General features: G+C 45.0%; 61 protein-coding genes, 1 riboswitch and 1 other annotated feature (2 of these 63 cut by a window edge). Of the genes, 13 read left to right on the forward strand and 48 right to left on the reverse strand.

The window, feature by feature from the left end; all coding sequences use genetic code 11:
* Both ACR6HW_RS01680 and ACR6HW_RS01685 read right to left on the reverse strand, forming a co-directional pair.
* On the reverse strand, window positions 1-361 hold the start of the coding sequence (locus ACR6HW_RS01680) for a shikimate dehydrogenase family protein (RefSeq protein WP_455729437.1). Its footprint begins 383 nt before the window's first position; 361 of the gene's 744 nt are visible here — the first part of the coding sequence; its start codon is at window positions 359-361; its stop codon lies off the left edge, out of view.
* Between the two features lie 8 nt (window positions 362-369).
* Window positions 370-909 carry a GNAT family N-acetyltransferase gene (locus ACR6HW_RS01685; RefSeq protein WP_455729438.1) on the reverse strand — a complete coding sequence of 180 codons (540 nt, stop codon included), beginning with the start codon at window positions 907-909 and terminating at the stop codon, window positions 370-372.
* Between the two features lie 469 nt (window positions 910-1,378).
* On the opposite strand from ACR6HW_RS01685, the gene ACR6HW_RS01690 reads away from it, so the two are divergent.
* The 4 genes from ACR6HW_RS01690 to ACR6HW_RS01705 all read left to right on the forward strand — a co-directional run bounded on the left by ACR6HW_RS01690 (window position 1,379) and on the right by ACR6HW_RS01705 (window position 9,328).
* Complete coding sequence (locus ACR6HW_RS01690) at window positions 1,379-2,980, forward strand: methyl-accepting chemotaxis protein (RefSeq protein ID WP_455729439.1); 1,602 nt, start codon at window positions 1,379-1,381, stop codon at window positions 2,978-2,980.
* A gap of 158 nt (window positions 2,981-3,138) precedes the next feature.
* Window positions 3,139-4,977, forward strand: a complete 1,839-nt coding sequence (locus ACR6HW_RS01695) for a methyl-accepting chemotaxis protein (protein ID WP_455729440.1) — start codon at window positions 3,139-3,141, stop codon at window positions 4,975-4,977.
* 136 nt (window positions 4,978-5,113) lie between these two features.
* Window positions 5,114-6,052, forward strand: a complete 939-nt coding sequence (locus tag ACR6HW_RS01700) for a carbohydrate kinase family protein (RefSeq protein WP_455729441.1) — start codon at window positions 5,114-5,116, stop codon at window positions 6,050-6,052.
* A gap of 18 nt (window positions 6,053-6,070) precedes the next feature.
* The gene (locus tag ACR6HW_RS01705) at window positions 6,071-9,328 is read left to right on the forward strand and encodes a hypothetical protein (protein WP_455729442.1); all 3,258 of its coding nucleotides are present in this window, start codon (window positions 6,071-6,073) and stop codon (window positions 9,326-9,328) included.
* A 66-nt stretch (window positions 9,329-9,394) separates the two neighbouring features.
* Here the strand turns inward: ACR6HW_RS01705 and ACR6HW_RS01710 are convergent, their stop codons facing one another.
* A complete protein-coding gene (locus ACR6HW_RS01710; RefSeq protein ID WP_455729443.1) occupies window positions 9,395-10,105 on the reverse strand; it encodes a sulfite exporter TauE/SafE family protein in 711 nt (236 codons plus the stop codon).
* Between the two features lie 73 nt (window positions 10,106-10,178).
* Here ACR6HW_RS01710 and ACR6HW_RS01715 point away from each other — a divergent pair, with 73 nt between their 5' ends.
* The gene (locus tag ACR6HW_RS01715; RefSeq protein ID WP_455729444.1) at window positions 10,179-10,778 is read left to right on the forward strand and encodes a GNAT family N-acetyltransferase; all 600 of its coding nucleotides are present in this window, start codon (window positions 10,179-10,181) and stop codon (window positions 10,776-10,778) included.
* Here the strand turns inward: ACR6HW_RS01715 and ACR6HW_RS01720 are convergent.
* From ACR6HW_RS01720 to ACR6HW_RS01735, 4 genes are all read right to left on the reverse strand, one after another.
* Entirely contained in the window at window positions 10,775-11,617 is an 843-nt protein-coding gene (locus ACR6HW_RS01720; protein ID WP_455729445.1) for a mechanosensitive ion channel domain-containing protein, read from the reverse strand. The two genes, ACR6HW_RS01715 and ACR6HW_RS01720, sit on opposite strands and share 4 nt — an antisense overlap.
* Before the next feature lie 11 nt (window positions 11,618-11,628).
* Window positions 11,629-11,955: a YqfO family protein gene (locus tag ACR6HW_RS01725; protein ID WP_455729446.1), complete on the reverse strand. Its 327-nt coding sequence runs from the start codon at window positions 11,953-11,955 to the stop codon at window positions 11,629-11,631.
* Window positions 11,936-12,553: a hypothetical protein gene (locus tag ACR6HW_RS01730; RefSeq protein ID WP_455729447.1), complete on the reverse strand. Its 618-nt coding sequence runs from the start codon at window positions 12,551-12,553 to the stop codon at window positions 11,936-11,938. The genes ACR6HW_RS01725 and ACR6HW_RS01730 overlap by 20 nt, the downstream gene beginning before the upstream one ends.
* Before the next feature lie 320 nt (window positions 12,554-12,873).
* Window positions 12,874-13,650, reverse strand: coding sequence for a GNAT family N-acetyltransferase (locus tag ACR6HW_RS01735; RefSeq protein ID WP_455729448.1), 777 nt, complete (start codon window positions 13,648-13,650; stop codon window positions 12,874-12,876).
* Window positions 13,651-13,824: 174 nt separating this feature from the next.
* Between ACR6HW_RS01735 and ACR6HW_RS01740 the strand changes: the two genes are divergently transcribed.
* Window positions 13,825-14,949, forward strand: a complete 1,125-nt coding sequence (locus ACR6HW_RS01740) for a helix-turn-helix domain-containing protein (RefSeq protein WP_455729449.1) — start codon at window positions 13,825-13,827, stop codon at window positions 14,947-14,949.
* 214 nt (window positions 14,950-15,163) lie between these two features.
* Here the strand turns inward: ACR6HW_RS01740 and ACR6HW_RS01745 are convergent, their stop codons facing one another.
* Both ACR6HW_RS01745 and eutJ read right to left on the reverse strand, forming a co-directional pair.
* Window positions 15,164-15,460 carry a BMC domain-containing protein gene (locus ACR6HW_RS01745; protein ID WP_455729450.1) on the reverse strand — a complete coding sequence of 99 codons (297 nt, stop codon included), beginning with the start codon at window positions 15,458-15,460 and terminating at the stop codon, window positions 15,164-15,166.
* A gap of 9 nt (window positions 15,461-15,469) precedes the next feature.
* Window positions 15,470-16,315: an ethanolamine utilization protein EutJ gene (eutJ, locus tag ACR6HW_RS01750; protein ID WP_455729451.1), complete on the reverse strand. Its 846-nt coding sequence runs from the start codon at window positions 16,313-16,315 to the stop codon at window positions 15,470-15,472.
* Between the two features lie 659 nt (window positions 16,316-16,974).
* Between eutJ and ACR6HW_RS01755 the strand changes: the two genes are divergently transcribed.
* The gene (locus ACR6HW_RS01755) at window positions 16,975-17,382 is read left to right on the forward strand and encodes a helix-turn-helix domain-containing protein (protein ID WP_455729452.1); all 408 of its coding nucleotides are present in this window, start codon (window positions 16,975-16,977) and stop codon (window positions 17,380-17,382) included.
* 61 nt (window positions 17,383-17,443) lie between these two features.
* Here ACR6HW_RS01755 and ACR6HW_RS01760 read toward each other — a convergent pair whose 3' ends face one another.
* Window positions 17,444-17,710 carry a DUF1871 family protein gene (locus tag ACR6HW_RS01760; protein WP_455729453.1) on the reverse strand — a complete coding sequence of 89 codons (267 nt, stop codon included), beginning with the start codon at window positions 17,708-17,710 and terminating at the stop codon, window positions 17,444-17,446.
* Window positions 17,711-17,802: 92 nt separating this feature from the next.
* The gene (locus ACR6HW_RS01765) at window positions 17,803-18,819 is read right to left on the reverse strand and encodes a helix-turn-helix domain-containing protein (RefSeq protein WP_455729454.1); all 1,017 of its coding nucleotides are present in this window, start codon (window positions 18,817-18,819) and stop codon (window positions 17,803-17,805) included.
* A gap of 175 nt (window positions 18,820-18,994) precedes the next feature.
* Between ACR6HW_RS01765 and ACR6HW_RS01770 the strand changes: the two genes are divergently transcribed.
* Window positions 18,995-19,804 (forward strand): alpha/beta hydrolase, encoded by an 810-nt coding sequence (locus tag ACR6HW_RS01770; RefSeq protein ID WP_455729455.1) that lies wholly within the window; start codon window positions 18,995-18,997, stop codon window positions 19,802-19,804.
* A 258-nt stretch (window positions 19,805-20,062) separates the two neighbouring features.
* On the forward strand, window positions 20,063-20,632 hold the full coding sequence (locus ACR6HW_RS01775) for a hypothetical protein (protein WP_455729456.1): 570 nt from the start codon (window positions 20,063-20,065) through the stop codon (window positions 20,630-20,632).
* Window positions 20,633-20,836: 204 nt separating this feature from the next.
* Here ACR6HW_RS01775 and ACR6HW_RS01780 read toward each other — a convergent pair whose 3' ends face one another.
* The 18 genes from ACR6HW_RS01780 to ACR6HW_RS01865 form a co-directional block, all read right to left on the reverse strand.
* Window positions 20,837-21,679 (reverse strand): DUF6544 family protein, encoded by an 843-nt coding sequence (locus tag ACR6HW_RS01780; RefSeq protein WP_455729457.1) that lies wholly within the window; start codon window positions 21,677-21,679, stop codon window positions 20,837-20,839.
* Window positions 21,676-22,131, reverse strand: coding sequence for a MarR family winged helix-turn-helix transcriptional regulator (locus ACR6HW_RS01785; RefSeq protein ID WP_455729458.1), 456 nt, complete (start codon window positions 22,129-22,131; stop codon window positions 21,676-21,678). The genes ACR6HW_RS01780 and ACR6HW_RS01785 overlap by 4 nt, the downstream gene beginning before the upstream one ends.
* 558 nt (window positions 22,132-22,689) lie before the next feature.
* Window positions 22,690-23,163, reverse strand: coding sequence for a Cys-tRNA(Pro) deacylase (ybaK, locus tag ACR6HW_RS01790; protein WP_455729459.1), 474 nt, complete (start codon window positions 23,161-23,163; stop codon window positions 22,690-22,692).
* Between the two features lie 11 nt (window positions 23,164-23,174).
* The gene (locus ACR6HW_RS01795; RefSeq protein ID WP_455729460.1) at window positions 23,175-23,600 is read right to left on the reverse strand and encodes a zinc ribbon domain-containing protein; all 426 of its coding nucleotides are present in this window, start codon (window positions 23,598-23,600) and stop codon (window positions 23,175-23,177) included.
* Between the two features lie 42 nt (window positions 23,601-23,642).
* Window positions 23,643-24,620, reverse strand: coding sequence for an aspartate--ammonia ligase (gene asnA / locus ACR6HW_RS01800; RefSeq protein ID WP_455729461.1), 978 nt, complete (start codon window positions 24,618-24,620; stop codon window positions 23,643-23,645).
* A 192-nt stretch (window positions 24,621-24,812) separates the two neighbouring features.
* Window positions 24,813-25,062, reverse strand: a binding site (T-box leader).
* Between the two features lie 37 nt (window positions 25,063-25,099).
* Window positions 25,100-27,202 carry a methyl-accepting chemotaxis protein gene (locus tag ACR6HW_RS01805; RefSeq protein ID WP_455729462.1) on the reverse strand — a complete coding sequence of 701 codons (2,103 nt, stop codon included), beginning with the start codon at window positions 27,200-27,202 and terminating at the stop codon, window positions 25,100-25,102.
* A 143-nt stretch (window positions 27,203-27,345) separates the two neighbouring features.
* Complete coding sequence (yfcE, locus tag ACR6HW_RS01810) at window positions 27,346-27,891, reverse strand: phosphodiesterase (protein WP_455729463.1); 546 nt, start codon at window positions 27,889-27,891, stop codon at window positions 27,346-27,348.
* Between the two features lie 62 nt (window positions 27,892-27,953).
* A complete protein-coding gene (idi, locus tag ACR6HW_RS01815) occupies window positions 27,954-28,457 on the reverse strand; it encodes an isopentenyl-diphosphate Delta-isomerase (RefSeq protein ID WP_455729464.1) in 504 nt (167 codons plus the stop codon).
* A gap of 194 nt (window positions 28,458-28,651) precedes the next feature.
* Window positions 28,652-29,086 (reverse strand): hypothetical protein, encoded by a 435-nt coding sequence (locus ACR6HW_RS01820; RefSeq protein WP_455729465.1) that lies wholly within the window; start codon window positions 29,084-29,086, stop codon window positions 28,652-28,654.
* Window positions 29,087-29,136: 50 nt separating this feature from the next.
* Window positions 29,137-29,835 (reverse strand): DUF4367 domain-containing protein, encoded by a 699-nt coding sequence (locus tag ACR6HW_RS01825; protein ID WP_455729466.1) that lies wholly within the window; start codon window positions 29,833-29,835, stop codon window positions 29,137-29,139.
* The gene (locus ACR6HW_RS01830) at window positions 29,816-30,370 is read right to left on the reverse strand and encodes an RNA polymerase sigma factor (RefSeq protein ID WP_455729467.1); all 555 of its coding nucleotides are present in this window, start codon (window positions 30,368-30,370) and stop codon (window positions 29,816-29,818) included. The genes ACR6HW_RS01825 and ACR6HW_RS01830 overlap by 20 nt, the downstream gene beginning before the upstream one ends.
* A gap of 58 nt (window positions 30,371-30,428) precedes the next feature.
* The gene (locus tag ACR6HW_RS01835; RefSeq protein WP_455729468.1) at window positions 30,429-31,016 is read right to left on the reverse strand and encodes a GNAT family N-acetyltransferase; all 588 of its coding nucleotides are present in this window, start codon (window positions 31,014-31,016) and stop codon (window positions 30,429-30,431) included.
* Window positions 30,979-32,031 (reverse strand): alpha/beta hydrolase family protein, encoded by a 1,053-nt coding sequence (locus ACR6HW_RS01840; RefSeq protein WP_455729469.1) that lies wholly within the window; start codon window positions 32,029-32,031, stop codon window positions 30,979-30,981. The genes ACR6HW_RS01835 and ACR6HW_RS01840 overlap by 38 nt, the downstream gene beginning before the upstream one ends.
* Window positions 32,028-32,768, reverse strand: a complete 741-nt coding sequence (locus tag ACR6HW_RS01845) for a helix-turn-helix domain-containing protein (protein WP_455729470.1) — start codon at window positions 32,766-32,768, stop codon at window positions 32,028-32,030. The genes ACR6HW_RS01840 and ACR6HW_RS01845 overlap by 4 nt, the downstream gene beginning before the upstream one ends.
* Before the next feature lie 160 nt (window positions 32,769-32,928).
* Window positions 32,929-33,267, reverse strand: a complete 339-nt coding sequence (locus ACR6HW_RS01850) for a ribonuclease G (protein WP_455729471.1) — start codon at window positions 33,265-33,267, stop codon at window positions 32,929-32,931.
* An 82-nt stretch (window positions 33,268-33,349) separates the two neighbouring features.
* Window positions 33,350-34,264 (reverse strand): ribokinase, encoded by a 915-nt coding sequence (locus ACR6HW_RS01855; RefSeq protein ID WP_455729472.1) that lies wholly within the window; start codon window positions 34,262-34,264, stop codon window positions 33,350-33,352.
* A gap of 74 nt (window positions 34,265-34,338) precedes the next feature.
* Entirely contained in the window at window positions 34,339-35,358 is a 1,020-nt protein-coding gene (locus tag ACR6HW_RS01860) for a LacI family DNA-binding transcriptional regulator (RefSeq protein ID WP_455729473.1), read from the reverse strand.
* Between the two features lie 7 nt (window positions 35,359-35,365).
* Window positions 35,366-35,641: a hypothetical protein gene (locus ACR6HW_RS01865; RefSeq protein ID WP_455729474.1), complete on the reverse strand. Its 276-nt coding sequence runs from the start codon at window positions 35,639-35,641 to the stop codon at window positions 35,366-35,368.
* 103 nt (window positions 35,642-35,744) lie between these two features.
* Here ACR6HW_RS01865 and ACR6HW_RS01870 point away from each other — a divergent pair, with 103 nt between their 5' ends.
* Window positions 35,745-36,722, forward strand: coding sequence for a Rieske 2Fe-2S domain-containing protein (locus tag ACR6HW_RS01870; RefSeq protein WP_455729475.1), 978 nt, complete (start codon window positions 35,745-35,747; stop codon window positions 36,720-36,722).
* Between the two features lie 23 nt (window positions 36,723-36,745).
* Window positions 36,746-37,156, forward strand: coding sequence for a GNAT family N-acetyltransferase (locus tag ACR6HW_RS01875; protein WP_455729476.1), 411 nt, complete (start codon window positions 36,746-36,748; stop codon window positions 37,154-37,156).
* A 21-nt stretch (window positions 37,157-37,177) separates the two neighbouring features.
* Here the strand turns inward: ACR6HW_RS01875 and ACR6HW_RS01880 are convergent, their stop codons facing one another.
* From ACR6HW_RS01880 to ACR6HW_RS01960, 17 genes are all read right to left on the reverse strand, one after another.
* Window positions 37,178-38,626 (reverse strand): TrkH family potassium uptake protein, encoded by a 1,449-nt coding sequence (locus tag ACR6HW_RS01880; RefSeq protein ID WP_455729477.1) that lies wholly within the window; start codon window positions 38,624-38,626, stop codon window positions 37,178-37,180.
* A gap of 1 nt (window position 38,627) precedes the next feature.
* Complete coding sequence (locus ACR6HW_RS01885) at window positions 38,628-39,290, reverse strand: potassium channel family protein (RefSeq protein WP_455729478.1); 663 nt, start codon at window positions 39,288-39,290, stop codon at window positions 38,628-38,630.
* On the reverse strand, window positions 39,275-39,715 hold the full coding sequence (locus ACR6HW_RS01890) for an NAD-binding protein (RefSeq protein WP_455729479.1): 441 nt from the start codon (window positions 39,713-39,715) through the stop codon (window positions 39,275-39,277). The genes ACR6HW_RS01885 and ACR6HW_RS01890 overlap by 16 nt, the downstream gene beginning before the upstream one ends.
* The gene (locus ACR6HW_RS01895; protein ID WP_455729480.1) at window positions 39,705-40,064 is read right to left on the reverse strand and encodes a tetratricopeptide repeat protein; all 360 of its coding nucleotides are present in this window, start codon (window positions 40,062-40,064) and stop codon (window positions 39,705-39,707) included. The genes ACR6HW_RS01890 and ACR6HW_RS01895 overlap by 11 nt, the downstream gene beginning before the upstream one ends.
* A 286-nt stretch (window positions 40,065-40,350) precedes the next feature.
* A riboswitch (cyclic di-AMP (ydaO/yuaA leader) is annotated at window positions 40,351-40,479 on the reverse strand.
* 420 nt (window positions 40,480-40,899) lie between these two features.
* Window positions 40,900-42,081, reverse strand: a complete 1,182-nt coding sequence (locus ACR6HW_RS01900; protein WP_455729481.1) for an acetyl-CoA C-acetyltransferase — start codon at window positions 42,079-42,081, stop codon at window positions 40,900-40,902.
* The gene (locus tag ACR6HW_RS01905) at window positions 42,078-42,797 is read right to left on the reverse strand and encodes a beta-ketoacyl-ACP reductase (protein WP_455729482.1); all 720 of its coding nucleotides are present in this window, start codon (window positions 42,795-42,797) and stop codon (window positions 42,078-42,080) included. Before ACR6HW_RS01905 ends, ACR6HW_RS01900 begins: the two co-directional genes overlap by 4 nt.
* Window positions 42,798-42,819: 22 nt before the next feature.
* Window positions 42,820-43,236 carry a MaoC family dehydratase gene (locus tag ACR6HW_RS01910; protein WP_455729483.1) on the reverse strand — a complete coding sequence of 139 codons (417 nt, stop codon included), beginning with the start codon at window positions 43,234-43,236 and terminating at the stop codon, window positions 42,820-42,822.
* A 12-nt stretch (window positions 43,237-43,248) separates the two neighbouring features.
* Window positions 43,249-44,562, reverse strand: coding sequence for an acetyl-CoA hydrolase/transferase family protein (locus ACR6HW_RS01915; RefSeq protein WP_455729484.1), 1,314 nt, complete (start codon window positions 44,560-44,562; stop codon window positions 43,249-43,251).
* Window positions 44,555-45,595 carry a 3-oxoacyl-ACP synthase gene (locus ACR6HW_RS01920; protein ID WP_455729485.1) on the reverse strand — a complete coding sequence of 347 codons (1,041 nt, stop codon included), beginning with the start codon at window positions 45,593-45,595 and terminating at the stop codon, window positions 44,555-44,557. Before ACR6HW_RS01920 ends, ACR6HW_RS01915 begins: the two co-directional genes overlap by 8 nt.
* Before the next feature lie 248 nt (window positions 45,596-45,843).
* A complete protein-coding gene (locus tag ACR6HW_RS01925; RefSeq protein WP_455729486.1) occupies window positions 45,844-47,277 on the reverse strand; it encodes a sigma-54 interaction domain-containing protein in 1,434 nt (477 codons plus the stop codon).
* A gap of 171 nt (window positions 47,278-47,448) precedes the next feature.
* Window positions 47,449-48,270 carry an alpha/beta fold hydrolase gene (locus ACR6HW_RS01930; protein WP_455729487.1) on the reverse strand — a complete coding sequence of 274 codons (822 nt, stop codon included), beginning with the start codon at window positions 48,268-48,270 and terminating at the stop codon, window positions 47,449-47,451.
* A gap of 1 nt (window position 48,271) precedes the next feature.
* Window positions 48,272-49,159 (reverse strand): intracellular short-chain-length polyhydroxyalkanoate depolymerase, encoded by an 888-nt coding sequence (phaZ, locus tag ACR6HW_RS01935; RefSeq protein WP_455729488.1) that lies wholly within the window; start codon window positions 49,157-49,159, stop codon window positions 48,272-48,274.
* A gap of 23 nt (window positions 49,160-49,182) precedes the next feature.
* The gene (locus ACR6HW_RS01940; protein WP_455729489.1) at window positions 49,183-50,397 is read right to left on the reverse strand and encodes an ABC transporter substrate-binding protein; all 1,215 of its coding nucleotides are present in this window, start codon (window positions 50,395-50,397) and stop codon (window positions 49,183-49,185) included.
* A 60-nt stretch (window positions 50,398-50,457) separates the two neighbouring features.
* Window positions 50,458-51,186, reverse strand: a complete 729-nt coding sequence (locus ACR6HW_RS01945; protein WP_455729490.1) for an ABC transporter ATP-binding protein — start codon at window positions 51,184-51,186, stop codon at window positions 50,458-50,460.
* Window positions 51,173-51,979, reverse strand: a complete 807-nt coding sequence (locus ACR6HW_RS01950; protein WP_455729491.1) for an ABC transporter ATP-binding protein — start codon at window positions 51,977-51,979, stop codon at window positions 51,173-51,175. The genes ACR6HW_RS01945 and ACR6HW_RS01950 overlap by 14 nt, the downstream gene beginning before the upstream one ends.
* Window positions 51,976-52,962: a branched-chain amino acid ABC transporter permease gene (locus ACR6HW_RS01955; protein WP_455729492.1), complete on the reverse strand. Its 987-nt coding sequence runs from the start codon at window positions 52,960-52,962 to the stop codon at window positions 51,976-51,978. The genes ACR6HW_RS01950 and ACR6HW_RS01955 overlap by 4 nt, the downstream gene beginning before the upstream one ends.
* Window positions 52,963-52,970: 8 nt before the next feature.
* On the reverse strand, window positions 52,971-53,846 hold the full coding sequence (locus tag ACR6HW_RS01960) for a branched-chain amino acid ABC transporter permease (RefSeq protein WP_455729493.1): 876 nt from the start codon (window positions 53,844-53,846) through the stop codon (window positions 52,971-52,973).
* A gap of 357 nt (window positions 53,847-54,203) precedes the next feature.
* Here ACR6HW_RS01960 and ACR6HW_RS01965 point away from each other — a divergent pair, with 357 nt between their 5' ends.
* Window positions 54,204-55,055 carry a DUF975 family protein gene (locus ACR6HW_RS01965; protein WP_455729494.1) on the forward strand — a complete coding sequence of 284 codons (852 nt, stop codon included), beginning with the start codon at window positions 54,204-54,206 and terminating at the stop codon, window positions 55,053-55,055.
* 115 nt (window positions 55,056-55,170) lie between these two features.
* On the opposite strand, the gene ACR6HW_RS01970 is transcribed toward ACR6HW_RS01965, so the two are convergent.
* The gene (locus ACR6HW_RS01970; protein ID WP_455729495.1) at window positions 55,171-55,497 is read right to left on the reverse strand and encodes a hypothetical protein; all 327 of its coding nucleotides are present in this window, start codon (window positions 55,495-55,497) and stop codon (window positions 55,171-55,173) included.
* Window positions 55,487-56,311, reverse strand: coding sequence for a hypothetical protein (locus ACR6HW_RS01975; RefSeq protein ID WP_455729496.1), 825 nt, complete (start codon window positions 56,309-56,311; stop codon window positions 55,487-55,489). The genes ACR6HW_RS01970 and ACR6HW_RS01975 overlap by 11 nt, the downstream gene beginning before the upstream one ends.
* Window positions 56,312-56,508: 197 nt before the next feature.
* Here ACR6HW_RS01975 and ACR6HW_RS01980 point away from each other — a divergent pair, with 197 nt between their 5' ends.
* A protein-coding gene (locus ACR6HW_RS01980) for a GyrI-like domain-containing protein (RefSeq protein WP_455729497.1) crosses the window boundary here: on the forward strand, window positions 56,509-56,574 show its 5' portion. Its footprint extends 567 nt past the window's final position; the window shows 66 of its 633 coding nt (coding positions 1-66); the start codon lies at window positions 56,509-56,511; its stop codon lies off the right edge, out of view.

The raw sequence follows: 56,574 nt of genomic DNA on the forward strand, positions 1-56,574 counted from the left end.
AGGCTGTCTGAGGCAGTTTTGAACCCAACTGGCGCACCGTGGCTTCAAACCCCAAACAGTCTGTGTTGTAACCGATGCTCTGCCCGCCATCGATTTTGATGGTGTTTACAGCTCCAATAGCTGCTGCGCGTTCGTCAACAGCGTCTAGAAACTCCAATACCCACGTTTTATAAGGGATGGTCACGTTTAGGCCGTCGTAATCTTCCAACAGTTTTTTAAACCGTTGTTCATTCATCGCCTCTTGGGGGATATCGATGAGCTCGTATGTGGCATCTAAACCATTTTTCTGATAAAAGGCGCTATGCCATGCCGGTGAAAAACTGTAGCCGATATGAGCGCCAAGCAATCCAAACCGCTTCATTTTGCCTTTCACATCCCTTCTATATCCACGAGCCATATCATATGATCCGTGCCTTCGTCCCAGTAGTTTGGGACGACCATATAAGGATCACCAAACTTTCCCTGCCATTTTTTCTGAGCGGCTTTATAGCCGCTGTCAAACGACACCTTTCGCACCCCACTCTCCTTTAGCTGAGATACAAGTGCTTCAATCAATGCTTTTGACACGCCTTTTCTCTGAAAAAGTGGGTGCACGTACATCGAGCCCAATTCTCCCTCAGAATGAAAATCTGCCCCGACAAAACGCCGCGTCATATCGCCCACGGGACCAAATGCGATGGCTCCGATGACGGAACCGTCCTCCTCGGCCACAAGGTAACGCCATTTGGCGTCTTCCTCTGCCAAGTGTCTGCTCACCGCGGTTAACTTAATTGACAACTCTTTTTGAATTTCGGCAGATATTTCCGGTGCTTCTACAGCATAACCTTCCTTAGAAAAGGCATCTGTAATGGTGTATTCAAATAATGTTGCCAAGGCGGCAACATCTGTTTTTTTTACGCTTCTTATCATGTCTCTCTCCTCCGTTAACCCTATTATAGCATTTGATAGAACTGATTGAAATTTTTTTATTAGAACAGTTTGCCCGCATTAACCGCCTCGCATAAGGCACCGCGATGCACAGGGCTCTTCGAGTTCTTATAAGTTTTAAATGTATAAGTTGCCAATCTCATAGTAATTATATTTTGACTACTTCTTTTGAAGCGTAAATGGTATAATAAAGGCAGTGTATCGGGACTATTGCACCAGTGAACTGTGCAGTTGAGTTTTAGTAAAGACGTTGAATCGTTCTTATTACGGCAAGATAAACACAGTTACGTGATGGCATCATTGAGCTTTTTAGTTGTAAACGAGATGGCACACTAAGACGACTGTCCTATTTTCGAGCCTTCCCTACGTCAATCAAATTGTTTAGTTCGCACCAAAAAGGGCATATTTATACAAAACACCCTCGATACATGAAAATATAATGGAGGTCACTATGTCAATACGCAATACCCTAAGGTCTATTGTCGTGCTCTTACTGATTTTTTCATTGAGTAGTACTGCAGTCATATTTTATCAACTGGATAAAATGCAGTTAGACGGTAAAGTCATTAACTACGCAGGCGTCGTTCGCGGCGGCACCCAGCGCCTTGTCAAGCTGGAGCTTGCGGCAAGTCCGAACGACGCTCTCCTCTCTAAGCTTGAAGGCATCATCAATGGTCTGCTAAATGGAGACGCTTCTCTTGGACTGGAAAAAGCAACAGATAAAGCTTTTATTGAAAAAATGACTGTTGTAAAAAACGATTTTATAAAACTTAAAGCAACCATTTCCGAGGCGCGTAAGTCGGGAACATACGAGACGCTCGTGGCAGATAGCGAAGCCTTTTTTGAACGGACAAATGACGCTGTAGCCGCTGCAGAGGCCTTTTCTAAAGACAAAGTCACTGCTTTGAAATTGGCGCAGACAGTGCTAATGATTTTAAACATCGCATTACTCGTCGTCATATGGCTCTTGAGCACTAAGCGTATTTCCGGCCCTCTTAAAGCACTTGTAACCCTTATCGAAAACTTAGACATCAATCAAAAGATACCGGATAAGTTTACAAGCAGAAAAGACGAAGTGGGCGAACTCGCCGTCGCTTTTCAGGGCGTTATCGACGATATTAAAGATTTGATGGACGGTCTTGTGCGCACGTCTGAGCAGCTGGCACAGTCCAGCGACACACTTAAAAACATCAGCGTTGAATCCTCAGAGGCCTCCATGGCCATCGCCCTTCGCGTAGAGCAAATTGCCGCAGCGGCGGTCAGTCAGGCGTCTGATCTGGAAAGCGGTTTAAATGAAATGAATACCTTGGGAACCCTTGTAGAGGATAACAGCATTCGCGTCCAGTCGCTTAATGACGCCGCTGAACAAGTGGCAGTTTTAAAAGACGAAGGCAAAGCGCTCTTGAAGGCGCTCGTCGAGAAAACGCAAAACAACCAAAACACGTCGCGTGACGTCGAAGAAACCATCATCACCACCAATGCCAGTGTCCAGAGCATTGTCGAAGCGAGTTTGATGATTAAACAGATTTCCGATCAAACGAACCTTCTCGCGCTCAATGCCGCTATTGAAGCTGCGCGTGCTGGCGAACACGGTCGTGGCTTCGCTGTCGTCGCCGAAGAAATTCGAAAGCTGGCTGAGAGCTCCAGTCAATTCACAACTGAAATTGAAAATATTACAGAAGAGTTGTCTGTAAAAACGCACGAAGCGGTTCGAAAAATATCTGAAATGGACGCCGTTGTGAACGAGCAATCGGAAAGCGTCGCCTTGACAGAGACCAAGTTTAACGGCATTTCAGAGGCTATTGAAAAAATCAATGCCCTCATAGGCAGCATCGATACGTCGACGGCTTACATTTCTGAAAAGAACGTCTCTATACTCGACAAGATTCAAAATCTCTCTGCAATGTCGCAACAAAGTGCCGCCAACACAGAGGATGTTTCGGCAACTGTAGAAGAGCAAACAGCTTCAATGGATCAGATTGCAGAAGCCAGCCAAGTACTCGCTGAACTCTCCGGAGATCTTAGCGATAAAATGCACGTATTTAAAAAATAAGTTTCAGCACCTGCGCCCTCTTGCGGTATGTACATCTATTTGTACACGCCACAAGAGGGTTCTTTTTTGGAATGGTTAATGAATTATTGTATTTTATATGCATGATTCTTAGTTTTGGGGTATATAAGAACCAATATGAAATAAGGAGGGGTTATTCATTGGAAAAGAAAAAACAAGTAAGTATCAGTTCACTCTTTAACGCAACTTTTGCTTTAACGGCTATTTTATTCGTAGGACTCGCCGTGTTGGGCTTTATGATTTTCAGCAACCAATCGAAGTTGCTGGAGAGTCAGACTATTCGATACGAGTCCTACTTACTCGCCGACGAACTCAGGCAGAGTTCTGACGACCTAACGCGTCTCGCCAGAACCTACGTCGTCACAGCAGACGAAAAATACGAAATGTATTACTTAGACATTCTTAAAATCAGAAACGGTGAAGTCAACCGCCCGATGAATTACGAACGCATCTACTGGGACTTAATGACAGTCTCCGGCGAAAAACCGTTTCCCGACAGCGATTCCAAGGTCGCCTTACACGACCTGATGGTCGAAGCGGGCTTTACAGACGCCGAGCTCGCAGAACTAGAAAAAGCACAAGCCAACTCAGACGGGCTCGTCAACACAGAAGTTATCGCCATGAACGCCGTCAAGGGGATTTTATCTGACGAGGCCAAAGATATGATGAAAGTCGGCGAATCCGATCAGACATTTGCCATACGCATTATGCACGACGACCAGTACCACGCGTACAAAGCGGAAATTATGAAGCCGATTAACGTCTTCTTGGGCATGCTCGACGAACGGACACTATCAAATGTTGAGAAGTACAGCACCCGTCAGTCCGTACTGCTCATTTCACTGACCGCTTTTCTCGTCACCCTGCTCTCCATCATCGTCGTCCTATTTATAATCGAATTCCGTCGAATCCAAAAACCACTACATACCATCCCAACCATTATTGAAAATGTTTCAACAGGCGATTTAAATCAGCACCTTGAAGAACTGAACAACGACGAATTCGGAAGAATTTCTGCGGCATTTAACAATATGATCGCCAGTGTACGCGGCATCATCGGCACCATTAAAGAGACTTCCGGCAGGGTCAATATTACCGCTACCAATGTGGCAGACTACACCGATCAGGTTCACAAGTCCAGCGACGAAATTGCACAGGCAATTACTGAAATTGCCGAAGGCACCAACGATCTTTCAATTAGGGCGGCCAGCTCTCTTGAAACCACCAATAAACTTTCTGAAAGTGTCGACTTTATCAGCAGTAAAATCCATGAGATCAACATTAACACACAGAAAATGAAGGAAGAAAACGACCGCGGTATCTTGTCGATGGCTTCGCTGAACGAACGCTTTAAAGAAAACACCGATTCGACTCTTAAAGTCGCCGACGGCATTAAGAAACTCGCAGAAAAATCGGGGCAAATTGGCTCTATTGTCATCTCTATTAACGGCATTGCAGAGCAAACCAACCTCCTCGCCCTCAATGCGGCGATTGAAGCGGCGCGTGCCGGTGAAGCCGGCAAGGGGTTTGCAGTGGTTGCTGAAGAAGTTCGGAAACTCGCGGTGCAGTCGACAGATGCCACCAATGAGATTCAAAATATCATTAACGACATCACCAATATTATCGACAGCACTGAAAACGATATGCAAGATGCGTCTAGAAGTATCAAAAATGCGAACAACTCTTTGGCAGAAACAAAATCCGTGTACGAAAAAGTCGTACACGCTACGGCCAATACCATAGACGATATCAGTGAAGTCAACGACAATCTCGAAACACTGAATGTCGTTAAGTCATCGACTTACGAAGCCGTTTCCAGAATGTCTTCTGTGACAGAGTCCTCAGCGGCTTCTACAGAAGAAATAACCGCTTCTATTCAAGAACAGTCTGCAATTATATCGAGCATCTATCAGATGATGACCGAACTAACTGAACAGATTCAGTCGCTTGAAGAAGAAACGCAAAAGTTTACAATGTAAAACACATAAGTGCCCCTTTCACTACGAGAGGGGTTTTTCTTATTTGTAAAAATACCATAAAATGTGTCAAAATCTTTTACAAGGCGTCTTACCACTGGTATAGTAGTAGTATCAGTTTTTTGGAGGAACACGATTAATGCCTTATATTTTAGTACTTGGAACATCCATCGTCGATATCACCGGATTTTCCACCGTTCATTACAGACCTAACAACTCTAACCCCGGATGTGTTAAAGTTTCCCTCGGCGGCGTCTGCAGGAATATAGCGGAAACGACAGCGCGCCTTGACATCCCGACAAAATTCATCTCAATTATCGGGGACGATGATCACGGTAAGAACATCGTCGATCACGCAACACGCGTCGGTTGCGACATGTCAGACTCCCTCTTCTTAGAAGGGGCAACCACACCGACTTACATGGCCATACTCAATGAAAAAGGCGAAATGGTATCGGCCGTCGTCGACATGTGGAGCGCCTGTCAAATGGACATCGACTTTATTGACACAAAAGCTTCAGTTTTCGAGGAAGCAGCTTATACCGTACTAGACGCCGACCACCCCGAACTTTTAGGGTATATTCTCAAAACATACCGAGGCAAGACACGGTTTATTTTGGACCCGATTTCTGCGGTTAAAGCAGAGAGCGTCCGGCATCTGCTCCCTCTGTTTCATACGATTAAACCCAATCGATACGAAGCCGAAGCCCTACTCGGGTTCTCTTTGGACACACCAGACGATTTACTCAGAGCCGCAGACGCTTTTTTGAGTCTCGGCATTGTAAATGTCTTTATATCACTCGATGCTGACGGCATTTTTTATGCCAATGCACGAGAAAGAGGCATCCTAAAAGCAGAAGACGTCGATGTAGTCAATGTAACCGGTGCCGGCGATGCTTTTGTCGCAGGGCTTGCCTATGGCTATATGCAAGAGTTGTCACTCTTACAAACGGTGCAATTCGCAATAAGTGTCAGCTTGCTCACCATTTCCCACGCAGACACCATTCACCCCGACATGAGCTACAAGCACGTTAAAATCTTAGAAGAAAGGACGCGGTGGCATCACCGCGCCCTCTAGACAAAAAAGAGAGGCATTATGACAACTAGAGAAGCACACAAACACTTAACTTTTGATCCCACAGAACGACGTACCATTGAATTGGCCCTCGAAGCATTAATTCAAAAGATGGATACGCATACACTGTTTCAGAACGGCAACTTAACTTTACAGGTTTCTGATGCATTTAGCAGACCGCCTAAACTCCATGAAGCAATCCTCTCCCCTCTTTTGGGACATCTACACCAAGAAGTAGAAAGCGCACCAGATGGGGGCTATACGTCAGTTAACGGCATTTTCGCACTCTTTACACACGCTATGGCCGATGTGAGTCTCTCACCGGTTGTCGAGCGTACAATCGATGCCTTGATTCGCTACAGTCGCCACGTCAACGACTCTGGAAAAATGTGGGTCGACAACAGCTCTGTATTCGGGGTCGATATAATGTATGCCTTCGCGTACCACCGTCCCGAAGCGCTCTATAAGTTTGCCCTTTACGCCATTCCCTACTGGGATATGGAACACGCCGATTACATTACCGATTATTTTCACACCCTTCGCAACCGATTGCGGGATATTGGCGATACCCACTCGCTTTTAAAGGCCATTGTACACGCAGACAATCATGAGATTCGCCTGTGCCTACTCAACCTCACTGAGGACTTGGAATGGCCCCCTTTCGACTTTGTCGAAACCTTTAGAGCATCGGAGGCCGCCTACACGACTTTTAAAAATCTGCTCATAGAGCGGTTTAAAGAGTACCCTTTTCTACACTATACAGCGCGTACGCGCACCGAATACCCTATACATGCCCTGTACAGTGATTTTGCACAGCTGCACAGACGCACATCGAATCCTAAAACAGATGACATCGACTTTTACGACGATGAAGCGAATCTGGGCATGCACTTTGTAGTCGACACCTTTGACAACGAAGCAGAGAATATGTACCATCTGCTAGATGACCTCTACGGTTCCGTAGTCTCCCCCTCTGCAGAGGATTCGGAAAGCGCGCCGGAAGACGAGGAGCTAAGGTACAGCGACTGGAAAGCGTTTTTCCTAAAAGTGTTCGACGAAGGCGAAGCCGTTTGGGAGTACATCCTAACGGGTAAAAACCCGGAACTGCTCGAACGCTTACAACCGTTTGACTTAATGTCCCGTGTCAGGGGATCGGGGCTTAGTGTCGAAAAACACTTCAATTATTTTTACAGCGAAATCGAGCCTCTTTCCTATTGCTTAATAGATATTTTCTTGGACTTCTTCTCTTATTTTGAAGCGCCTGAAATGTCAAATCCCCAGTTGAAAATGGCTGTCAATGGTGTGTCCACAGATGAAAACGTCTGCGTTCTGCGAACAATGGACGTCCTGAATACAACCTTTGAAGGCGTTTTTTCCAACTGGATTTACAAAGATTTTTTAGATACGGAGCGGCTATCGCCCCCCGCTTTTAGAGCGCGATACGATTTATTCACAGACCACTACACAAGAGATGTCAACGCACTGCTCCAGACGTCTATGGACGACATGTTTCCTGTGGATTTGAGGCTTCTCAAGCGCCTGTACGCGTTTATGGCACTAGACAGCGCCCAGTCGCGGCCAATTTTAAAATCAAAGTGGACACCCACAGCGGCGGCTTTGATACTCTCCGCATTTGTCTACGAACGCGATGTAGCTCTTGGAAAATCAGATACAGAACTCGCAGATTTGGTGAAATCAAATTGGCTATCGGTAGTCAGTGAAGCTATAGGTGCTGAAACGCATGGTATAGACGAGGCATTAGAAGCTTTTGAATCGTACGTCAAAGGCCCCTCAAAACCGCCTAAGGCGCTGATCATGAAGTTAATGACACAGGGCCCGGATGCACTAACACCAGAAGAAAACGCCACACTTAAAGCATCGAGGCCAAGCGGGCTTTCTCTCGAAGCCGTCGTCGACGGTTTCGGAAAAGCCTCTCAGACGCTTATAAGTGCTGTTGAAGACCTGCTGTCGCCTTTGTTCAGTCTATACAAGTGGGCCGATCACGAATGGACTTCAGAACTCACCCGTTTCTTTAAGTTTTGCTTTGCCTGCGCACCTTTTCAAACAATTTTAGCCATAAAAGCGCCCTATGTCGACAGTTACGACGATGTTGTGGACGCTGTAAACACCGAGTACGATGTCGATGACGCGCTAAAGAAATTGTTCAAAGTGCCCCATTTGATAAAAGCTGCAGAACTTCATTTGGCTTTTGAAAACGGAAACTATACCCCTTATGTGGAAGCCTACGCAGATGACGAACCCGGTTTTATGGGTATGCCCTCAAGGCGTGCACAAATCGAATCGGCACTTGAGTATATTGAAGGACGGAAAGTCGACCGCTTTAAAGACTTGGTGGGCTTAAGACCTGTGGAAGATTTAACGGTGACATCGGACTTTGAAAAAGCACTGGATAAAGCTGTTGCCCATGCCCTCGTCCGTGAACGCGACTATCTGGAGTCTTTAGAAAGTGTCGCGCATCTCGATTACAACACTTTTCGAGCGCATTACGCCCTCGAGCTTCTCGCAGCCGACATCGAATGGACTTTCAGCAGCAAAGCACTAGAGAAACTGAATAAAAGATACGAACGCCCAACCCCTTTTGTCTTCCTGAGAAGTTCCGATGGAACACTGCGCCTCGTCAGTGGCCGAAAACATTTTAAATTTTTAGTGACACATGTCGATGATTCAGTTCGGTCTTTTTGGCAACATCAATCGGATTTTTACATTGTGGATGTTGAAGCGACATCAAACGCTGACATCCATTGGCTCCAACTGAATCAAAATGAAAGAACGCGTCTAATTCGGGACAGCTTCGCACATTACATTCAGACTGGAGAAAGTGACGCTTTTATGGGGCTAACGCATCTGTTGCCACACTGGAGGTCGCACCTTCTCGACCCATACTACGTGCACACAACTGATGAAAAACGCCTTAGATTTGTCAGTGCGCACTATTGGCTGGGAGCTGATAAGCTTACTGATCTAGAGTATATCGACCCGCTGGGCGCCGAGCAGTTAATGCGAGACCTCGTCCGGCTCAAGCTGCCCAAGTCTGTGTCCATAGCCTGTGCTGTCAAATCACGAGACAGCGACTGTTTTCAAATACTCTTTGAGTCCGGTGATTACACTGCCGCCGTTATGGACTTACCCACAAGTGAGCAATTGCTTGTAATTGAAATGGCAGATGAAACGTCAGAGTGGCGCCATCTATTGAGAGCGCTAGCCACGTCCTCTGTGCTCAGAGTTCAAAAGGCCGCCAAAAAGGCGCTGGCCACCTAAATGACTTTAATAAAGCCCGTCTTTTAGCCCTTATAAAAAGGGGCAAAAGACGGGCTTTTGTTATGTTTATCTCAGTGTTAAAATTCCCATGAGGACAATTAATCCCAAGGTTAGTTTTCTGAAAAGCACCTCAGGCATTCGATTCCCCAAAGAAATTCCTACTAACGTCCCGACGACCATGAAAGGCGCGGTCTTTAACACTTCTTTGATTACCGCAGAAGTCAAGACACCACTTGCGAGAAACATCGGCACGGTAACGCAGTTCAACGCCAAAAAAAAGACGGCGAGCGACTTTCTAAAACGGGCTTTCTCAGTGCCTTCATTGCTGAGCATAAGAATGACCGGTGGCCCGCTAAGCGATGTCGCACCATTTAAAAAACCACTTACGAGCCCCGTCATGGCATACGCCAATTTTTTTCTTCGTATGGGCAACTTGTAGTCAAAGTACATTGCCACAGCGGCAGTGGTGACGAGTATGCCCACGCCGCGTTTTAACCAAGTTTCGTCGAGAAATTTCAGTGCAAAAATTCCCAAGGGAATAGCGATAACGCCAAAGCCAATTAGCAACCCCAGTTGATTTTTGTCAACGGGGCCCCGTACTTTCGTCACAACTAAAACATTTAAAAGGATGCTGTAGACGACAAGCATTGGAACAACCACTGACAAAGGCATCACCTGTGACAGCAAGGGAACAGCAACAAGGGAAAATCCAAAGCCCGCCATGCCTTGTACCATCGCCGAAAAGGCAATTACAAGGCCGGATATTATAAAAATCATGCAATAGCCTCACTTAAAATTTGATATACTAATAAGGTCACTTCTAGTCCTAAGAAAAGAAAAGGGGTTTTTCGTGAACTTAGAACAGTACAAATCAGACCCTTGTGGCAGCAGCAGTTTGCCCTACCACAAAGCATTATTATTCGATACGTCACATGTCGTTTACGCGACAGAAAAGCCATCAAACGGCACCGCTTACTTTAGACTAATTCACCACTTGGAAACGCTCGAAGTCGCGTCATTGCCAGAAGGGTATGAGTTGCGCCCTTTCGATGCGGCCGATGACGCTTTGAAAAGACGTCTGGTGAATTTTATAAATAGCTGCTATGAAAATATTTCAATCAAGCCCTCTCAAGTGGAAGAGATGTGCCGTTCCAAGCGATTCGATTCCGCCCTATGGCTGATTGTCGAGACGCCTTGCGGCGCTATCGCAGCAGCGGGAATCTCTGAGGTGGATTTTCATGTCCCAGAAGGTATGCTCGAGTGGATTCAAGTCGGCGCTAAACACAGAGGTCGCGGCCTCGGTCGGTATATCGTCTGCGAAACGCTAAAGCGGCTGCGGAACCAAGTTGATTTTGTCACCGTTTCAGGAGAATGTAACAACGTCACTTCACCTGAGCGCCTTTATAGAGCTTGTGGTTTTACCGGGAAAGCCCTCTGGGTTATCCCTTAAATCAGCTCGATGGCATCGTTTTCGGCGGCGATGGCAATGAGATCGCGCCAAATGATGTCTTCTGTCACTCGTGCCTGTCGCGGTTCACAAAGGTAACGCATGTAAAAATAGAACGCCCCCTCCTTCACTTTCAAATAGACAATAGGAGTGAGGTTGTTGTACTGAATCTGATACCGCTTACTCGCTAGGGCCACTTTTTCTTTGGCTTCGACAGATTGATGCAACGCGTATTTGTCTAAAATGCCTTTGAGCACCTCCGTGGCGGCGTCTGGCGACACATACATGGGCATTTTGACTTCAATTTCATGCCAGATGTACTCAAACCCTTTGTTGGCGTTGCTCATAGGGTGTAAGAAAATACAGTTGTTAGGCACGTGAACCACGCGCCCAGTGCTCTGCTCCCCTTCTGCTTTAGAAGAGACTTCCATAATGATGAAATGGAAAAGCCTAATGTCGATAACGTCACCACATGTGTCTAAAAAGCGAATGCGATCACCGACTTCAAACGACTTTTGTGTCACGATAATCAGCCACGCCGCGATGTTAGTAAAAATTTCTCTAAGGGCAATGGCGATCCCGGCGGAAATAAACCCGACGTAAGTGGTCAAGTCCAGTCGCGATCCAGACCAAATCACTATCAACATAAAAATATAAAACAAAGACAATAAGTATAGAAAACGCTTTCGCGTCGTATAATAAACCGCATTGTCTTTAATGGTTCGAAACAACACCGACGTCAACACTTTTAAAATCAGCAAATGAATCATTAAAAATGCCACTGAAAACAAAAGCTTTACCGCATTTGGATTGTTTTTTAAATATGTGAAAATCGCCTCCATAGCCCTCTCCTCTACACCCTCTCCAAAATAGGTGTGACATCGTAAACAGGAACTTCGTACGGGTGGACAGAACGTATAACAGTTGTCGCCGTCGTCAGTTCGGAGACCGCGCATCTGAAGACAAACACGACTTCTTCACCACTGCATAAAGTGCCGACGGTGCCGTCATACGGATTGGCGCCTTCTAGGGGGCGCCAAAACCCTTTCACCGGTGTTGTGCTACAAACCATGTCGTAACAACCGACTTTCAATAGCCCCGCATCGTTTAGCGCCTCCCGAAGCGCATCGACATGGGACTCAGGTATATAGACTTCCAGTTTACATCGATTGACTGTCATATAATTTCTCCTCGTCTATAGCCGCTTTGATGCGGCCGATAATCTCCGGATGGTACTGTTCCACTTGCTTTAAAACACTGTCTCCCAATAGGCGGTGAAAATAAACGGCGCCTTCCACGAGATCGGTTTTATCACGTTTAACGTGACCGATTGTCTCGGGGTACCGTACAATTATCAAATGGCCTCGCCGTTCAAAAACTCGCAACAACTCATAAGCATCGGAGACTGTCAGCTCTTCTAAAACAGCTACCGGCTCAGAACTGACCCATTCTGCATCCCAAGGGGTACAACCGCTATGAAAAGAAGCTGCATCTAGTTTGTATACAGCACCGGCTACACCTTTGTAGCGGTAGTTGAGCGCTCCCTCAAACCGCTCACAGATGTAAGGCAAACCCGTTTCCATGTCAATTCCTATAGCACATGTGAAATCTCCACCCTTGCCACTTAGAAACAGTGCCGATAAAGCCGCCGAAGGGGTGGCATACACATAGGCGTTGCCGTGCGTGCTCTTGGCCGGTATCAGAGTCTTTAGAAAGCACTGGTTTGAGGCATGATACATAAAAGCTTCTGAACGTGTTAAATTCTCTATTTTTTTCATTTTTCCGCCCTCCAAAACACACTTTATTATACCACAAATACCGCTGCTATTTCACGCCTCTACGAGGACTGAAAGTAAGTGTCTAACAGAACGCACATATTCAATCATCCACGGTGCGCAATTACGTGCACGTGGGTTCAGAAATGTAGATAATTTTATTACGACGATCTACCTTCTGGACGGCAAGCTCCCGCTTAAAAACTAGCAAGAAGCCTAAAGTGCTACCCACACAGATCAGCGAAGCATAAAAAAGAGGGATCTTGTCATCGTTTCAGATTAGCTTGCTCTTTTTTATGATTTCTTTATTATGTAGGTATTGATTATAGATGTTTTGTGATGACAATTTCTCCTCTGTTAGAAGCTTGAACATAACCTAACTCCTTATAAAGATTAATTGCAGGTGTATTTTCAATATCTGTTGCTAAGAAGCTTTTTATTGCACCTTTATTTACGCCCCACTCAATTCCGTATTTTGCCAAACTCCTACCGATTCCTCTTCGTTGGAATTTGGGATTTACAGCAAGTTCACGTAACCATGCAACTTTACCACTATTGCTATCGTATACAGACATCATGCAGATTCCAATAACTTCATCATCCTCGATAGCTGCAAATACCTCATTAGACTCACCTTCAAGCCACTCTTTTATTGAAATCTCTTCTTCTCCTTCAAATCCTCTTGAAAGCCCGCTGCAAGTTTGGGTTACTTCAGAAGCGACACTTATCTCTTCTTTATTAAGTGATCTTATGAATGAAGTGTCTGATATACTCCAATTGTGTTTATTTAAATCTTTTATCCAGAAATCAACAAACTCACAACATACTTTGTAATCATGGTTTTCTAATGCGTTAACAAATTCAGGTGGGATGAATTTGAGTTTTATTTTTTCTCCTCTAAACTCATCTGATATTAAGTGTAAACCTTCTAATAAATCTGTGATGCTCTCACATGCCCAATATACCATTAGTTCTGTATCTTCTCTTTCTAGGATTATAGAATAGTTGCTGTCCTCATATATCCTTATTGGATCATTTGGTGCTACGTAATGAAGGCTGTGAAACTTATGCTTTCTTGCTCTTTCTAAATTTTTTTCCATATGAACTCTCCTGTCTTGTATATCCTTAAAAAATAAAGTACAATGATGCCAAACATCAATTCATGTAAAGTATGATATTAAGAGACTTATTTACATTAAAAGTGTAGTATAATTATACTTTTGTGTCAATGGTTATTTTTTGCTATTTTTGTGGTAGGAAATTGGAGGATCCAAATGAACAATTCATCTGTTGGGGAAAAAATAAGAGAACTTAGAAAAAGCAAAGGCTTTACACTTGCTCAAGTAGCTGGAGAGGCGTATACAAAGGGTTATATTAGTCAGGTAGAACTTGGAAGGGTAAATCCATCATTTAAGCTGCTATCACATATTGCAAATAAACTTGGTATTGAAGTAGAGCAGATAGTAAGTACTGAAAGAAATCTTGATTATCAGCTAGCTTTGATAGAGTATAAATATGCGAGTAAGAAATACGATGACGTTCTAGATATATGTAAGGATGTTGATGGTACTATTGATAATCCTACAATATCGAAGATAAAATTGTTTCAAGTGAAAGCGCTTCATTATATGGGGCATTATGAGGAATGCATCGATTTGGCGACAAAGATATCAGAAGCAGAACATAGTTGGAATAGCAATCATCGATTAGAGGCATATTCTTTCATCGCGGGTTCTCTTTTTGACAAAAAGCAGTATTCTGATGTTATTAAATTATATGATTTTGTGATAGAGTTTGCAGCTAAACGTCAGTTGAACCATTCTAAGTTATTGGCAAACATGTACTTAAATAAGGCCACTGCCTATCAGAACTTAGGGGATTACACTAGCGCAATAGCCATATATGATGAGGCAGTAACATTCGCAAGGGATCATGAATGCATGGAAACTATTGTTGATGCATATCTTCGATTAGGTTTTTGTCATTATAAGTGTGCTCATTATGAAATAGCAAAAAAGAATATTTTTAACAGTTTAAGAATTAACAAAGCATTGGATATTGAACGCCCTCAAGCCGAAGCTCTTATTGTATTGAGCTACATCATGTATAGCGAGAAGAACTATAAAGGGGCAATAGCACTGTCAGAAAAGGCATTGTTCCTGTTCAAGAAAAGTGAGAGTGCTCAGGGCATAGTAGAATGCTTGTTAGCACAAGCGAAGGCTTATATGGAGATAAATCAAAGTGAATCCGGTATGAAAGTATTGCATGAATGTGTAATAAATATCGAACGAAAAGGTTATGAATTAATAGAACGAGAACAGCTAAAACAAGTTGCAAGTACTTGCGCACAATTTGGATTACATCAAGAGGCAAGTAGAATTTTCTCAAGACTCGTTTAAGAGTCAATGTAAGCATTGCTATTTGCACATGCTTTCTAACGCACATACTCAAACTTCTCCCCCTCTGCTAAAATCATCTTAGAAATGAGGTGAATCCCAATAAAAGGTGAAGCTAATAAAGCGAAGTGGCCTGGAAAAGAGTCCGTAAATCTATCCTTCTTGTTGTCTAAAAAGCGACCGTGTTTTGAGCCGGTCGCTTGATTTGTGTTTCAGGTTATTTGTTGTTTTTAAGAGCGCTCTTTATGGTCTCTACGGCTGATTCTACTGAGGATGTATCGCCGAATATGGCAATCATAATCATGTTTTGCGGACAGCTTCCTCTGACGTCGAGCACTTTGACACCAACTGCTTTTTCTGCGATGTCTATGGCGCAAATCATATCGATCATGCGACCTTGTACCAGACCTATGGCATCTGTGTTTTCTACAGAGGTCATTGCTCCGGGTGCCGTGCGCTTTGCGATAACGTCCAAAGTGCCCGCCGTTGGAGATTTAATTATTTTAAAGTCCATGTGCCCCTCCTATTCTATAACATCCTGTGTACAGCTTAGAGCAATTCCCAAAGGTGTAACAAACATTGGGTTGTTGGGTTTGTGCGTCGTTATAGCCGTTTTCTTTTCGATGATGCCTTCAATACCTGCTAGACAACAAGTTCCGCCGACGAGAAAAAGTTCTTCAACGTGATGCCCGACAATATGCTGATTGACGATGGAAGCGACTTTCTCCACAACGGGTTTGAGGACAGGCAGCAGCTCTTTGTGATGTTTCGGGTCGCGTTTGTACACTTCGGCTTCCTTTACCGGCAGCTTGTAAGCGCCTGCCACAACAAGTGAAAAGTGTGTACCACCTGTGGGTTCGTCGGCAATGTACACGACTTTACCGTCTTTTAAAATTGAAATTCCCGTTGTACCGCCACCGATATCCACGACAGCGCCGTTTTGAATGTTCAAAACGTTGTTTGCAGCCGTGGGCTCGTCTAAAAGACAAGTGAGCTCAAAGCCCGCCGCTTGTACGACATTTTTAACTGCGCCGGAATCGACATTCTCTGTCCCAGGGGGTATCGCTGCAGCAGCGTATGTGAGTTCGGTTCCCAGTTTGGCTTCAATCTCTTCTTTTAACGCCCTGACAATGCGCACAGCGCCGATGTAGTCGACGACCATACCATCTCGCACGACATCTGCGTATCGGTAGGCACCGGCCACCGGCTCGTAATCTTCATTGAGTACCGCCAATACCACACAAGCAGTTCCGAGGTCCACGCCGGTATAGTACACAGCAGACTTTTCCAAAATAGGTTGTTCCACAACGGACTCAAACGTATTTATCAACTGATTACAGCTTTCGTAATTTGGTTTTTTCTTTGACATTTTTACCTCCAAGTAAAGTGCAAATCACATAGGTCAATTGGAGACTACTTCTAATGTATTGTCTCGTTGAGATTTAATTAAAAATGCCAGATAATCTGTATCCGTGCAAGGCAAACTATCGACGATAATGCAGGACATTGTCGAGAGATTTTAACGCTGCAATGATGTAGAGTAGATGAGCAGTTTTTTAATTGTGAACGATACAAGACACTAGGCTTGCGTTTAACAGTCAGTTCCCTAAGCCAACTGTTTACTCTTCCCCGCAGTCGAGTCGCAATGGCGTCGCCTGTTAGCAAAGCAGCCCTCTCCGCCTTCCCTATTGTGCGTGTTCAGACTTTGTCTTTTGCTTTCAAATAGTAAGCAGAATGAACAATCGAATGGTCTGTACAGTTCTTGTGTCGGCAGACTCTACATCGACACAAGCGCCGTCAAAAAACAAAGCCTTAATAAATTTTAACTTATAGTGGCCCCCTATTTCAACCGGTTTTTTTGAACCCATGCGATTTTTTGGCGCCCGTATGCATTTTATCATCTTTATTTCCAAAAGTCATAGAAAAGAATATCGTTCAATGTTAAACTGTTGGTACTTGTATTTTTACATAGAGATAACGCGACAACTCTTTTTATCACATCAATAGAAATCTAAGGAGGGATTGTGTATGGCAGTTGCCCTTATCGTCGACGAAGCAATGGAAAACCTACTGCGCCCTTCAGGGAGTATACACAAGGAAAAACACTATTGTCTCAAAATCAGTACTGCCTATATTAAGCGCCACTTTAAGGAGAAACTCTCTCTTGAAAAGGTGGCGGCACAGGTCTATATGACCCCAAAGTCTTTCAGTCACTTTTTCATAAGAGAAATGGGGTTTCCGTTTACCGAATACATTGTCAAATTACGTGTTGAACACGCTTGCCGACTACTTGAGACGACGCGGTATCCGGCGTATAAAATTTCTGCCGAGTGCGGTTACGCTGATCCGGCCTATTTTAATCGTGTCTTTTCAGCACAGATGAAAATGACGCCTCATACTTATCGCAAGAAAATGTTTACAAGGACAAATGGCTAGTGGCAGATACAAAAAACATGGAACGGCTTTGCGTGACTGTTCCATGTTTTTTATGTTGTGTTTATCGCACGATTTGTATATTTTGTGTTGCAAGCTGTTCGATTATTTTTTCTGCAACAGCATTGCATTCAGCTTTGTTGCATTTGAAGACCTCTTTACCGAATTGGTTCGTAAAAACCCTATGAATTTCTTCTGCTAAAGTATCACGTGTCACCTTATTGGCTCTAATAAATTCTTTTAACAGAGCCACTTCGTTCTCGTACTCGTCTGCCGGCGCATGTGGGAACATGTCAATTGGATCCCATTTGTCAATTTGTGTCTGTATCATATAAAAACTCGCTTTCTTGTGGGCAGTGTTCATTGCGTTTCACTCTAACAACTGTCACCTTTAATCGCTATTAAACTTTCTCATCGTTCATGCTACCCACCGTGTAATAAACGTCTCATTTCTGTAGGCTTCATCGCAAAAACTTGCTTAAAGGCCTTGTAGAAATGAATTTTACTGTTGTATCCCACAGCCTTTGCTATGTTTTCAATGGTCATACTGTCTTCAGTAAGGAGTTCAAGAGATTTCTGCAACCTTAGTGTTCTAACATATTTGTGAATGCTCATCCCCACCACCTCATTAAAAGATTTCTGTAAAGTGTTTTTGTTAATATTTACGGCCGCTGCCAAATCGGTAATAATGGGAGGGTCGATGAAATTTTTCGTTAAAATTGTTAAAGCCTGTCTTACGGCAACATATGTTTTGGTATTCATTTTACTTAAGCGCAACTCTTTTTGGCTGTAGTCCCAAAGAATTAAAAAGGCTTCTAAAAGCTTGGTCTCAATGTATTTACGAAACAAAGGGTCACTGATGTTTGTGTATCTAACTTGCCTAAGAATAGTCGCAATACTGGGAATAGAAATCGGTCTGAGGTTAATTGTCCTTGCTAGTTCGTCCCATTCTTCTTCGCTAAGACTAATGCCATGATTCATTAAAAATTCATTTGAAATCACAATCGTAAGGGCTCTAATTTGCTCACCTTGAAAATAGGTCTTATACCATGGGATATTTATATTATTGACATAAAAAAACGTTCCGTAATTTGTTTGTTCAACAGTGTTGTCTTCTTGATAGTACTGGATGTTGTTTTCTTCTACAAATGTCATTTGAACACTTAGCGTATCGCTGTATGTTAAAACAGTGTGTGTCTTATCATAGCAAACATTTAAGTCGTTAAAGGCGTAGGTTATGTTGTCTCCCCAACACTCAAAGGTTCCTTTACCCACCCCTGGCTTGAGGTCGTATCTGTAACCTTTTGAGGTAACCGTTTTTTGATAACCACATGCCTCCAATTGCGCTATCATACTTTGATAAGAGTCGAATATTTTCATGTTTTTTTCCTTTCGAGTATCTTTTAGTATCAAATCAAAACACAAAAAATTTTCTACCATCAAGATAAATATAGACTATTCTGCATTATTTTCTGTTAATAATGTAAATTTAGTATCTATTATACCAATTTCACAGCTTTGACTCAAGAGCAATTGCTTGCTAAGCTTAGTTATAGCTAACTGTTGCTGATACTATCAAAAGGATTAAAAGTCTATTGAAAAAGGAGAGAATAAAATGCGTAAAGTTAAAGAATTAAGCAATTCTATAAAAATTGGGTACAGTGTCTATGGAGAAGGACAAAATGTTGTTTTTTTGCTCCACGGTTTGATTGGCAGTTCTCTAATCACTGACGAATGGCAGCGAAAAATTAGTGAAAGTAACGTTCGACTAATCGCACTAGAAAGAATCGGTTATGGGCTGTCTTCGCAAAATATGTTAAGTGAAGTGAAAGATTGGGTTATTATTTTTAAGGAGCTGGTTGAAAAATTAGGTGTTCAAGAAGCCGATGTAATCGGTATTTCCGCTGGAGCACCTTATGCTTATGCTCTTGCATACGCCGTTCCAGATATTATAAGAAAGGTCTATGTGCTTAGTGGCGTTCCAGCTGTATACAAAGATGATGTTTTAAAATTATATGGTGATGAAGGGGAGACCGCTTATAAAAATTTCCTTACGATGCCCTTTGATGCTGTTCAAGAATATTACATGAACTTCATGGATCGCTATAAGGCCATTGCAGAAGGGGATGAACTATCGATGACTGTTTTAAACGAGACTTTAAATCAAAAGTGCTTTGGTATGGCGCTAGAGAGTGTCTTACAAATAACACCTTGGAATATTCCATTTCATGAAATCAAACAAGAAATCACCTATTATCATGCATCTAATGACGCTATGGTCCCTTATGAAGCGGTCTTAAAAATGCCCCCTATGTTTAATCGTGCAACGTTTGTAGATGTTCAGATTGATGCGAACGATCAAGATGCCCATATGTCTTGTGCTGATAAGGCGTTTGAAAGCATACTGAGTTCAAATTATAAATGATGAGGAAAACCGGTGTAAAAAGCCAAAAGTGACTTTCAGTCCCCCAAAGCTCAACATCGTTTTTGGGGGACTTTTTTTAGGAGATTTATTAAATGAATTTTGCAATCAGTTCAGTCGTATCCACCATTAACTTTACTTTAGTGTGGAACATTTGATTTTTATGCCCGATTAAGCTACACTAAGTTATCGACTATAATTAAGCGATCCACCATTTATCACATCATACTAAACTACTAGCATGTATAGGAAGGAGATCAAATGAAAAAAGGGCTATTAATAATCATAGGCGTAATACTCATTATGAGTGTAACGGGCTGTACGAAGACAAATTCCAATATTGAAGATTACCTCCAAACGGGTACAGAAATCGACAGTCATTCCAAAAGCGTTATGCCCATTCTAGAAAATTTAGAAGACTACAACACCCTCGAATATCTGCACACGCGTAAATCAAGTCTTATATTTGAGTCCAACTCTTTTGTACTGGTTGTTCAATATGACGACGAAACTTATTTGCAGGAAAAAGAAAAACTCGCTAAAGAATACCTATTTTTAGATCATGTTGTCAAATCAAACTTTGATGCAACCAAATATGTCATCCCAGAAAATCAATTTTCAATAAATACCTATGTGTTTAACGTTGTAGACGAAGACAAAAGTGCTGTGACTGATTACCCAAAATCTTTTGGAATCATAGGTACATCCGATGACAAGAAAAGCATTGCCTATCTCTACTTTTATGACCCAGATCTAGACAGTATTGCTGATGAAAATGAGGAAAATCCTATGAAAGATTTTGTCAGTCAGTTTTTCAAATACGCCTTTTAAAAAAGTCGAAACTAACAGGCGCATGTGTTTGGATTACAACCAGTGACAATCTCCACAAGAAAGCGCAAACCTCAAAGCATAGTACGATTGCTGTTTGCGCTTTTTTATGCAGAGTTAAATTGTCGTCGTTATTTTAAACGCTCCTGTTACCCCTCATTTAGCGTCTAAACGAGTTACAGTAAGGCGTCAATCAAGCAACCTTTATCATGGGTGCATAGAACACCTGTTCACCATCACATTTTTTATATTCAATCGAATATATGTGAAATCGTGACTAGGGTAATGCCAAATAGCGGCTCCTCTAGAAGGTAAATAGTATTCTCCAATCGTATCAAACGACGTCATGGGGGTTGACCATAAAGTACTATTTTGAATAGAGTCTGCGTGGACATCTATTCTATCTTCCGATTCAAAGTTGACGAGCATACAGTCTTCATTAAAATGCAACACGGCAGCAACCTCATGTCCGTGCTTTATAAGAATCCCTTTCACCCGCCTCTTATCAATTACCTCCCATCTAATCGTTTCTTCCAGTAAAGCCGCCGGTGCCATAATGCAGAGATCATTAAAATAAGTAACCGTTTCGGCTCGTTGTAGTTGACATCCAGAATAAGCTACAATCTTAATTAAATCTAAAATTTTAATTTGCATTACAGCATCACTTGAACTATAGTGATGAAATCCGTTAATTGGAAGTCCGTTGTACGTCATCGTCATATAGAACAATCGGACGCCTGACTCTACTGAGGTATACTGCTCTGCATTTAGGGCGTAGTAATTGCCATCTTGCTTAAATTGTATTTCACCAGTCATCTTCACGTGAAAAGTCCTCACTCTTGGTTTGCCTATAACACCAACTTTTTTTAAGTACTTTTGAACTTGCTCAGGCAGTTGACAAAGATCTTCTTCAGTAATGAGTACATTATCAACTGAACTAAACATTTTTTGAGCTTCAGTTTTAAAAAGTCTTTTCATACCAAAGTGCTCCCTTATTAATACAATTGATAGGCTTAGAGTAAAAACAATGACAAGGCCAAAAGTAATCACTTAGACACCTCCTGTATACCCGTTAAATTAAAATGTAGTTTTTTAATAAATTTTAAAAACAAGTTGAGTTCTTCAATGCTAAACCCCTTAAAAAGACCACTCATTTCTTGTCGGTCAGCAAGTTCGCGTCGTAGCCAGTAATTCTTAGCTTTTTCTGAGAGCAGTAACAATTTTCTTCTTTTATCAGTTTCATCGGTTCGAATGCAAAGAAATCCGTTTTGTTCAAGTTTTAGGGCCAACTGTTTCACATTTTGATAAGAGGTGCCACTCTTTTCTGCAGCCTCTTTGAGGGTAGGCCCTTTTTCCCCAAAAGTGTCTATCACAATCATTAAAAACATTTGCTTTGCAGTTAAACCATCTGAACTCAACAAATGATCCAAATACAGTTGTAAACTGTTGGATGTTTTAAAAAAATTACCGAATATTTTTTTTTCGTAGTCGTTTCGTTTCATAAACTACCTCTCATTTATAACTTAGAATCGTGGGACGTCGCTCAATCTATTTGCTGTTGCTTTTAGAAGACCTATACATCAATTTAGATGATTTTGAACAAGGATAAATGCATTTGTTCTAAAAGTCATTTGAGTCTATTCATTTACGATGTTTTTTTTTCACAAACAACAGCACTAAAGTTTAAGTCAATTGCATGTCCGAATTAACATAAATATATAATATATTATGCATTATGTCAACCGCTCAAAGAATCCCATCCACAGTTTTCAACGACGTCGTTCAGGCTTTTCCCGCATCTGTCTCACCTGTCGTCAATTCTCGTTTAGCGATCTCTCAGGCTTGGTCAGCACCGCTGACGCGGTTAAATGTCACTTGAGCAGGTCTATTCGTAGCGTCATAGGCGTAGGTGTAGACACCCCGGTTTATGTTGCAAACGCCTTCTCGTTAAGAACTCATATAAGTGCTAAATAACGTTGCTTCATTTTGTCTTTGATAAAAAAAAGACCACAAGCGCATCATACGCAAGCAGTCTTATGCTGTTAAACTCTGATAAATAACTAGTCGGTCAAATCAGCCACTTGAAAAGACACAACTTTCTCTACGTCGTCGGTTTGAAGGGTAACCTGCATGCCCACCTTTCCCGCATTAAATGTTATGGCATCGAGAGCGCTAAACTGCCGGTCAAAAAACGTCGGATACGCTTTTTTCATGCCGATTGGAGAGCACCCGCCTTTGACATAGCCGGTGGCCTTTGTCAATTGTGTTAACGGTAGCATCGCCACCGATTTTTCGCCAGTGACTTTTGCCGCTTTTTTTAAGTTCAAGGTCTTGTCCACGGGGATTACAAAAACATACAGCGCATGAGACTTGCCCTCGGCTACCAGCGTCTTAAAAATCGCATCGTAAGAAAAGCCGAGGAGATCTGCGACGTGAACGCCATCTGAAAAACCTTCTTTAACCTCGTATTCTGAAATCGTGTAGGGCACATTTGCCGCATCACACCGCCTAAGTGCATTGGTTTTAGTCGACATACAAACACCTATCAAATTCTATCGCCGCAACTTTTACAAAAGCGCGCATCTTCATCGTTTAATTCTTTACAATTGGGACATCTCACTTTGACCACCGTTCCGCCGGCAGATGGGCGGCCGATTTCCGTCTCATCTAAGGCGTCTTGTAACACGCCGCCGGCCATAGACGACCACGGTGACAAATCTTCACGCGCTTTTTCAGGATCTAAAACCACACCTGACCCCGCTACACCTCTGGCACCCAGTCTCATTAGAAAGGATCCAATCCATATGAGCACGATACCTATTACCGGTCGTAACATAAAGCTCTCGGGATTAATAGTACTGCTCATAAAAGTGAAAAAATTGGAAAGAAATATCAAGACGCCGAGTATGGAAAGCCCCATACCCGTATAATAAAGTGCTTTTCTGCTTTCTGAAATTTGTTTTTTGGCCATTGGACGCCTCCTTTTTTAACTGTATTTTATCATATTTACAGATTAGAGCAAAGGCAAATCCCAGTCCTCGTCCCACAGACTCGCTTGTACTTCTCCAATGTGCGCCTTTCTTAAAAAGAACATACACAATCTGGATTGTCCGATACCGCCGCCGATAGTGAACGGCAGTTCACCAGCTGCAAGCATCTTATGGTAAGGTCTCTCCAGTTTATGACTTTCACCTGTTTTTTTAAGTTGCTCAAGTAAAGTTTGGGCATCGACGCGAATCCCCATTGAAGACAGCTCTATTGCTTGGTCGATGATGTCGCTGTAGACGATGATATCGCCGTTTAAAGACCAATCGTCGTAGTCGGGCGCTCTGCTGTCATGTCGCTCTCCACAGGACAAGAGGTCGCCAATACGCATTATAAACACCGCGCCGAAAGCCTTTGCTGCGAGGTACTCGCGCATCTTTGGCGTCTCGTCCGGGTACTGTCTATACAGTTCTTCTGAATCAATAAAGGCAATGGATTCAGGCAAAGTCGGTTTTAAATCACCGTATACCCACGAGATGGCTTTCTCGGTCTGTTTAATGACGCCGTATATCGCCTCGACAGTTGCCTTGAGAGTCGCTTCTGTTCGGTCGCCTTCATGGATGGTCTTTTCCCAATCCCACTGGTCGACGTAAACGGAATGCAGTGCGTCGAGTGTTTCGTCCCGGCGAATGGCGTTCATATCCGTGTACAAGCCTTCGCCCGGTTGAAAGCCGTAACGCTTAAGCGCCAAACGCTTCCACTTGGCGAGAGACTGTACAATCTGCACTTCTGTACCGAGATGCGGTATATCGAAGCTTACCGCGCGCTCCACGCCGTTTAAATCATCATTTAAACCGGATTCAGGTCTGACGAATAGCGGTGCCGACACACGTGTGAGTTCTAGGGTCTCAGCCAATTGTTTTTCAAAATGGTCTTTTACCAATTTTATAGCTTTTTCAGTATGTCTAATGTCCAATAGGGGTTGATACGTCTTGGGGATTTTCATATGCGCCTCCTTACAAAATAAAGTGATTACAATCCGACACGTGATCAAGGCGTCGAAATGCAAGTTGGCGATTAAGGCCGTGCCTGTGCTCAGAGTGGCTACCAATACCTTTAAAAAGTCTTTTACCCGCTTAACAAATAGGTGAAACGTTCTCTGTCCAAATAAAAAAACCTCTCGTCCCGGTTCAAAAGAACCGGGGACGAAAGGTTATTCGCGGTGCCACCCCATTTACTGCACAAAGCGCAGTCTCTTAATCAGTACGGATTGTGTATCGATACTGTTCTTCTCATAACGGTGAAGTTCCGTCCAAGCCTACTTGCTAACGCTTTCGGTTGGCAGCTCAGAGAGGTTCTTCCGATTTAACCGTGTTGCTGATCTCCCACCGCCATCAGCTCGCTAGAAACAGTTTGTCAAAACGTACTCTTCTCATCAACGCCTTTAATTCTTATCAGTATAATGAGGTTTTAGACATTTGTCAACTAATATTTAAACTTGGATACATTTTGATGCATTTTTTCAGCGAGAACCGCCAAAGCATCGCTAGCTTCGGCAATTTCGTCAAATGAATTGACCTGACTGGTTAATACAGCAGAAGCCTCTTCTGTACTCGCCGCATTTTCTTCTGACACCGCCGCCATATTTTCCATAATGCCCATAAGCGCATTTTTCTTATCGCGCATCACTGTACCGGCGCTGTTAATATCGTCGAGTCCCGACTTCATATTGACGATGGCGTCGGAGATGCCCTTAAACTTGTCGTTGGTATCGCTGACACTGCGCGCTTGATGGTGTACGATTTCACTTACCTCGCCCATGCTGCTGACTGCTAAATCTGTTTCCCCTGTGAGCTGTGCGATAACTTTAGAGATTTCTTCAGCAAAGCGATTCGATTCTTCAGCGAGTTTTCGTATTTCATCGGCGACAACTGCAAAGCCCTTGCCGAACTCGCCTGCTCTGGCGGCTTCAATTGCCGCGTTAAGGGCCAATAAATTGGTTTGACTGGCAATGGCGCTAATCATATCACTTGCTTTTTCAATGGTCACAACATGCGCCTTGGTATTGATAATAATGGCCTTAATTTCGTCGGTGGATTCAGAAGAAGCCACCGTGTCCTCTGTCAATTGATCCAGTATATTAAAGCCTTCCACTTTAAGGGTTTCAACTTTCTCCGTCAAGGTATTGAGCACTTCGATTAAGGTGTACTCATTTTCAATCAAGTCACTGAGCTTATCTAGTGATTGAACACCGTTTTCAGTATCTTTTGCCTGATCAGTCGCCCCATTAGCAATCTCTTCTATCGTCTTGTTTACTTCCGTACTGGAACGCAACACTTGTTGAGTGGTTGCCATCATCTCTTCAGATGAAGCGGCCACTTGTCGCGCGTTGTCTTCAATCTCAGAAGCCAGAATAATGATGTTCTCACGCATCTTACCTACAGCGCGCACCATAATACCGATTTCATCGTTTCGCTTTAAGCTCTTTTCAATTTGAGTGTTTTCTACCGCTTTAAAATCGTATCCCGCAAAGCGTTCAATCATTTCAGAGACAGCGGAAATAGGCTTGGTGACGCTGTTGACAATGTAAACAATAATACCGGCCAGTACAGCCATCCCAGCCAATGAAACCAAAATTGCAACATTACGAATAAAATTGACATCTTTCATTACTTCTTTTTCTTTTACCACTGTGACGAAAGACCAAGGCGTTGTCGTTCTACCAATTTGTATTGGCGTGTGTGTGTACACATTCATCTCGCCGTCTAAATCTTCTTGGCGATACGTCAACGTCTCCCCGGCTTGAATTTCGGCAATTAACCCTTCGTGATTTACATAATTTTCAATCGGTTGACCGACTCGGGTGCCGTCTCGATGTGCGACAACCTGTCCGCTGTTGGAGATAAGTGCACCATAGCCACTGTCATAGAGCTGAATTTGAGCCGTAATCGTTTGCAGCGATTCCAAAGAAATATCAGCCCCAACAACGCCTATATTCTTACCGTCAACAACAATTGGCACAGCCAAAGTCGTCATCAAGACCTGCTCGCCTTCAATTTCGTAGTAGAACGGATCCATAATGGTCTCTCGATTGGTCTCTCTGGCAACCAGGTTCCAATCGCCCACACCGGCCACATTGTAGTCCACTAAAACATCCAACAGTATGTCGTCGCCGCTCCGGTACCAATAGGGAATGAAAGTACCATCTTCGTCTAGCGCACCCCCACTTAGGCGCTTGTCACTTTGTGCATTGAGCTGATTCGGGTCGATAACCACCCAGGCACCTAACATATTTTCATTATCAGATAAAACGCTTTTTAAGGTGGCGTTAACCAGCGACGCATCGAGTTCACCCGTTGCCACACCGCCTTCAATGCCCCTAGCCACTGTACGCATACTCAGGTTGACCGCTTCAACTTCATTTTTTACTTCTTCACCATACCGATGAGACTCGCTTACGGCATTTAATGCCACTTGATTGGAGAACAAACTAAATGTATTTAGTGTGAGAATGCCGATGACCACGATGAAAATAACCCCAATGCCCCCGAGCAAAGCCGTTAACACCTTTGACTTTAACGATTTCATAATTCACCCTCTCTTCTTTCTAAATGTTGCTTCTTTCCTACCCCGATTCAAAGACAACACAACATTTTTAAGTGAGAATATATTATATTGTTAACTCGTATACAAAACAGTTTTTTATAAAAGACATCACACAACAAAAGGCACTAATCAAAGGCAATGCGCTGTACGACTGTTCCGTCTAAGCCTTTGACGACAAATTCCTCGTTGTCCAGTAGAGCATAGCTGTGTGCCGTACCGTTTTTAGGAAGGGATACGGAACCTGGATTTAGATAATAGATGTCGTCAACCGTCTCAGTCATTGGCACATGGTAATGCCCATGGACAAAGAGATCGCCTGCCGAGAGCCGTGGCATGTGGTCTCGGTGATACAAATGACCATGGGTGAAAAAGACTTTCCTAGAACTGAAAACGAGGATATGGTAGTCGCCCATTATCTCAAAGTCCAACACCATTTGGTCAACTTCACTGTCGCAGTTTCCCCGCACAGCAACAATGCGATCCTTATAGGCATTCAGACGCTCTGCGACACGCTTGGGATTATAGTCTTTGGGGAGTGGGTTGCGAGGCCCATGGTAGAGGCAATCGCCCAGTACCATTATCCTATCGCATTGCTCCTCATGGAAGCGCTCAAGCGCCTTTTCAAGATAGTAAAGTGAACCGTGTATATCTGATAAAACAAACCATTTCATAATTGCCTCTTTCTTTCATCGTACGCATAAAAAGGCAGCCCGGTATCGAGCTGCCCTATAGTTTATAACACGTCGTCAAGTAGTATTTTAAACCAAACCGTAAAAACTTCCGGTTTCTCAGTACGCCATTTCTTTAAAGCCTTCGGCGCAATCCATAAAACCGCATCGATTTCTTCTGGATTAAACGGCAACACGCCATCATAAACACCTGTAAACACAGTATCGACTTCGTATTCCGTCAATCCATTATCAAAAGACGCTTTATAAGTAATTTTGTCTAGGGGTTTTAGCAAGACGTTCTCAATCCCCAGTTCTTCGTAAAGACGCCTTTCCGCCGCGGCGATAAGCGACGCATCGCTCTCTCGCTGATGGCTACAACAGGCATTGGTCCACAGACTGGGAGAATGGTACTTCGTATGTGCTCTCTGCTGAATCAGCATCTCTCCGCAACTGTTGTAAAGGACGATTGAAAAGGCGCGATGCAAAAGCCCCTCTTCATGTACACGCATTTTTTCTTCATACCCTACAATGATGTCGTTTTCATCTACAAGTGCAATTCTTTCCATAACATGTCCTTTCCGTATCCCATACGCTATTTTAACATTTAAAACAGACTCTTGTCTACGGTTAGTAATAAGTTACACTTTCACACTTGACTGCAACTGCCAATAGCATAAACACTGTTACGGCAATGGCAATAACGATGTTTTTAAGCAATTTAGGTCTTCGGATAAAGTTCAAAATGCGCCTCCTTTAATCATTAATACACTTCAGAAGTACTGACAAAAGACGTCCCTTCGACGACGCTTCCATTCTTGTACACATTGCCATAGCTCTTCATTCGATAGCTGTAGCCGCGAGAAACACTGTAGCTTTCAGATAATGTCACAAACCCGCCACTTTTGCGGCTGCTGAACGTCTTGACATTTACCCACGAGCCATTTTGATACCGCTGGAGGTATACTGTAATTTTCCCTTCCTCCACACCATGTGCGTCTAAGGTACTCGACATAACGGCTTCTCCACTAGAATTGATGTAAAAATCATTGTTGAAGACGATGATATTCGAGAACCTCGGTCGAATAACATCAAAGGGAAAAGACGGCTCGGTTTCTTGGTAGGGTACGCCTTCTGCAAAAGTCGGCATCATACAAACCATCAATGCGAGTGCTGCTACTAATTTTATTTTTCTCATTTATACATCTCCTTTTGTCTTTGACGACGTGGTTATAACCCAATCACTCTTTAGTACACGCCTCTGGCAATTTTGAGGCTTTCTTGAAGTGGCAACTTTGTAGACAACTGATAAGCAAATTGTTCGTCAAACCAGATAACAATGGTATAATCTTCTTTTTCCACTGCGATGCCCTCATTCCCCTTTATGTCAATAGTAAGGATTTCAGTATCCTCTGCATCTACGGTAAAGTGGAGCGGCAACGTCTTGTACATGAACTTTATTTGATCCTTGTCGCTATTTTCAAAGACGAGGTAATGCATGTCTTCCACATCAAAGGCATCGGTTTCTCGGTACCCCTCCGGCAGATAAGAAAGGTCAAAGGACACCGGTTCTGTCATGACGACGCGCCCCTCTACAGCATCTCCAATAATTCTGCCCTCGGCATGTGTGTCGTACTCCGATATAAACAAATTAAAGAGTTTCTCTCTAAAAGATTCCGATGCAATGGAAAGAGAAGTGGCCACGACACTTAAGGTCATAAAAACCATTGCAACTTTCTTTAAATAATAATACCCCTTCCTCGAATATTTTTTCCTTTTCTGAAACGTTTCAAACCATCTGTTGAGTCTCTCTGGGTACAGCACATCACCCTCTTGTGCCTGTAACTTTAGAGCCTCTTCGACCAAGGCGTCGGCATGCGCCTCGCCAATACAGCGCCAAACCGCCTCGTTCTGTTTTTCTCTTTGCTTATTTTTCAATCTTCTCATCACTTATCTCACCTTCTATTAATTTCTTGAGCGCCTCACACGCGCGACCGAGCCTTACACTGATATTGTTTTCGGTAAGGTCTAGACACTTTGCTATTTCTGGAATAGACAGGTCGTGATAGTAGCGCAAAGTCAGCACATCGGCATAGGGTGGGTGTAAACGATTGAGTTTTTCCGCCATTTCTCTGGCGTTTTCCATTTCAATCATCACCTCTTCAACAAGCGTTTCCCCCTGTTCTCGAGCACCTTCTTCTTCGATAAACTGAAGCTTTTTATTTTTCCTGCAGATGTCGTAGCAAAGGTTCCTTGTTATAATAACGAGGTAGGACACTGTTTTCTTACAGTTTACGTCCGAAATTTTTTCAATATTTTTTGAAAGGCGCAAAATAACGTTCTGAACAACGTCTTCTGCTTCGTGATAATCCTTTAAAATTGTATACGCTGTCAAGTAAAGCATCTTATGATGCGTTCGGTACACACGCTCTAAAATATCTCTTTCCGCATCATCTTCTATAATAAGTAAAAAAGGCAACATGAGCACTTCCTCCTCGTTGCCTATTTTACCATACTTTTCACATTTTCGTCATCTATTATCATATTTGTTTAACCATTGTGTAAACACCACTTACGCCAATAAGTCTCGACAAACGAGCAGACAGTTTTTTGTGATGCCTGACCTCAAACCCCAGACGCTCGTACAACTTCTTCGCCTTTGGATTTTCGTCGATGACTTCGAGCTTAATCTCTGTAAAATCTTGTGAAGCCGCATAAGTAACTAGGTTTTCAAACAAGGCGCTACCAACGCCTTTTCCACGATGATCGACATCGACGACAATGCCGTCCATCAACAACTGTCGAGGGTGGTCGGCTTTTTTCTTATAGAGACCTTCGGCAAAAAAACCGACAAGCAGCCCCCTGAACACACCTAAAATACCAATTAAATCCCTCAGTTGAATATTAATAAGGGCTGATTTATCACTGTAAAAGCCCGCCACCCCCAGCAGTTGCCCGGCCTCGTCAACAGCGTAAAACGCGTGTCGTCCGTCCATGCCCTTGCAAAGCAGCGCTTTAAACGTTTCCTTCGGCCCGAGAATTTTAACCACTTTCCGTTGAAAGGCCTCGCTGTACAGCGTCGATGCGTTTTCAATCAGTGCGTTGGGAATCCCCTTTTTCACTAACATTTTTTTCTACCTCCTTTAGCCACTCCGTCAGCGTCTCAACGACGCCGTCGGCATATGCTCGACGGCCTTGAAACTGCCAATAGAGAACTGTTTTTAACGCCCAATCTTCCGAGAGCTGTGTGTTGTAAAGTGCACTCTTCAATAAACTGTGTGTCGCCTCGGGTACAAGTACCACGCGCCCATTGGGCTTTAAATACCGTTTGTACACAGCAGCACTTTCACCGGCGTCGACATTAAGATCGTCTTCTCCAAACAGTGCCAACATAGGGACGGAGACTTTTTTTAAATCGTCTGTGACATCGCTGTCTATGTTCTTTTTTACAAACTCAAAGCGATTGCGCGCCATTGGTTTGGCGTCCTGTGTTTTCTCGACATATACCGCGTAATGCGTCTCTTTATTTAACAAGTGATTTATCTCGTAGGCGTTCTGGCGAAGCCCCTCGGCAACGGCTGCATCGTCAGCGCCTTCTGTCACCAGGCGTGTCCGCGTGTAGTACGCACTTTGGCGACGCCAATTTACAGCACCGCCGATGACCACGTGCCCATCAAATACAGCCTTTGAACGCCCCAGTTTCGGAATCACCCACCCCGCTTGAGAAAAGCCGATCGTCATCAACGGCTGATTGACGCCAAAGTACTTTTGAACAGCTTTACCCGCCGCTTCTACCTCTTCTGCGCGGTCTGCCATAGATTGGCTTAACCAGTTGCCTTCACTTTCGCCGACACCGGGTTTGTCCCAAGTAAACACGCCGATGCCTGCATCTGACAGCGCATGCATCAAGGGCAAATAACCACCCCCTAAAAATCTATCCGCGGCACCATCCCCATGAACCAACAGGACTACTGGTCCATCACTTGGAGGCCAAAGGGTTCCTTTGAGAGTCCCTTGCGCTGTCTTAAAAGAAAGCGTGACGGCCCCTGTCTTATCTTTTTTAAAGTCAGGTGACTGCAAGAGAAAGAACCCTGTTGCCATAACGACAATAAGCACAACAACTGCACACAGAACTTTTTTCATAAGGACCTCCTAACACTTAATGTTCCAATGAGCCCCTCTTCAATTTGCATAGACGCCTTTGCCTCTATAACGAAGAGCACTTCCTGACCGCTTGGATTTAAAAAGTGTTTAAGTTTTTCACCAACCTGTGTTTCCTCTGAAAAAGCAAACGACAGCATCTCATAGCTCCCTTCTTCGAGCAGAACGGCGCCTTCGCAACTCCCTTCTACCAAACACCCGATTTTTTGTACATCTGGGGTAAATAGATACGCCACATCACGACTCAGAGCATGGGCTTTAAACGGTGACTTTTGAAAGGCGTCGTACAGCTTTTTTAAAGAGATATGTGCTTCTAGGGGCGCTCTGAGCACTTCGTAGAAATAGCGTCGCTCAAAACGTCTTGTTACAGCGACCTCCAGCGGCACAGCTAAGGCGTTCTGAAACTCATCGAGCCGCTTTTTTAAAGCCTCTAGCCGCTCAATTTCAGCAACGGCGTTATCGTAGGAAGCTTTTAAGATTGCACTGTAATGAGAGCGTGAAAACGCCTTAAACAGGGCTTTTATCCGCTCAATAGATACGCCGCTTTCTCGAAGCATCACAAGAGCTTCAAGTTGCAATACAGCGTCGTAGTCAAAGTTTTTGTAGCCGTTTTCAGTCGTCTTGTACGACAAAAGGCCAATTTTGCAGTAGTACCGCACCGTATGAGGAGAAACCCCTACCAACGATGCCATTTCACCTACAGTTAAAGCGTTGCGCATAAACACCTCCTATACACTTAGTATAAACCTTAGAGTGACTCTAATGTCAACCCTCAGTTGCGCACAAATCTTTTAACGTAAAAAAGCGTCCTCAATAAAGAGAGACGCTTTTTCGCATAGTCTGCTTCGAAAAACAGAGGTAGAAGTTTCGGCAGTTGATTTAACTGTTAAATAGTATTAAAGATGATGTCGCGAGTAAAAATAAAATCTGAATTGCAAATAGCGATATACCGATGATGAAAGAGACAAATCCTGCTCGATTCCAAGTTCTTTGAATCGCCAAAAATGTCTCTAAATCGTCGGCTTCACGATTGTTCCACGCCCATTCGTTTCCCTTGAAGCCACAGACGAAAATCCAAGCGATGTTGAATATCGGCACCAAGCACAACAGCGGTAAGTAAGAACGATTCCCAATCCCCCAAAAGATATTGAACATAAATGCGCCCCAATTCCACTTTTTAACTTCCTGAGGCACGCCGTCATGTGTGTAATCTGCCATATAACCTCCCAATGATTTGTACCAAAACTTCTAATACCATTATACCACCAAATTACAATTTGTCCAAATTAGATTGTTATCTCTATTTATTCAAGTAATTCCCAACCTCTTCATATGTCGGCATAGCCATTTGTGCGCCTTCTCGCGTAACCGCCAAAGCGGATACACGTGTGGCAAGTTTCATTGCAGCTTCCATAGATAAGCCACTGGACAAACCGTATGTCAAAGCGCCGATGTAAGCATCTCCTGCGCCGGTGGTATCCACTGCCTCGACAGCTTCTCCCATCTGGACAACCTCTCTCTCGGCATCGATGTAGACACTGCCCTCGGCACCCAATGTCACTATCAAGGCGCCTAGTCCCAGAATTTCAAGCGCGCTGTAAACCGCTTGACAGCCTGCTGTATCTTTTGGATACACGTCTGTTAGCAGCGCTGCTTCCGATTGATTAACCACCAGTAAATCAATTGTCGCATAAGCCTCTTGCGGAATTTTTTTCGCAGGTGCAGGGTTGAAAATTGTCATTATACCAGCCTGTTTTGCCTGTTTCAAGGCTTCAAGCGTGGTCTCAAACTCCGTTTCGAGTTGCGCGACAAAATAACGGGGCTTTTTCTCAGCCGTCTCCAAATAACTTTTTAAGTCGTCTGCTGTAACCGTATTGTTCGCACCGCCGTATACAATAATTCTATTTTCGGCACCTGTCCTCGTAATCATAGCGACACCTGTGGGATGGGTCTCAACGGTTTTTAAGGCAGTGACGTCGACGCCAAAACCGTCTAAATGCGTCCGCACTTCTGCACCGTGAGCATCGGCACCAACGCTCCCGATTAAGGTTACAGCGCCACCCAGCTTTGCAGCGGCAACAGCTTGATTGGCGCCCTTTCCGCCGAAGTTCTTAAAGAAATGCGACCCCGCTACAGTCTCACCGTGCTCAGGCGCCCGATCACATACCATGACGAGATCCGTGTTAACGCTTCCAAATACCAAAATTTTATCCATAACAACTCCTTTACAGGTAAAAGCTAAAACGTTTTATCAATTTGATAATACCAAGACTTAGCGGGCTTGTCAATTCATTCGTCATCACTTCCACTCACTTGTAAAGTCGGTTTTAAACACAGACGGCTAACACCCATCTGTTCCTTCGTCACCATACGCTGATGTAGCCTGCTAAACGCGTGATGCCCGAGCATGGAGCTGTTCTGCGCCACAGAGTCGAGTTTTCCGCCCAACAGTTTTACGAAATACACATAATCATACCCCATGATTCCGATTTTAGAGATTTGAATGTCCTCGAGGTATGAGAGTACGCCATAGGCCATTAAGTCGTTAAAGGCGAAAATGGCCTCCGGCTTTTCTAAGCCCGACATCAATGTGGCCGCTGCTTTTCGCCCGCTTTCAAAATGATAGTCTCCCGTTTGAATCCATTCGTCAGGTACCTTGATGCCGTTGTCATTAAGGGCCTTTAAATACCCTTCTAGACGAGCGTCGGCACTCATAGTGCCGCGGGGGCCGGTGATACAGGCGATGCGTTTATAGCCTTTTTGAATCAAATGCTCCGTGGCCATGTACCCACCTAAGACGTTGTCAAAATACACCGCATCGAGCGCAGCAGATTCAATATACCGATCGACCATAACTACCGGGATGGGGAGCGCTTCTAAAAAAGATTTGAGCTGCTCTTGTGATTCGGCTTCGTAGCTTTCGTTGGCCATGGTAAGCAGTAAGCCATCCACCTGTCTGTCGACGAGTAACTTTAATACTTTCATCTGGAGGGTGTGGCTGTCATCTGTGTTCATAAGGAGTACCATGTACCCCTTCTGTCTCGCGGCGTCTTCAACAGCTTTAGCCAAACTTGAAAAATAAGCATTTTCAATATCTGGAATTATTAACCCAATGGTTTTGGTTTCCTTTGTCACGAGACTTTTTGCAACCAAATTCGGCGTATACCCCATACTTTCCGCAATGGCTTTAATGCGCCGACGCGTTTCATCCGCCACTCGAATCGGCTTATCGTTTAACACTTGAGAAACCGTTGTAATCGATACCTGCGCCTCTTTTGCAATGTCTTTTATGCTAACCTTCTTCTGCACCTCAGCCTCACTTTTCATCTGTGTAATAAACCGCTGCTCCTAAATTGGTCTTCACGTATTTTGAATGATAGACCCCCTCTTCTGTATACCCCACGTGATAAATGCGATTGTCCGAATCGCCTAAAAATCCCGGGCCAAACGGCGCCCATTCAATCTCAATCGACTCGTACCCTTTATGTATGAAGTGTCGCCGGATACGTTTTTTATCTCTAGATATGGACAGGACTAAGTATACACCGGCGAAGCCAATTGCCACGCCGAACGCAAGTAGATAAATAAACATACATACCTCCATACGCTTCTTTTTCTATTATTGTAACACAAAATAGATTCTCGTGTATATGCAGCGGGTATCTATAAAAAAAAGCTGTGAAAGGAGCGCTGTTATGATTCCAAATGTATGGTATGCCGTTCTCGATGCAAAAGAGATTAAACCCGGTAAGCTCTTAGGTGTGACACGACTTGGAGAAAAACTCGTCTTTTGGCGCGATGCGCACGGGCGCGTCAACTGTCTCCGAGATAGGTGTTGCCACAGAGGCGCTGCTCTCAGTAAGGGCAAGTGTCTCGGCGATACGGTGGCCTGTCCGTTTCACGGCTTTCGTTACGATGCTACCGGACGCGTGGTAGAAATCCCTGCCAATGGCAAAGACGCATCGGTATCGCCGCTGTATCAAGTAGAGCCCTTTCAAGTAACCGAAGCGTATGGCTTTATATGGCTGTGGTACGGCAACTATCAGCCACTTGATGCGCTTCCAGAGATTCCTTTTTTTGAAAGCCTTCGTCACGACTTTGTGTACAGCGGTTTTTCTGAAACTTGGCCCGTCCACTACACACGTGCTATTGAAAATCAACTTGACGTCGTCCACTTGCCCTTTGTACACAAGACCACTATTGGGCGAGGGAATGCCACCTTGGTAAACGGTCCCGTCATCAAATGGCACGAAGACCGCATGACATTTTACGTGGCCAACGCCAAAGACGAGGGGCAATCCCCCTTAAAAGCCTCAGAGATTACGGACTACGAGAAGTATTTTCACCTTCAGCTACAAATGCCTAACCTTTGGCAAAACTGTATTTCTGATAAGGTGCGCATTGTCGCAGCATTTGCACCAATCGACGACACCAACACGCGCATTTACCTCAGGTTCTACCAACGATTTGCAAAAGCGCCGATTCTGCGGCAAATTGTCGGTTGGGGTGCCGGCATAAGCAATCGCATTATTCTGCATCAAGACAGACGTGTTGTTCTCACGCAGCGTCCGGTTAAAACGGCACTTAAAATGAATGAGCACTTGATTCAGGGCGATATGCCCATTATCGAGTACCGTAAAAAGCGCGCCGCCATGAAACGCCCTATGGTATAATAAGCCCATAGGAGGTAACGCTTATGATACACTACCAAAATACATTAGAAAATATAACAGAGGCTATGCTAGAGGGGTTCTTTGACGGATGGCCGAATCCGCCGAGTGCAGCGACATTCTTAAAACTCTTGAAGGGCAGCAGTGCCCTCTGGCTTGCACGAGACGGTGCTAAAGTCGTCGGTTTTATTACCGCCGTTTCAGACGGTGTGCTCAGCGCCTACATTCCCCTGCTCGAAGTCCTTCCCGACTACAAAGGCCACGGCATCGGAAGTGCTCTTACCCGCAAAATGCTGGACAGCCTTTCTCACCTCTATATGATTGATTTGCTTTGCGACGACGATGTCGCCCCTTTTTACGAACGCTTAGACATGCGTCGTGCAGGCGGGATGTGCATAAGAAATTACCACCGTCAAAGTGGCGATGCGCTCATTTAACGAACAACGTCCTCGTAGCACTTAAACGCTTTTTCGGCGACATGCCATTTTCGAAAGCGCTACAAAAACCACAATCAGTTCCAAACGCCCTAAGAACATCCCAACGATTTGTACCCACAATACACCCAGTGGCGCATCAGCAGAGGTGACTCCAACGGATAATCCGACGGTTCCCAGTGTCGAAGCGTACTCGAACAACGCCGCTTTTAAAGAGTACCCATGTGCCACCATAACGGCGCTCCCCAATACAAATACAGCGCAGTAGAGTGCCACAAAGGCAAAGACGTCATTTACCTCTCGATCCTTGAGGTAAACACGCCCTTCGGGCTTTGAAACCGCTATTTCACATGGCGGTTTTTCTGTGCCTTTTATATGTTGCCACACCGCTTTAGCGACGATGCCAATGCGCAGTTGTTTAATGCCGCCTGCCGTCGATCCCGTACCGCCCCCAATGAGCATGAGCACCAGCATAAGCCCCCATAAGAGTTCCGGCCAAGCCGCATACGACACCGTCGAAAATCCTGTCGTCGTCAAAGCAGAGACCAGTTCGAAGAAGCTGACGCGCACTGTTTTACTCAACGTGTCGTAAAAACCGCCTAAACTGTACACTGCGATGGGAACGGCCGCCGTCAATACAACCGCCATGACGCGGACTTCCGTCAGATTTAAAAACTGACGCCCCCGCTTGCGAATCAATAGAAAGTGTGCTGCAAAATGCGTTGTTCCCGCCAACATCAGTACAATGGTCGTCCATTCAATCCAAGCACTGCTGTAGGCGCCGATACTTTCCGATTTTGTGGAAAAACCACCTGTTGATAGTGCGGCAATAGCGTGATTAATCGTATCGAATAGCGGCATTCCCAACGCGGTATACACCGCGCTCCCCAAAGCAATCCATACAGTATAGATGGTGAGAATAACCTTCGCTGAACGGAAGACATTTGGCAGGAGCAACTCGCGTCTTCCTTCAGCGCTGTAGAAGCTTTTACCAGTCGGTCCTATAACGGTTGCCAGTGCCACGACAGCAATCCCCGCGCCACCAAAATATTGCATCAAGCTGCGCCACATCAGAAACATCTCAGAAGTCGCTTCTATATCGACAACTGACAAGCCTGTCGTCGTCCACCCACTCACCGCTTCAAATATCGCTTGTGTCATATTGAGTTGTCCGGCGAACACAAAGGGCAACGCCGACAGTAGACACGTAACTGCCCAACCACAGACGACAATTGTACCACTTTCACTATAGGTCATTGCCGATACGGGTTTTTGTCTTCGAAAAGCAAACAATACGAGCCCGCCAATTAAAGCGATCAACAGAGACGCTCCTATAAAAGCGTACGCCTCTTTCCGCGTGTGGGGGTAGAAACCCCCCACACCTAAAGGCAACCACAGCAGAGCGGCGTTAAAGAGACAAACACGCCCCATGTAGTTCCAAAATCGAATGCGTCGATCTTTCTTAACGTTCATTTTACGCCTCCTTCCTTATGACCTTCAATGCTTTTTCTTTCGAGTCAGAGGCACAAATCATGGTTAATCTGTCACCTGCACGCACTCTGTAATCGCCATCGGGAACGAGGACCTCAGACCCGTTTACCACACAACCGATTAAAGCGTCTTTAGGCAATTTAATTGAATGTAACGCCCTCCCTGTCATTGCGTGTTTAGCAGTCATTTCGACTTCCACTACGGTGACGGCACCACCGCCTAGAGAAAATGCATTTTTGACTTCCTTCGCAACCACCGTCTGACCTATCAGACCTGAAATAAGCGCAGAAGTACTCACAACGGCTTCGACACCAAATGCTTCAAAAAGAGGCATGTGTTCTGGATTGTTACACGTGACAATGGTACGCTCAATCCCATACAATTCTCTACAGTACTGAGCGATGAACAAGTTATCCGATTCCCTATCCGACAACGCTATCACTGCGTCGGCATCTTCTATCCCCGCGGCTTCTAGCGTGTGAGGGATAGAGCCATCCCCCACGATTGCCGTCACCTTGCAGCACCTCGACAGTTCGATACACAGCTCTTGATTTTCATGTATGACCGTGACCGTGTGCCTACCGGTTGCAAATCCTCTCGCTAAATAATAGACTTCTCTACCACCGTTAATTATAAAAATGTGCATCTGTCCTCACTCCTTTCTGTAGCGCCAATCATCGCATCAGCTGTCAAGCTCGTCGCCGATACCACTTCAATCTTCAATTTCTTACAAAGTACTTGCTTTGCCGGGTCTTTCAAGCGAATCAGTACGTCAATTGCACCGTGTTGTTCTCGTATCATTTGTGCAATCATAAGGTTGACATTATCGTCATCTGTTACGACAAATACCCTATTGGCCAAGTGGATGTCTAGGGTTTTAAGAACCTCATACTCTCTGGCATCACCCACAATAGAAAAGCCCCCAAAAGGCTTAGGCAAACGACTCAGCGCTACATTGTCTTTATCAACGACGGCAACGCCCAATGCCTTGACCTCTTCACAGCGTTCGGCCAAATGCGCTCCCAATCTTCCGCATCCAATAATTACAGTGTATGGAGAATTATGCTTCATGGTGATTACCTCCTAAGTCCATATCTTTTCTATAGCGCGCCGTCAATGTTGTACGAGCGAGGTTGTTATCCGCGGGCCGATAGGTCGGATCAAGTGCCAATGCCGCACGGTAATGGGCTTGGGCCTCAATAAGATTATCAGTGAGTTCATAGAGCACCCCTAGCAAGTTTTGCGGTTCCGGTGAATCCACAGCCAGTTTCTGGGCTTCTTTGATGTAGTACTCTGCCTCACTCAGTTGCTTCGCTATCAAACACTGCCGCGCCAATTTGGCACACTCGGCGTAATCCAGCGATGGTTTTTCCAAAAATACTTTTGTTGTTCCTTCGTCGTCAACCACTAAAATTTTCATACACAGTCCTCCCTAAACTATAAATTTTCCTTCTGAAATCGCTCTGCATACGCAACATGCACTCTTTCTTTTGGCCTGCTTTGTCGCTTGACGACAACGTCTCTCTTTTTCCATTAATCACTCGTTGAAAAAGATTTTAGTTGCAATTTTGCCGTCAAAAAAAGACTGTGGATACCCACAGTCTTAAACCGCTTTTCGCCGGCGACTTCTCATGCTAATTACTAGTGAGAAATTTTTGAGCTCAAAGCTTGTGTCTAAAAACGCCAAAGGCCAAGCAGGCCTTCAGTAGGATCTCCTTCAACGCTTACGAGGTTAGCTGACGGGCTCGGACAGAAAGAGTTGTCCTATTTCATATAGAAAATTCGCCCCAATAAATTGGTTCCCCCGCTTCATAAGAATTCAGCGACGTGATGAAATTAAAACTCATTATACGTCAAAGACAGCGCAAGTCAATGGCCTTTTTCTTTTTTAATCGCTCTTTAAGACTTCCTTAACAACTATTCTTTCAAAATAAAAGTGCAAGGCGACTTTTGGGGACGGTTCTTTTGTGCCGTTTTTGCTATTTTGTAGCCCCGAAGAGCCGACAAAAGCACACTTTTAGGCGAATCCTCCCACTGACGGCAACCGCTATTTGCATGTAAAAGAGACACGCACTTCTACGCTCCGAAGGATCTGAGTCACGACATGCCAAAACATAGTTTTACCGGCTTTAAAGGCATTTGGATGCTGTATAATATGTAAATATTTAGTAGATTCAGGCACAAAAGAACCGTCCCCAAAAGATTAAAAAAAAAAGACAGATGCACGCCTTCGCATCTGTCTTTTTTTCATTAAATTATTTGCGCTCGATTAACAAGCTGGTTCCCATACCGCCACCGATACACAAAGTGGCCAGCCCCTTCTTTGCGTCTCGTCGAACCATCTCGTGGATTAAAGTGGTCAATATACGCGCGCCACTTGCACCAATGGGATGACCCAAGGCGATGGCACCGCCGTTGACATTGACCTTTTCAGCGGGAAACTCCAGGGCGTCGGAAACGGCGAGCGCTTGAGCCGCAAACGCTTCATTTGCTTCAATCAGCTCGAGATCGTCAACCGTCCACCCGGACTTTTCAAGCGCTTTTTGAGTCGCCGGTACAGGCCCATAACCCATAATCGACGGGTCGACACCTGCTGTAGCGTGCTCGACAATTTCCGCAAGAATCGGAGCCCCCACAGCTTTGGCTTTCTCTTCACTCATCAAAACGAGCATTGCCGCGCCGTCATTAATGCCCGAAGCATTCCCAGCGGTTACAGTGCCGTCTTTTTTGAACGCCGGTCTCAGTTTCTCCAGTTGAGACAACTCGAGTCCTTTTCGAATGTATTCGTCGTGTTCAACCAGCGTCACCGCACCCTTTCGCCCTTTGACAGGCACTGGTACAATCTCTGCCTTAAACAGGCCTTCAGCTTGTGCCTTTTCTGCTTTATGCTGACTTTCCAGAGCAAAAGCATCTTGTCGCGCCCTGTCAAGGGCGTGTTTCTCAGCCAAGTTCTCCGCCGTTATCCCCATGTGATAGCCGCCGAAAGCATCTGTCAAGCCGTCGACAATCATGTGGTCGTTTAGCGTCACCGGGCCCATCTTACTGCCGAAGCGCTGGCTGTCGCTGAGATATGGCGCCATTGACATATTTTCAGTTCCGCCGCAAAGCAACACCTCTGCCTCGCCACTTTTAATCAGCTGATAAGCGAGGCTCACAGCACGGAGGCCGGAGCCGCAGAGAATGTTAAGTGCCATAGCAGGGCGCTCAACTGGAATACCTGCACCCACAGCCACTTGTCTCGCCGTATTTTGACCGAGCCCCGCACTGAGGACGTTGCCGATATAGACTTCTTCCACCATCTCGGGGGTTATTTTCGCGCGCTCAATAGCCGCTTTTGCCGCAACGACCCCGAGTTCTACAGCGCCCACTTTTACAAATTGGCCGCCAAAAGCACCAATAGGGGTTCTAACTGCCGAAGCGATGACGACTTTTCTCATAGTCTAAGCCCTCCGTTAACCGATAGCGTGTGTCCTGTTACAAACGACGCCTCATCGCTGGCGAGGAACAGCACTGCATTGGCAATTTCTTCAGGCTCACCTAAACGCCCGAGCATGGTCTTGGCTTTAATCGGATCGAGAACTTTATCCGGTACAGTCTTCATCATATCGGTGTTCACATACCCCGGTGCTACCGCATTGACCCTTACCGCCGCGCCTTTTCTAGCGAACTCTTTGGCCCATGTCTTCGCCATGCCGATAACCCCTGCTTTGGTCGCCGCGTAATTGGTTTGCCCGACATTGCCGTACTCGCCGACTACAGAAGCGATGTTTACAATAGAGCCACTGCCCTGTGTCATCATCTGAGGGCCGACCAGCTGAGTCAAATTAAAGACACCTTTTAAGTTGATGTCGATAACGAGGTCCCACATGTCCTCTGTCATCTTATTAATTAACGCATCTCTTGTAATCCCCGCATTGTTGACGAGGATGTCAATAGAACCGTACGTTTGAATGGTCTCTGCAACAAAAGACTCTAAAAAACTTCTGTCGAGTACGTTGCCCTCTACACCGACAATGTTTTCTTGTACATAAGGTAGTGGCGACAAATCGAGGCAAATAACCTTAGCGCCTTCTTCCGCAAGTCTGAAGGCTATAGATTTGCCAATTCCCTGTGCACCGCCTGTAACAATCGCTACTTTGTCTTTTACTCTCATCGCTTATTCCTCTCTCTTTCTTCTATTTAGGAGGCATTACCGTAGCAACGCCTTTTAAAACAACTGTATCCTCTTGATTGGTACAGATGGTTTCTAACTTGAGCTTGTTTTTTTCCACATCGCGTTCGATGACAGTGACTTTGGCTTCAAGCGTGTCGCCAAAGTAAACCGGTGCCGTGAACTTCAGTTCTTGACCCAGATAGATCGTCCCCGGACCCGGGAGTTGTACCCCTAAAACAGCGGAGACGAGTCCCGCTGTGAGCATGCCATGTGCAATTCTGCCCTTAAAACGCGATTGCGACGCCTCTACGGCGTTAATGTGAGCGGGGTTGATATCCCCTGTAATCCCGGCGTACAAATAGACGTCGGTTTCTGTAATCGTCTTTTGAAAAGTGGCGCTGTCGCCAACTTGAATTTGTTCGATGGTTTTGCCTTTCATCTCTTCACCTCTCTACCATAGTTTAAGTTCGGCCGCCTTTTCTTCGAGTTCAGCTCTGAAATCCGGATGTGCTATTTTAATTAAGCGCTTAACGCGCTCGCGTATACTGGTGCCTCTCAGTTCCGCGACGCCGTATTCAGTGACCACAAAGTCGACGTCGTTGCGAGAAAGCGACACCGCCGCCCCTTCAGTGAGCGTCGGCACAATCTTCGATTTTCGCACGCGTTCCCCTGAAACCGGGTCTTTCACCTCCGCAGTGGAATAGAGTGCAATAAAAGACTTGCCGTTTTTAGCGCGTTGCGCACCGATTGCCGTATCGGCCTGTCCACCGGTTCCACTGATTTGGCGTACACCTATGGATTCAGAACAGCATTGTCCTGTGAGGTCGATTTCAACAGAAGTATTGATGGACACCATTCGGTCGTTCTGACCGATAACGTACGGGTCGTTGACATAGCGGCCTCTTAAAATTTCTACGCCGACGTTGTCATCGATAAAATCGTAAAGACGCTTGGTGCCCAGTGCAAACGCACAGACCATTTTTTCTTTGTGCAGTGTTTTGTATTGACCGGAAAGTGCCCCAGCGTGATAAAGGTCAATCATCCCCTCGGTGAACATCTCCGTGTGAATACCCAAATCGCGTTTGTCTTCTAGCGCTTTGGCCACGGCATTTGGAATGCCGCCGATACCGAGTTGTATCGTCGAGCCGTCTTCGATGCGCTCTGCAATATAGGCGCCGATTAAAGCGTCTTTTTCTCCAGTCGGCGCAGTAGGCAACTCCGGCAAGGCGTAATCGGTGTTGACGAAGTAGTCGACCTGAGAAACGTGGACTTGTGTGTCGCCAAAAGTCCTCGGCACATTGGGGTTGATTTCTAAAATAACGGTCTGAGCCCTTTTCAAAATATCTTTTTCATACACATTGCTGATGCCTAGCGAAACGTACCCGTGTGCATCCACTGGGCTACAGTTCCCGATGTACACTTCGGGCACGTGGTAAGCCATCCGCTTAGCCGCTGAGAGATGGAGATGATTAGGGATAAACGTTACGGTGCCGTCCTTGTGGCATTTACGCATGGCGCCACTGTAGAACCAGCCTTCCATTAAAAACGACGTCTTGTAATGGGGATTGGTGAAGAATTCATAGGCGCCCATTGGCAAGCAAGTAATGACCGACACATCTTTTAGGCGATCTGCTTGCGTGTGTAAATCTGACAATATGGCTTTGGGCTCTGCTGCAGCAAGGCCAAAAACCACATGGTCTCCAGACTGAATGCGCCCAATGGCATCTTCTACAGATATCGTTTTGTTCTGAACGGTTTTAAGCATCGCGCTTACCCCCTTTCCCCCAGCGTATTACATTGGCAGCCCATGCGTAGCCTATGCCGGCTGCGATCATGGCCACAATCGACCCGTCTTTTAACTTTCCTTGTTGAGCAGCAAGGTGAATCGACAAAATTTGGTCCACTTGACCTATGTGACCGTAGTCGCTCAAGTAGATACTCTGTGTTTCTGAAAGCCCTAAGAGTTCCAACATTAATTTATGCATAGAGTACTTAAAATGCAGTACTGCCAAGTAATCGAGTTCATCTTTAGACACACCGGACTTTTCAAAAGCCTTGTCGATACAGTGCATCCAGTTTTTCATCGACACGTCGTTTAGACGGTCTTTCATATGTTTCGGCGCCATCAGTCTAAGGGACTTATACGCCTCGTCTAGATTGTCTTTCGTAATGGGGTTTGCCGTGCCGCCGATTTCCACGCCGGCATCGCGCGCCATACTGCCGTCGGACATAATATGCGATTCCAAAAGAAGGTTTTCATCGTGATCGGCTTTCAAAATAAGTGCTCCGGCTCCGGCGCCCAAGTTGAACATCATGCTCATATTGGGGTCGGTATAGTCGACAAAGTCGCCGTTTCGGTAGCCGCCGCAGATGAGAATCGTGTCGATGCTTTCATCTGCCACCAACATGTCCTTGGCAATTTTCATCGCAGATACCGTGGTACAACAGCGGTTTTGTACGTCGATGCCCCAAGCGTTTAACGCACCGATTTTTTCTTGAATGTAAATTGCGGAAGTGGTGAGCGGATACTCTTTCCATTCTTCACCCATACACAACACCACGTCTATAGTCATCGGATCCACCCCAGTTGCTTCGAGACAGTTGAGCGCCGCCTTGACGGCCATTTCCTGAGTGCCGTCCTCTGTACCCGGCAGGGGCTTTTCTCGTATACCAAGTTTTTCAACAACAGCTTCTTCAGTCCAGTGACCTGCTGTCGCTTCTGAAATCGCCTTTGCTGTCATGCGTTGTTCCGGTAAATAAATGCCCGTTCCAACGATGCCCACACGTCTTTTTTCCATGTCATGCCTCCATCAGTTTGATTAAGTTCCTTTGCCCTATAGAAACGCAAAATCGATGCCAAGTTTTTTACGCTGTTTTCCCACATTTCAGGGCTTTGAGCTGTCCAAAAAAAAGACACTGTACACTTATCCTACAAAGAAAGTGTACAGTGTTCAGTACGCTAAAGAGCATGGCGACCATCAATCGACGAAAAAACGCCTAGGCGGTTGCTCACCCCTAGGCGCTATAGACAAACAGGTTACGGCGTCTATCCGTGTAACAACGCCTGTAAATTGTATTTTTCAATTTTTTCATAGAGACTTGTGCGGCTGATTCCGAGGAGTTTTGCCGCTTTGAGTTTGTTGTTTTGAACCGCTTTCAAGCAATTGAGTATCGTACTTTTTTCAACTTCTTCAACAGCGTCTTTCAAACTTGTAATAACGGGCTTAACAGCCGTTTTTTCAACGATTTCAATGGGCTTCTGTACGATGAGATAATGCGGCAAGTGCTGAATTTCAATGGTCTCGCCGTCGGTGAGATTAATGGCGCGTTCGATGATGTTTTCGAGTTCTCTAATGTTGCCGGGCCAGTTGTAGGCCTTAAAGCACTCGAGGGCTTCCACGGTGATGTTGCTGACAAATCGCCCAAGTTGCTTGGAGAGTTTGTCCATAAGCTTAAACGTCAAGCGCTCAATATCGTCTTTCCTAGAGCGCAACGGGGGAACTTCTATGTTAATAACATTGAGTCTGTAATAAAGATCTTCCCTAAATGAGTGGTCGTTCACAGCTTTTTTTAAGTCTTTGTTGGTAGCGGCGATAATGCGACAATCCACTGGAATGGTCTTGGTTCCCCCAATGCGTTCAATTTCTTTTTCCTGAAGGACCCTCAGTATTTTAACCTGCATTTCAAGCGGCATATCGCCGATCTCATCTAAGAAAATCGTCCCGCCTGAGGCGAGTTCAAACTTCCCTATTTTCCCCTGTTTCTTCGCCCCTGTAAAAGCGCCCTCTTCGTACCCGAAGAGCTCTGATTCCAAAAGGTCTTTGGGGATGGCAGCACAATTAATTTTTACAAATGGACCATCGGCATTGGGGCTATCGTTGTGTATAGCATGGGCAAACAATTCTTTTCCCGTACCGCTTTCTCCGATAATCAGGACATTGGAAGACGTTTTTGCCGATCGCGCCGCCATGCGCTTGACCTCTTGCATCGCAGTGGAGTTGCCGACGATGGTCTCCCAAGAGTACTTGGCACCTCTGATGTTCTTAAGCTCATCTTTGTACATGGACAACTTGCCTTCTAAAAGTTTGTTCTTTTCAAGCACTTCCTTCAAAGCCTTTAAGTTGTCAAAGACCACCATGCCGAAGCCATACACCACTTCACCTCTGTCGTCGAGCACCGGGATACGGTGTACAATCCCCGTTTGACCGTTGGAAAATTTGTGTTTGTACGCTATTTCCGGTTGTTTGCTTTTAATGACATAGGGAAAACGCGTGTTGGGATCGATTTCTTTTACACATCGACCGATAATCGCCTCTCTCGGAAGTTCGAGATAATGCGCAAATGCCTCGTTGATCATCACCACTTCTGAACGCTTGTTGACGATAATAAACGGCACAGAAATTGGGTCGAAAATTTGATGCAGCCGGGTTATAAACGTATCGTCGCTTAAAGCGTCTTTTTGACCTTCGTAAAAACTCATACCATCCCCCCTTTATAAAGAGAGGCAATTGTATGAAAAGGTGCTTCATGCAATTGCCTAATGTTTTGCAGTCATTTATGCGCAGTGGCGCATAAATATTAGTCTATCTAAATTATATAGTGCTTTTAACAAAACCACAACATCTTAATGTCATTTCTTTTAAAAAGGCCTTTAGACGATGTTGAAGTCTGCGCCACCTGCTTCCAAAAAACCGAGCACTGCAGCGGTAAAAGCATGGGGTTGTTCGTACATGGAAGCGTGTCCGCAATCCGGTAGTACCAAATAAGTCGCCTTCGGGATGGCCTCGTAAAGCGCTTTTTGAAAAGCAACCGGCGTGATGATGTCTTCTTCAGCCCCTATGACGAGAACAGGCATTTTAAAATTTGAAAGTGCCGCTCTTGCATCGTGCGTCTCGGCACTTTCTACCAGACGGATGAATCCTTCGTACCACTTGGCGTCAAAAGCCTCGGCAAAGAGCGCTTCGCGTTCTCGAAGCCACGTCTTGTTGGCTTCGTAAAACCCCCAAGAGTAAATCGGTGGGATAGTCGCTTTAAAGAACCGCTTGCCGTCATGTGTTCTGGCAGCATCTACCCAGTTGTCGCCGATGGCCTTTAGTTGATCGTTGGTGTACGCGGTGGTGTTGGCCAGTATCAGTCGGTCAATTCGGGTGCTGTGATGTTCAGCCAAATGCATGGCGACTTCGCCCCCATAAGAAATGCCCAGTACTGAAGTCCTCTCAATTGCCAGTGCGTCCAATACAGAAACGACGGCTTCCACCTGAATGGCCTGCGTGTAAGAGTCGTTCAAATAAGCCGACTGACCTTGGTCGAAAAAGTCCATTAGTACGACGCGTAACCGCTTTTCCAAAAAGGGGATAAACGGTAACCAGCTCTTGGTGCTCATCATAATACCGTTGAGAACGAGCAGGGTTTTATCACCTGAACCGTAGACCTCGTAATGTACGGCGTTGCCGTTTACTACTGCTTTAGACATATTACCCTTCCCTTATGATTTCCAGTACTTTTGAAAGTTGATCGACCATTGGGTCGTGACCACAGTTTGGCAAAACGTGCAAAGTTCCGCGATCACCCAGTGCTTCATGGATGCCTTCTGCCATGGCCATCGGCACGACGATGTCGTCTGCACCTTGAACAATGCTCACCGGACATTTGATTTTGTCGATGTCGCCACTGCCCTCAGTGTAGCCGTTATGCGTGTGCGAAATGTTAAAACGCGTCAACGCGTAGTCGATGTCGACGAGATTCCGCTGGAGCAACATCTCATCTAACATGCGGTCGTAAGTGGCTGCATCCGGCTTGTTGCCCGCATTGAATATCGCCATGTCCCACAACGACCTGTAAAAACTCTTATCGCCTCTTTCGATGGCGTCGAGTACCGGTGCTACCTGTACAGGGTCTTTGGCAATTTCCTCTTTCTCGGTTAAGAGTTCCGTCACAATCGGCTGACCGTTGGCGTCTTTCTTAAAGAGCGGGTAGCCGGTGATGCCGACGCTGTCGAGTAGAATCAAGCGCTTGACCAGTTCCGGGTTGTCTGCTGCAAAGTGCATGATAATGCCGCCGCCTGTAGACCACCCCAAGAGCTCAATGTCTTTTAGTCTCAGCGTGTCTACGAAGATTTCTAAGTCTTCACTCAGCGTTTTTAAGGAATCAAAACGCCCTTCATACGATGAGTGTCCGAACCCTCGTAAATCCAATGCGTAAATTTTAAACTCTTCTTCAAGTGCAGTCATGACGTCTCCGAAGAAAAACGACGACGACATATTACCGTGGACGAGTAACAGCGTACGCGCTCCTCGGCCGCCTTCGCGGTAGGCGATGATTTCGTCGCCTACCTGCATTTTTTTCAGTTCAAAGTTTTCCATACGTAACGCCTCACTTTCCTAATCTACTTGTTGAGGATAGAATCGATGCTTTGAAGCGCTTTAAACTCTACCCAAGCACCACTTGGATTTTCCATATCGACTTTAGAAAGGTTCATCTCTTGCGTACCGACGCGTTGGCCGCCACCAAAGTCTATTATACCACCAAATGGGTTTTCAATCGGTGCCGATTCAAGGGCGTCCATGTAGTTTTCCCAAGTAATTTCGCCGTCGACGCGCTTGAGGCCTTCTACAAAGAAATGTGCTGCGATCCAGCCCGTCATGGCAAAGACGTTGTCTGCGTACTCCGGTGTGTACTGTGCAAATGTTTCAAGTGCCTTGGCGCGGTCGCCTTCAAACGATACCCAGCCGTTGCCGTAGACATCGAACTGACCTGCTACTTCGCCTACAAAGGCCTCGGCAATAGTCGGTGAAACGTTGACATACGTTGTGATGACATCAACACCTACATTTTGTGCAGCGAGCTCTTTGATAATGGTTGGAATGGTCGCTTGGATTGCGGCACCGATAATAAAGTCGACCTCTTCTGACTTAATGCTTGTAACTGCTGAAGAAACGTCTGTCGCTCCCGGAGCAACCTGTTGTTTCACAATGTCGACACCGAGTTCTTCCGCCATTTGCTCTGCACCCCAGAGGATGTCTCTACCGGCGTCGTCGTTGGTGTAGATGACACCGATTTTTTTAGCGCCGAAGTCACCTACACCACGGGCTACCATAATTTGTCCCTCTGTTCTGTAAATCGGTTGAACAGGGAAGATGTTTCGACCATCTTCAGCCGCATTTTCAGAGTAGAGTTGACCGATACCCGTTGCGAAATACACTGACGGAATACCGTAAGATTTTAAATCTTCAAGTGTCGCCGCAACAACCGGCGTTCCAAAGTGACCCACGATGGCAAAGACTTTTTCGTCTTCAACAAAGCTCGAAAGCGCCGCTTTTCCTTTTACCGGGTCGAACTCGTCATCAACGTGCTTAAAGACGAGATTGCGACCTTGAATACCACCTTCTTCATTAATCATGTTAAAATACGCTTCAATACCTGCATTAAATGGTACCCCTACTGGCGCAAATGCACCTGAAGTCGCCGCGCTGTTGGCCACGATAATCTCTGTATCGCTTATCCCCTGTGCCCAGTCGCCGGCACTTTCACCTTCAGCACCGCATCCTACCACTGTAAAGAGCAGTGTCGCTACCATCAATAACGCTAGAATTCGTTTCATTTCAAGCCTCCTAATTGGGTTCTTTTTTTATATACAAACGGCTGTCGCCGTTTATACCGGTTAATGGGACGCGCCGAGGTAGGCCTCGATAAGCGTCGGGTCGTCTTTTAAATCACTGGCCTTGCCATGCATCTTAATGCGTCCCACTTCAAGAACATAAGCGTAATCCGCTATTTGAAGTGTTTGAGCCGCATTTTGCTCGACGATGACAACAGTCGTACCAGAAGCTTTGATCTCTTTAACAATGTTCAAAATGTCTTTTACAATAAGTGGCGCCAGCCCGAGAGAGGGTTCGTCGAGAAGCAACACCTTTGGACTGCTCATCAGCGCTCTACCAATGGCCAACATCTGCTGTTCGCCACCTGAGAGCGTAGACGCCATCTGCGTTTTCCGTTCTTTCAGTACCGGAAAATAGCGATAGACTTCTTCCAGATTTTTAGCGACCTTCTTTTTGTCAGATACGGTAAACGCACCGATTTTTAAATTCTCTTCCACAGTAAAGCTTTTGAAGACTTGGCGGCCTTCAGGGGACTGTGCTATGCCGAGTCCGGCTATTTTCTCCGGCGGGCATGCGGTGATGTCTTCGCCATAAAACTTTATCTTGCCTGAAGCCGCTGACACGAGACCAGATAATGCCTTTAGGGTCGATGTCTTGCCGGCACCGTTGGCACCGAGCAAGGCCACGATTTGTCCTTCACCAACGCAGATGTCAATGCCCTTGAGCGCTTCAACAGCCCCATAGGAGATGCACAGTTGCTCCACCGATAAAGCGGTTTTATTTGTGGCCATCTTCAGTCACCTCCATTCCTAAATACGCCTCTTGCACAGCTGCGTTCTTTTTAATTTCGTCCGGTGTCCCTTCTGCAAGCTTTTTTCCAAACGAAATCGCGCAAATTCTGTCACAGACGTCCATCACGAGGCGCATGTCGTGCTCGACCAGTAGAATTGAGCAGTTGTAGGTGTCGCGTATCATACGGATTCTCGCAGCGAGCTCCAACGTCTCTGTATCGTTCAGCCCAGCTGCCGGCTCGTCTAAGATAATGAGTTTGGGGTTTCCTATTAATGTTCGAGCCAGCTCGACTTTCTTTAAAATACCGTATGGCTGTCCTGCCACAAGGGCCTCAGCGCGGTCTTCAATACCAAGTGATGTGAGGATTTCCATAGCCTTTGCCCGCATTGCACGCTCTTCCCTTACCGCAGAAGGTAATTTAAACGCCTGTGCAGCTATAGTGGCCTTAATGTCGGCATGTGCGCCGATGAGCACGTTATCGACGATGCTCAACTCGTGTATGAGTTCGACGTTTTGAAATGTTCTCACAAGGCCTTGCCTGATGATATCGTGTACTTTGTACGACATTAAGTTAATTTGCTCGTCTTGTCTATTTCTAAAATAGACGACGCCGCTGTCTGCTTTATAGAACTGCGTAATACAGTTGAAGGCAGTGGTCTTTCCGGCGCCGTTGGGGCCAATCAGACCGTATATTTCGTTTTCGTTAATAGAAAACGATAAGTTGTCGACAGCTTTTAAGCCGCCAAAGGCAATAGAAAGCCCTTGGATATCTAAAATTTTTGAACGTTTCACGATTGGTCGCCCCCTTTGGTCCATTTTTTAATTTTGGCTTTGATGTCGTGGCCCGCGTGAATCAAACCGCTCGGGTAGAAAATAATCACCAGTATAATTAGGAGCCCGTTGAGCACATAAGACAGCTGATCGAGATACGGTATTTGCTTTAAAAACAAATCCGGCACGGCGAAGACAATAAATGCCCCCAGTAAAGTACCATATATAGACCGTAGACCGCCGATGACAATCATCGCGAGGAAATTTAAGGACAGCTGAAGATTCCAAGTCGTCGGATACGCGTACTTGATAAAGTGAACGTAAAGGACACCGGCGACACTGGCGTAAATTGTCGCTAGCGCGAAAGCGATGAGGCGGTGCTTTAACAAGCTGACGCCCATGGCCTGTGACGCCGCTTCACTGCCCCGCATGGCGTTGAGCGCACGGCCGAGTTTCCCCTTCATCATGTTGTACGTTAAGATCATAATGACAATCATCGTAAAGACGATAAAGTAATACATCGTGGTGCGGTTAAGTTCTAAAAAACCGAATAATGTAGGGTATTCAGCGGTCTTACCGCTAAAGCCATTGGTAAAGAAATCGAACTCTTCAAAAGTCTTTCTTAAAATTTCTCCCACTGCTAAAGTGGCAATGGCGAGGTATATGCCCTCTATGCGCAAAGAGACGAGGCCTACGAGAACGCCGATGACAGTTGAAAGCACTATTGCGCCAATAAAAGCCACTTCAAAAGGCAGGTTCAAGTTCATCGTCAGATACGCAGACGTATACGCCGCAAGCCCCATAAAGCCTGCTGTCCCCAGTGAAATCAAGCCTGAAAAACCCAACAAAATATTGAGGCCCAAGGCCGCGATGGCAAAGATAAATGTGCCGCCGAGTGTAGTAATCATACCAACTTTAATGATTCCAAGCGATGCCAAGGTCGGCACAAGTGCCAGCAAAATGCCCAGAAGAATAAATTGACTGTACGGATTTTTAAGTTTCATGTGGTCACCTAAACTTTCTTTACGATTTTTTTGCCGATGAGCCCATACGGTCTAAAGACCAGGAAACCGAGAATCAGCAAATACAGAATTTGGCCGCCCCATACTGAAGACACATAAAAGAGCAACAGGTTGCGAACGATACCGATAATATAAGCCGCAAGTACCGGACCGTAGAAAGTTTGAAAACCGCCTAAAACAACTGCGACAAGTGCGTTAACTTGTATTTCGTCCATAAGGTTGAGACTGACCGATGTCATCGGCGCCGCCATAACCCCTGAGATAACGCCGAGCACCCCTGCAACGGCCCAAGCACCTAGAGTGACTTTACTCGTCGGCACCCCCATAAGTCGCGCTGTGTGTTCATTTGACGCAGTGGCTCTAACGGCGAGACCCACTTTTGTCTTTTGAAGCGTATAGAAAAGCGCTGCCATAACAACCATACCAAAGGCGATGTTGAACAGGCCGTTGTACGAAATGCTCGCCCCAAACAGCGAGATGTTATTAGAGTTAATGAGCCTCGGTAAGTTCAACGGATCGACACCGAAAAACAATGGGGTTATCCCGAGGATAATCATAACCAGCCCCAGTGTGATGATTTGCTTCGCCACCGGTGCAACTTTTTTCGTACGTCTAATGACCACGAAGTCAATTAGAAAGCCGATGAGTATGGCGCTGACGATACCGCCAAATATGGCAAGTGGCAGCGGCAAATTTAAACTTCTAAAAAGAAATGTCACCACAAAGGTGTTGAACATCGCGACGACCCCTTGGGAAAAGTTCGTGATGTTAGAGGTACGCATGACAATGATAATCCCCAATGACGCCAATGCGTAAATGCTCCCCGTTTCTAAGCTACGGAGTATAACTTGTAAAAATGTGCTCACAAGGACACCTCAACTTTCATAGAATAATGGAGAAACGCCGTATGTTGCCTACCCTACTGTCACCACCTCTCTTTGTCGACGCTTCTATCAAAATATCGTTTTGATGGCAATGTTATACGCAATAACGATGCCAAATGTTAAATTTCTATAAACAAGCGTGTTCACAATGGCGTTTGGTGTATTCATATGCATACAATAAGTTGTAAGATTTTTCGGATTTGTTCATTTTGTTGACACATTCTTGTTCACTTCTTGAACACGTGTTAAGCAACTTTTTATAAATTTTAAAGCACTTGTAAACACAATTATGGTAAACTGTCTATAATAGGGAATATCAATTTATTGGAGGCGAACATTATGATGAGGAAAGAATTAAAGCAAAGCGCAAAAGACTTTTTGCGCCGTCGCTACTGGTTGGCTTTTGCAGTCAGTTTAATACTGACGATAATCGGTGCAGATTCAAGAGCACCTGAGTTCAATTTTGACATTGGGAACAACACCCCAGTGATCAATCGATACGTTTCACAACCGTCAAACGATTGGATTGACGAAGGACTCTCCGGCAACTTAAATGAAGAAGCATTATTTAGAAGTATTTCTCCGGGCAAGTACAGTGCCGTTATCGCCCTGGTAACGACCTCAATCATCATCATGCTCTTGATTGCCTTGGCACTAGGCGTATTTGTCTTTAATCCACTGATTGTTGGCGGCCGAAGATTTTACGTCAACGGCATCGACAACGAACAAGAACGCTTTGGCGATTTAGGCTATGTCTTTGGTTCTGGAAATTATCTCAACGTCGTTAAGACACTATTTTTGAGGAGCGTGTTTATCATTGCCTGGACGTTGTTGCTGATTATTCCGGGGATTATCAAGTCCTACGCTTACCGCTTTGTGCCGTATATTATGGCTCAAAATCCAGAGATGTCAGCGATGCGCGCTATTGAACTGAGCAAAGAAATGACTGACGGCGAAAAATGGGATATGTTCGTCCTCGACCTGTCGTTTATCGGCTGGTACCTTTTGGGCGCACTTCTCCTCGGCATCGGTACCCTCTTTGTTCACCCATACTACGATGCCACTCAAGCGCAACTCTATACGAGCTTGAGAAATTCTGCCCTTTCTAGAAAACTCTGTACCCATTCAGAGCTCAACATGGAAGTGGCTGCCTTCGACGATTCAGAAGACGATTGGTATGCTTTCGAATAAGCGCCCACAATTTAACCACATTAAAAGGAGACCCAATGGGTCTCCTTTTAATGTGGCATCAAGATTGAACAAAAAACTTTCTGCGAAGCGCATGACAAAAGGTGTTGAGAATCTCTTACTCTTTTTTAAACACTTTTTCTCCAGCGTCATCACTTTGTAAAACCAATTGTCCCTTGTCGTCTATTTCAAATTCTATCACGTCATCGTCGGCGACAACAAGGGTAATGGTGTCTTCCTCTACTGTAAACGTTCCGGTAGGTCTGTAACTTACAACCATCGCCGGCGCGTACTCGTAGGTCATGTCGTCATTGAGTTGCACCCACGCGTAATCCGGTGACGCTTCTGTTTTGTAAACATACCGCCCGTAAATCTCATTTTTACCGCATGCGGTAAGCAACAAGACCAACAATAGACAAAAGATGGTACACACTTTACTGTTCATGTAACCTTGCCTCCTTTTCTATTCCCATTGGTTGAGGACCGACATTTTTCGGCCAATAGATAATGTATTTTACTGAGCTGTCGTAAGTAACCGTACCTGCATAGGAAACATTTTTGTAAGAGTGCTCATTGGTCCATATTTTATAATCGGGACTGCTGTACTTATAAGTCAGCACATTGGTACCACCTGGCTTGTGCTGCCACTTATCACCTGTTAACCGCATAAAGTGATAATCTTCATTGCCTTTTCGAATACAAATTCCCGTTTCAAAATTTGCGAGGTTGGTCGGCTTCCGATCGGTGTAATAGGCCCAATAGCCTTGAGTCTCTAAATCGTCTACCACGAGATCCGCCATTTTATCTATAGAAAGTGCCATGCTGAAGTTTTGATTGCTGTAATGACCCGGATTGACAAAATTAGAGAAGTTAAAAGTGGCATACCCATAACAGTTGTAATTCTTATAGCTGTCCTTCCACGTGCCGTAAACGGTGCTGTCTTTTAATGTGTAGGCCGATGCCGCACGCATACGCGTATTGAGCAAACCATCTTTTGCCATGGCTTCTCGAACGGTCTGAGCGTATCCCCTTAAAGCGGTGTAATTGTATGGGTAGACATCGTTAGGGTACACATACGATTCCGCCATAATACGTTCTGTTAACTGACCAATATCTTCAATATACGCGAGTTCTTCCGGAATTTCAATACCGTGTGAAGCGATAAACGCGTCGCCATCGCTTGTTGCTGCGTAATGAGGTGCAGAACAGAGCACCAGTGCCACCAAGAGCGTAAAAGCAAAAATCTTTTTAAACTGCATAACAAACCTCCTATTCACAAATGTTTTTTTAACGACACTATAATAACGTTTCAACACGGGCTTTTCTTACAGGTTTTGTATTACAATTCAATGACATTTTTTCTCATTTTCTTTTTTGTAGCTGGTCTCGGTGTCAACAAGCGGAATTTTGGTATACTAAACTTATCCGTTATCTAAGGTATGTAGAGGAGGCCTCAATGAAACACGAATGGAGAAAACATGAAAAACTTTTTTACGGTGCTAAGACAACCCCCGAATGCGTC

It is taken from the genome of Fusibacter sp. JL298sf-3, from assembly GCF_053842995.1.

Coding starts and splice junctions, on each gene's coding strand:
- ACR6HW_RS01755 (WP_455729452.1), top strand. CDS start 16,975: ATGGCAGTTGCCCTTATCGTCGACGAAGCAATGGAAAACCTACTGCGC.
- ACR6HW_RS01875 (WP_455729476.1), top strand. CDS start 36,746: ATGATACACTACCAAAATACATTAGAAAATATAACAGAGGCTATGCTA.
- ACR6HW_RS01720 (WP_455729445.1), bottom strand. CDS start 11,617: ATGGAGGCGATTTTCACATATTTAAAAAACAATCCAAATGCGGTAAAG.
- ACR6HW_RS01690 (WP_455729439.1), top strand. CDS start 1,379: ATGTCAATACGCAATACCCTAAGGTCTATTGTCGTGCTCTTACTGATT.
- ACR6HW_RS01740 (WP_455729449.1), top strand. CDS start 13,825: ATGAACAATTCATCTGTTGGGGAAAAAATAAGAGAACTTAGAAAAAGC.
- ACR6HW_RS01820 (WP_455729465.1), bottom strand. CDS start 29,086: ATGAGAAAAATAAAATTAGTAGCAGCACTCGCATTGATGGTTTGTATG.
- yfcE (WP_455729463.1), bottom strand. CDS start 27,891: ATGAAATGGTTTGTTTTATCAGATATACACGGTTCACTTTACTATCTT.
- ACR6HW_RS01850 (WP_455729471.1), bottom strand. CDS start 33,267: ATGGCAGATTACACACATGACGGCGTGCCTCAGGAAGTTAAAAAGTGG.
- ACR6HW_RS01760 (WP_455729453.1), bottom strand. CDS start 17,710: ATGATACAGACACAAATTGACAAATGGGATCCAATTGACATGTTCCCA.
- ACR6HW_RS01775 (WP_455729456.1), top strand. CDS start 20,063: ATGAAAAAAGGGCTATTAATAATCATAGGCGTAATACTCATTATGAGT.
- ybaK (WP_455729459.1), bottom strand. CDS start 23,163: ATGTCGACTAAAACCAATGCACTTAGGCGGTGTGATGCGGCAAATGTG.
- ACR6HW_RS01830 (WP_455729467.1), bottom strand. CDS start 30,370: ATGTTGCCTTTTTTACTTATTATAGAAGATGATGCGGAAAGAGATATT.
- ACR6HW_RS01955 (WP_455729492.1), bottom strand. CDS start 52,962: ATGAAACTTAAAAATCCGTACAGTCAATTTATTCTTCTGGGCATTTTG.
- ACR6HW_RS01770 (WP_455729455.1), top strand. CDS start 18,995: ATGCGTAAAGTTAAAGAATTAAGCAATTCTATAAAAATTGGGTACAGT.
- ACR6HW_RS01970 (WP_455729495.1), bottom strand. CDS start 55,497: ATGAACAGTAAAGTGTGTACCATCTTTTGTCTATTGTTGGTCTTGTTG.
- phaZ (WP_455729488.1), bottom strand. CDS start 49,159: ATGGAAAACTTTGAACTGAAAAAAATGCAGGTAGGCGACGAAATCATC.
- ACR6HW_RS01975 (WP_455729496.1), bottom strand. CDS start 56,311: ATGCAGTTTAAAAAGATTTTTGCTTTTACGCTCTTGGTGGCACTGGTG.
- ACR6HW_RS01880 (WP_455729477.1), bottom strand. CDS start 38,626: ATGAACGTTAAGAAAGATCGACGCATTCGATTTTGGAACTACATGGGG.
- ACR6HW_RS01870 (WP_455729475.1), top strand. CDS start 35,745: ATGATTCCAAATGTATGGTATGCCGTTCTCGATGCAAAAGAGATTAAA.
- ACR6HW_RS01895 (WP_455729480.1), bottom strand. CDS start 40,064: ATGAAAATTTTAGTGGTTGACGACGAAGGAACAACAAAAGTATTTTTG.
- eutJ (WP_455729451.1), bottom strand. CDS start 16,315: ATGTCAAAGAAAAAACCAAATTACGAAAGCTGTAATCAGTTGATAAAT.
- ACR6HW_RS01845 (WP_455729470.1), bottom strand. CDS start 32,768: ATGCGCAACGCTTTAACTGTAGGTGAAATGGCATCGTTGGTAGGGGTT.
- ACR6HW_RS01765 (WP_455729454.1), bottom strand. CDS start 18,819: ATGGTAGAAAATTTTTTGTGTTTTGATTTGATACTAAAAGATACTCGA.
- ACR6HW_RS01940 (WP_455729489.1), bottom strand. CDS start 50,397: ATGAAACGAATTCTAGCGTTATTGATGGTAGCGACACTGCTCTTTACA.
- ACR6HW_RS01920 (WP_455729485.1), bottom strand. CDS start 45,595: ATGGAAAAAAGACGTGTGGGCATCGTTGGAACGGGCATTTATTTACCG.
- ACR6HW_RS01805 (WP_455729462.1), bottom strand. CDS start 27,202: ATGAAATCGTTAAAGTCAAAGGTGTTAACGGCTTTGCTCGGGGGCATT.
- ACR6HW_RS01855 (WP_455729472.1), bottom strand. CDS start 34,264: ATGGATAAAATTTTGGTATTTGGAAGCGTTAACACGGATCTCGTCATG.
- ACR6HW_RS01905 (WP_455729482.1), bottom strand. CDS start 42,797: ATGAGAGTAAAAGACAAAGTAGCGATTGTTACAGGCGGTGCACAGGGA.
- idi (WP_455729464.1), bottom strand. CDS start 28,457: ATGGAAAGAATTGCACTTGTAGATGAAAACGACATCATTGTAGGGTAT.
- ACR6HW_RS01735 (WP_455729448.1), bottom strand. CDS start 13,650: ATGGAAAAAAATTTAGAAAGAGCAAGAAAGCATAAGTTTCACAGCCTT.
- ACR6HW_RS01965 (WP_455729494.1), top strand. CDS start 54,204: ATGATGAGGAAAGAATTAAAGCAAAGCGCAAAAGACTTTTTGCGCCGT.
- ACR6HW_RS01885 (WP_455729478.1), bottom strand. CDS start 39,290: ATGCACATTTTTATAATTAACGGTGGTAGAGAAGTCTATTATTTAGCG.
- ACR6HW_RS01785 (WP_455729458.1), bottom strand. CDS start 22,131: ATGAAACGAAACGACTACGAAAAAAAAATATTCGGTAATTTTTTTAAA.
- ACR6HW_RS01890 (WP_455729479.1), bottom strand. CDS start 39,715: ATGAAGCATAATTCTCCATACACTGTAATTATTGGATGCGGAAGATTG.
- ACR6HW_RS01825 (WP_455729466.1), bottom strand. CDS start 29,835: ATGAGAAGATTGAAAAATAAGCAAAGAGAAAAACAGAACGAGGCGGTT.
- ACR6HW_RS01730 (WP_455729447.1), bottom strand. CDS start 12,553: ATGAAAAAAATAGAGAATTTAACACGTTCAGAAGCTTTTATGTATCAT.
- ACR6HW_RS01840 (WP_455729469.1), bottom strand. CDS start 32,031: ATGAAAAAAGTTCTGTGTGCAGTTGTTGTGCTTATTGTCGTTATGGCA.
- ACR6HW_RS01700 (WP_455729441.1), top strand. CDS start 5,114: ATGCCTTATATTTTAGTACTTGGAACATCCATCGTCGATATCACCGGA.
- ACR6HW_RS01705 (WP_455729442.1), top strand. CDS start 6,071: ATGACAACTAGAGAAGCACACAAACACTTAACTTTTGATCCCACAGAA.
- ACR6HW_RS01795 (WP_455729460.1), bottom strand. CDS start 23,600: ATGGCCAAAAAACAAATTTCAGAAAGCAGAAAAGCACTTTATTATACG.
- ACR6HW_RS01710 (WP_455729443.1), bottom strand. CDS start 10,105: ATGATTTTTATAATATCCGGCCTTGTAATTGCCTTTTCGGCGATGGTA.
- ACR6HW_RS01745 (WP_455729450.1), bottom strand. CDS start 15,460: ATGGACTTTAAAATAATTAAATCTCCAACGGCGGGCACTTTGGACGTT.
- ACR6HW_RS01865 (WP_455729474.1), bottom strand. CDS start 35,641: ATGTTTATTTATCTACTTGCGTTCGGCGTGGCAATTGGCTTCGCCGGT.
- ACR6HW_RS01725 (WP_455729446.1), bottom strand. CDS start 11,955: ATGACAGTCAATCGATGTAAACTGGAAGTCTATATACCTGAGTCCCAT.
- ACR6HW_RS01930 (WP_455729487.1), bottom strand. CDS start 48,270: ATGTCTAAAGCAGTAGTAAACGGCAACGCCGTACATTACGAGGTCTAC.
- ACR6HW_RS01685 (WP_455729438.1), bottom strand. CDS start 909: ATGATAAGAAGCGTAAAAAAAACAGATGTTGCCGCCTTGGCAACATTA.
- ACR6HW_RS01945 (WP_455729490.1), bottom strand. CDS start 51,186: ATGGCCACAAATAAAACCGCTTTATCGGTGGAGCAACTGTGCATCTCC.
- ACR6HW_RS01900 (WP_455729481.1), bottom strand. CDS start 42,081: ATGAGAAAAGTCGTCATCGCTTCGGCAGTTAGAACCCCTATTGGTGCT.
- asnA (WP_455729461.1), bottom strand. CDS start 24,620: ATGAAAATCCCCAAGACGTATCAACCCCTATTGGACATTAGACATACT.
- ACR6HW_RS01915 (WP_455729484.1), bottom strand. CDS start 44,562: ATGCTTAAAACCGTTCAGAACAAAACGATATCTGTAGAAGATGCCATT.
- ACR6HW_RS01835 (WP_455729468.1), bottom strand. CDS start 31,016: ATGTTAGTGAAAAAGGGGATTCCCAACGCACTGATTGAAAACGCATCG.
- ACR6HW_RS01910 (WP_455729483.1), bottom strand. CDS start 43,236: ATGAAAGGCAAAACCATCGAACAAATTCAAGTTGGCGACAGCGCCACT.
- ACR6HW_RS01925 (WP_455729486.1), bottom strand. CDS start 47,277: ATGAGTTTTTACGAAGGTCAAAAAGACGCTTTAAGCGACGATACGTTT.